Origin of the sequence: Herbaspirillum seropedicae, from assembly GCF_001040945.1 — a bacterium.
Taxonomy (GTDB): Bacteria; Pseudomonadota; Gammaproteobacteria; order Burkholderiales; family Burkholderiaceae_D; genus Herbaspirillum; species Herbaspirillum seropedicae.
In genome coordinates, this window is the sequence record NZ_CP011930.1 from 5,417,876 (window position 1) to 5,474,474 (window position 56,599).

The window sequence follows — 56,599 nt, forward strand, 5'->3', positions numbered from 1 at the left end:
GAACAGCAGCGCCCACACCAGCGAATTGACCGAGCGGCTGGCCACCAGCACGATGCGGGCAAACAGGTTCAGGCCACGATGGCGGGTCAGGTTGGGCGCCACCAGCAGACCGAAGGGAATGGCCAGCACGATGGAGAGCAGGGTGCCGAGGGTGGCGATGTGCAGGGTCTCGATCAGGCCGGCCTGCACGTCGCTGCCGAAGTAGGCCCAGTCGATGGGCCACATGCGGGCGAGCATGTCGCTCATCTGCTCGGGCGCATCGTAGAGGAACTCGGGGATGATCTCGATGTAGCGCAGCGATTGCACCACGGCCAGTGCGATGACCAGCCACACCGTGAAGCGCAGCACGCGCTGCAGCGGGGTGTGGCGCTGCCATTCTCGCTGGGCCGGGTTGAGCGCGGCAGCGGGGCGGGGGAGGACGGTATCAGACATTGAAGACCTTCTTGACCGAATTCGCCAGCAGTTCGCCGACGACGATGATGGTGATGATGGTGACCAGGATGGTGAAGACAAAGTCGTAGTCGAAACGCTGGAAGGCAGAGAACAGCACGCCGCCCACACCGCCGGCGCCGACGATGCCGACCATGGTGGAGTTGCGCAGGTTGGAGTCGAGCTGGTAGGTGGAGAAGCCGACGAAGCGCGACATCACCTGCGGTAGCACGCCAAACAGGATCACGTTCATGAAGGAAGCCCCGGTGGCGCGGATGGCTTCGACCTGCTTGATGGAAATCTCTTCGATGGCTTCGGCGAAGAGCTTGCCGATGAAGCCGATGGAGGCCACGATCAGCGCCAGTACGCCGGCCAGCGCGCCAAAGCCCACCGCCTTGACGAACAGGATGGCCACGATCACCGGATGCAGCGAGCGGCACACCGACACCAGTGCGCGGGCAGGCCACGAAATCCACGAGGGCATCAGGTTGCGTGCGCCCATCAGGCCGATGGGCAACGAGAACAGGATGCCGAACAGCGAGGCCAGCACGGCGATCTGCAGGGTTTCCTTGATGCCGCCCCAGAGGATGTCGCCCTTGGACAGATCGGGCGGGAACATGCGGCCCAGGAACTTGGCGCCATTGCCGAGGCCCGAAGAGAAACGCTCCCACGAGAAGCCGAGTTGCGTGGCCGCGTAGATGGCGTAGAGGGCGATGAGCCAGATGACGACGCGGGTGGCCAGTTGCGGTCTGAAGGCCAGGCTCACGCGGGCGGTGGGGGAGGTGTTGGAGGTCGTCATGCCAGCCAGTCCTCGCCACCGTAGATCTGCTTGAGGAAGTCGTCCGACAGGTTCTCGGCATTGCCGTCGTAGACCACGTGACCACCGGACATGCCGATGATGCGGTCGGCATAGCGCTTGGCCAGTTCCACATCGTGGATGTTGACGATGACCGGGATCTTCTGGGCGCGCCCCTGTTCCTTGAGCAGCGAGATGATCTCGAAGGAGGTCTTGGGGTCCAGCGAGGAGGTCGGCTCATCGGCCAGCAGCAGGCGTGGGCGCTGCATCAGGGCGCGGGCAATGCCCACGCGCTGGCGCTGGCCGCCGGAGAGCGCATCGGCGCGCTGGTTGGCGAAGTTGCCCAGGCCGACCGTGTCCAGCAGTTCGAAGGCGTGCGCGATATCTTCCTTGGCGAAGTTGCGGCGCCAGGCGGTGAAGGCGTTGACGTAGCCCAGTCTTCCACACAACAGGTTCTCCATCACGGAAAGACGTTCCACCAGGTTGTATTCCTGGAACACCATGCCGATGTGGCGGCGCTGCTCGCGCAGGGCGCGGCCGCGCAGTTCGGCCAGGTTCACGCGCTTGCCTTCGCCTTCGAACCAGATCGCGCCGCGGCTGGGATCGACCAGGCGGTTGATGCAGCGGATCAGGGTGGACTTGCCGGTGCCGGAAGGGCCGATGATGGCGATCAGGCCGGCGTCACCGATCTTCAGGTCGATGCCTTTGAGGATGGGGTGACCGGGCTTGTATTCCTTGACCAGGCCCTGGATTTCGATGGCGTGTGACATGGGAGGCGCTTTCTCTGGTGATGTCTCGGGTGATGCACGGCTTTACGCGGGATGCGAGAGGCCGCAACCCCTGCGGTCGCGCAGGGGCCGTGTTGCTTGCTGGTGCTTGCTGATGCCTGTGGCTGCTGGGAGCTTGATGCGGCATCCGGACCTGGACGGTCATGGGTGCCGCACGGCGGTGCTTACTTCTTGCCGGCGTTCTGCTTGTCGTAGGCGGCGCGGTTGAAGGATTCGCCGGCGGACTGGGCGACGAAGCGCACCATCTCGAAGTCCTTCTTGTAGTTGATCGGGTAGAAGCGATCGGAACCGGCGAAGGCCTTCTTGAGCTCATCGGTGAAGCGATAGTCGTAGAAGCACTTGAGCATCTTGTCGCGGAAGTTCGGCTCCAGGTCGTGCGCATAGGCGAAGTCCTGGGTCGGGAATTTCTCGCTGTGCCAGATGACGCGGAAGTTCTCGGCCTTGATCACGCCACGCTCCACCATGCGGTCAAACACGTCGGAGGCGACGGCAGCGGCATCGTAGTCGCCCGAGTTCACGCCCAGGATGGACTGGTCATGCTTGCCGGAGAAGATGACCTTGTAGTCCTTGTCCGGGGTCACGCCCAGCTTGGGGAACAGCGCCATCGGCGCCATGTGGCCGGAGTTGGAAGAGGGGGCGGTGTGGGCGACCTTCTTGCCCTTGAGGTCGGTCATCTTCTGGATAGTGCTGTCCTTGCGCACGATCACGTTGAGCGTGTAACCCTGGTAGCCCTTGGCGTCGCCGATGACGGCAAAGGGCACGGCGCCGGCGATGTTGACGGCGAAGTTGGTCGGGCCAGGCGAGAAGCCGCCGACGTGCAGGCGGCCCGAGCGCATGGCTTCGATTTCAGCGGCATTGGACTGCACCTGGAAGAACACGACCTTCTTGGCCGTGCATTGCGACAGGTAGTCGGTGAAGGGCTTGAAGATCTTGTCGTAGACGGCCGGGTCTTCCACCGGAGTGAAGGTGAAGACCAGGGTGTTGGGCGTCTTCAGCTTCTTGGGATCGGTGGGCGTATCGGCGGTCAGGTCGTGGTTGGCGTCGCAGTATTGCTGGTCGAGGTCGCCGCGATTGCTGCAGGTGTCCTGGGCGAAGGCGATGGCCGGAGCGGCCAGGGCGAGTGCCAACAGGGTCTTGATCAGACGTGGGGTCATGCTGTCTCCTGGAGATGGTTTTGGTCTTGGTGCCGGTCGCGACGGCAGTGTCATTGGGTGCGCAGCCGGCGATGTGCGGCAGTGTAGGCGAGGGGGGCGGCTTTTGCTACCCGCCGCTGGCCCGAATGACGGGCTTTCCTTGCAGCTGCCTTTCCAGTGGCTTTCAATCTGCTTTCAAAGCGCATCCATGCGGGGCTCGCGCCTGGCGCGGTTTGGCGGTATAAAGGCGGCTGCACAACGATAACGACATGGGAGATCATGCATATCCTGCTGGTAGAGGACGACATCGACATGTCGCGCGCCTTGCTGAGGGCATTGGAGCGGCGCGGTTTCCAGGTCACGCATTGCGCTGATGGGATCAGCGCGCTATCGCATATCAAGGATGGCATCGGTGATCTGGTGGTGCTGGACCTCAATATTCCCGGACTGGATGGACTGCACCTGCTGCAGCGCATCCGCTCGCAAGACATCGGCACCCCGGTGATCGTGCTGACAGCGCGTGGCGCCGTGGGCGACCGTGTGGTGGGCTTGAATGCCGGCGCCGATGACTATCTGGCCAAGCCCTTCGATCTGGATGAACTGGACGCGCGCATCCGCGCCTTGCTGCGCCGTCGCACCAATGCCGATGATGGCGTGCAGCGTTGCGGGCGCTTGCGCTTTGATCGCGGCTCCGGGGCCTTCTATTGTGGCGACGACCCGCTGGAGCTGACACCGCGCGAGCATACGCTGTTGAAGGCGCTGATCGCCAAGCCAGGACATGCGGTGACCAAGGAGAAGCTGTTCCGGCTGGTGTTCCCGATGGAAGAGAGTACCCAGCTCGAAGCCATCGAGGTGGTGGTGCATCGCGTGCGCAAGAAACTCATGGAGACGGGCGCGGAAATCATGACCTTGCGCGGACTGGGTTATCTGCTGCGCGACCGGCAGCAGCAGGGCGGCGAGGGCTGAAGGTGGCGCATCTGTTTTCACGGCGGCGCTCGGTGCGGGCCTATCTGCTGGCGTGGATCATCTCGCCGATTGCGCTGTTCATCATCATCGATTCCTTCTCGCTTTATCGCAATACGCTGGAGTCGGTGAACACGGCCTATGACCGGATGCTGATTGCGTCGGTGCACTCCATTGGCGACCTGTTGCGCATCGAGAATGGCGAGCTCAAGGCATCGCTGCCTTATGCGGCGCTGGAAATCTATGAGGCTGATTACTCGAGCCGGATGATCTATCGCATCAACGGACTGGACGGCAAGTTCTTCGACGGTGACGCCGATCTTCCCTCGTACAAGGGCAAGGCCGACAAGGAGGCCATCTATCCGGCGCTGGCGCACATCTATGAGGATACCTACAACGGCGTGCCGGTGAGGGTGGCGGCGCTGTTCCAGCCGGTGGTGACCAATGATCCGCGTGGCGCGGCGCTGGTGCAGGTGGCCGAGACGATGGAGAACCGCAGTGCGCTGGCGCGCAAGATCTTCTGGGAGACCTTGATTCGCCAGGCGGCGTTGCTGGTGGTGATCGTCTCGGTGACCTTGTATGTGGTGCGGCGGGCCTTGCAACCGGTGGATGCGTTGCGACGGCAACTCGATGAGCGACCGGCGGATGACTTGTCGCCCGTTGCGCCGCCGATGGCGCCGCGCGAATTGCAGCCCTTCATCGATGCGCTGAATCAGTTGATGGCAAGGTTACGGCGTTTGCTGGATCATCAGCAGCGCTTCGTCGCCAACGCGTCACATCAGTTGCGCACGCCGCTGGCGGTGTTGAAAACCCAGCTGCAATCTGGCTTGCGAGGCGATGCGCCGGCGCCGGTGATCTGGCAGGAGATGTCCGGGACGGTGGAGCGTGCGACCACGCTGGCCAATCAATTGCTGTCGCTGGCCAAGGTCGAGCAAATCCGTGGGCGAGGGGCGCAGGAGGTGTGTGACCTCGGCATGCTGGCGCGGGAGACGGCGGTGGACCTGTCGCCACTGATTGCCGAGAAGGACCTAGACTTCGAGCTGGAGGCGGAGAAGATCCTCGTCATGGGACATCCCTGGATGATAGGCGAGCTGATTTCCAATCTCTTGCATAACGCGATCCGGCATACACCGGCGCAAGGGCGGCTAGGCATCCGGATCACTGCGCGGGAAGACGTCGCCGAGCTGTTGATCTGGGATAGCGGAGAGGGGATTGATGACCAGGCGATGGAGAATGTATTCAAGGCATTTTCCTCGAATGTCTCATCCGCCGGAGGATTGGGGCTCACCATCTGCGGAGAGATCGTGGACTCGATGCAGGCAACGATCAGCTTGCGCAATCGGGTGGGAGAGGATGGCACGATCGAAGGCTTGAACGCTTCGGTGCATGTAAGGGTGGTGGCGGGCTGAAGAGGCGAAATGTTAGTTGTGGAGTTGGGGTATGGGGTGTGGAAAACTTAGTTTTTTCTACAGACCTTCATGGGGCGGAGCTGCTACGGGGTTTTCATTGTGACAGCTGTGTATAAGTTTTTCTCCTCACGGACCTGGATGGAACAGCTTGTGTATAAGGCAGGAAATGCGCGCTGCGAGCGGGCTTGTGGATAATTGGAGCTTGTTTTTCGTAACTTGATCCAACAATCAATGAATTAGGAAAGCCGGCTTTGCCGGCTTTTTTATTTGCCTTCGCTGCAGCTGCCTGGCTTTGCAAAGTGTTAGGGAATTTCGTTGGCAGCCTGTTCGCGACCGCGAAGACTGCGCCTGTGCACAAGATAGCTTTTTCTACGTACCTGGGAAGGTCGCTGTGGACAACAAAGAGGAGGACCGCATTCAGACGGGAAGGCTGTGGAGAACACGGCCAGGCGACTGGTCCGAGTTGAAGGACGAGCCTGGCCCGGAGATGTTGTCGATGCTGGAGGGAATGACAGAGGGGATGGTGAGGCTGGTGAGGATAGGGCAGCCGAGGATGCGGCATCAAGGCAGCAGCATCCAGAACTTGATCGGATTCCCCAAAGCAAAAACCCTCGCTACTTGCGTAACGAGGGTTCTTGGGAGTAACAAGCCTGACGATGACCTACTTTCACACTGGTTGCAGCACTATCATCGGCGCGAAGTCGTTTCACGGTCCTGTTCGGGATGGGAAGGGGTGGTACCAACTTGCTATAGTCATCAGGCATAACTTGTAAAGTCAGTTGCTCTCGCTGGAGCAGCAACCAACCCAAACTGGAAGAAGTATTTTAGATTCTGGGGTGTGATGCACTAGGGCAAACACAATATATGCTCAACTTGKCTATAACAGAGCTAATGTTATAGGAACAAGCCGCACGGGCAATTAGTATCAGTTAGCTTAACGCATTACTGCGCTTCCACACCTGACCTATCAACGTCCTGGTCTCGAACGACCCTTTAGGGGAATCTAGTTCCCGGGAAGTCTCATCTCAAGGCGAGTTTCCCGCTTAGATGCTTTCAGCGGTTATCTCTTCCGAACTTAGCTACTCGGCAATGCCACTGGCGTGACAACCGATACACCAGAGGTTCGTCCACTCCGGTCCTCTCGTACTAGGAGCAGCCCCCTTCAAACTTCCAACGCCCACGGCAGATAGGGACCAAACTGTCTCACGACGTTTTAAACCCAGCTCACGTACCACTTTMAATGRCGAACAGCCATACCCTTGGGACCGGCTACAGCCCCAGGATGTGATGAGCCGACATCGAGGTGCCAAACTCCCCCGTCGATATGAACTCTTGGGAGGAATCAGCCTGTTATCCCCAGAGTACCTTTTATCCGTTGAGCGATGGCCCTTCCATACAGAACCACCGGATCACTATGTCCTACTTTCGTACCTGCTCGACTTGTCAGTCTCGCAGTTAAGCACGCTTATGCCATTGCACTATTAGCACGATGTCCGACCGTACCTAGCGTACCTTCGAACTCCTCCGTTACACTTTGGGAGGAGACCGCCCCAGTCAAACTGCCTACCATGCACTGTCCCCGATCCGGATAACGGACCAAGGTTAGAACCTCAAACAAACCAGGGTGGTATTTCAAGGTCGGCTCCACAGAAACTAGCGTTCCTGCTTCAAAGCCTCCCACCTATCCTACACAGATTGGTTCAAAGTCCAATGCAAAGCTACAGTAAAGGTTCATGGGGTCTTTCCGTCTAGCCGCGGGTAGATTGCATCATCACAAACATTTCAACTTCGCTGAGTCTCGGGAGGAGACAGTGTGGCCATCGTTACGCCATTCGTGCAGGTCGGAACTTACCCGACAAGGAATTTCGCTACCTTAGGACCGTTATAGTTACGGCCGCCGTTTACTGGGACTTCAATCAAGAGCTTGCACCCCATCATTTAATCTTCCAGCACCGGGCAGGCGTCACACCCTATACGTCCACTTTCGTGTTTGCAGAGTGCTGTGTTTTTATTAAACAGTCGCAGCCACCATTTTATTGCAACCCTTTTGTCCTTCTGGCGCAGGCCAGTCAAACTACTTGGGCGTACCTTATCCCGAAGTTACGGTACCAATTYTGCCGAGTTCCTTCTCCCGAGTTCTCTCAAGCGCCTTAGAATACTCATCTCGCCCACCTGTGTCGGTTTGCGGTACGGTCTCGTTAGACTGAAGCTTAGAGGCTTTTCTTGGAACCACTTCCGATTGCTTCGCGAACAAGTTCGCTCGTCTCACACCCTTGAATTACGCTGCCGGATTTGCCTAACAGCCTTCTTCGATGCAAAACCGGGACTTCCAACACCCGGACAACCTTCCGCGATCCGTCCCCCCATCGCATCTAACGACGGTGCAGGAATATTAACCTGCTTCCCATCAGCTACGCATCTCTGCCTCGCCTTAGGGGCCGACTCACCCTGCTCCGATGAACGTTGAACAGGAAACCTTGGGCTTACGGCGTGCGGGCTTTTCACCCGCATTATCGCTACTCATGTCAGCATTCGCACTTCTGATACCTCCAGCATCCTTTACAAGACACCTTCACAGGCTTACAGAACGCTCTCCTACCATATCCTTACGGATATCCGCAGCTTCGGTGACTGGCTTAGCCCCGTTACATCTTCCGCGCAGGACGACTCGATCAGTGAGCTATTACGCTTTCTTTAAAGGATGGCTGCTTCTAAGCCAACCTCCTGACTGTTTTAGCCTTCCCACTTCGTTTTCCACTTAGCCAATCTTTGGGACCTTAGCTGGCGGTCTGGGTTGTTTCCCTCTTGACGTCGGACGTTAGCACCCGGCGTCTGTCTCCCAAGCTCGCACTCATCGGTATTCGGAGTTTGCAATGGTTTGGTAAGTCGCGATGACCCCCTAGCCATAACAGTGCTCTACCCCCGATGGTGATACTTGAGGCACTACCCTAAATAGTTTTCGGAGAGAACCAGCTATTTCCAGATTTGTTTAGCCTTTCACCCCTATCCACAGCTCATCCCCTAATTTTTCAACATTAGTGGGTTCGGTCCTCCAGTGCGTGTTACCGSACCTTCAACCTGGCCATGGATAGATCATCTGGTTTCGGGTCTACACCCAGCGACTGAACGCCCTATTCGGACTCGATTTCTCTGCGCCTTCCCTATTCGGTTAAGCTTGCCACTGAATGTAAGTCGCTGACCCATTATACAAAAAGGTACGCAGTCACCCCTTTMGAGGCTCCTACTGTTTGTATGCACACGGTTTCAGGATCTATTTCACTCCCCTTCCGGGGTTCTTTTCGCCTTTCCCTCACGGTACTGGTTCACTATCGGTCGATTACGAGTATTTAGCCTTGGAGGATGGTCCCCCCATGTTCAGACAGGATTTCACGTGTCCCGCCCTACTTGTCGCAAGCCTAGTTCCACACCATCGATTTCGCATACGGGGCTATCACCCACTATGGCCGGACTTTCCATTCCGTTTTGCTATCGTTGATGCTAAATCTTGCAGGCTGATCCCATTTCGCTCGCCACTACTTTGGGAATCTCGGTTGATTTCTTTTCCTGTAGCTACTTAGATGTTTCAGTTCGCCACGTTCGCTTCGTTACCCTATGTATTCAGATAACGATGACCTTACGGCCGGGTTTCCCCATTCGGAAATCTGCGGATCAAAGCTTGTTTGCCAGCTCCCCGCAGCTTATCGCAAGCTACTACGTCCTTCATCGCCTGTAATCGCCAAGGCATCCACCATGYGCACTTATTCGCTTGTTCCTATAACGTTAGCCTCTTTTGCAAGAGCGTTATAAAGAAGCGTTGAGTTTTAGCGTTTGCCGTATTCCAAAGTAAGTCTTCTAATTGCTAAGATCACTTCGTAATACTTTGATTGATACAATCACACCCATTTTTACTTTCGCAAGAACCGAAGTCCTGGCGATCGTTTAAATGAATCTTTACTTCTTCCAGATTGTTAAAGAACAAAAACAGCCATTGATCGTAAAAGATCAAACCTAAATCACTACGCCAACTTGAACGCTGACTTAGGTTTGACATTTCTTGGTGGAGGTTGACGGGATCGAACCGACGACCCCCTRCTTGCAAAGCAGGTGCTCTCCCAGCTGAGCTAAACCCCCGAAACCTTGGTGGGTCTGGTTGGGCTCGAACCAACGACCCCCGCGTTATCAACACGGTGCTCTAACCAGCTGAGCTACAGACCCGCTTGGATCAGTATCAGTAGCCAGTCAGTGACGTTTGCCACAGACCGCGCTTCACCAAATAACTGTTCTTTGAATTACAGCCGATAAGTGTGGACGCTTAACTTCGTGCGCACTCTAGAAAGGAGGTGATCCAGCCGCACCTTCCGATACGGCTACCTTGTTACGACTTCACCCCAGTCACGAATCCTACCGTGGTGAGCGCCCTCCTTGCGGTTAGGCTACCCACTTCTGGTAAAACCCGCTCCCATGGTGTGACGGGCGGTGTGTACAAGACCCGGGAACGTATTCACCGCGACATGCTGATCCGCGATTACTAGCGATTCCAACTTCATGGAGTCGAGTTGCAGACTCCAATCCGGACTACGATACACTTTCTGGGATTAGCTCCCCCTCGCGGGTTGGCGGCCCTCTGTATGTACCATTGTATGACGTGTGAAGCCCTACCCATAAGGGCCATGAGGACTTGACGTCATCCCCACCTTCCTCCGGTTTGTCACCGGCAGTCTCATTAGAGTGCCCTTTCGTAGCAACTAATGACAAGGGTTGCGCTCGTTGCGGGACTTAACCCAACATCTCACGACACGAGCTGACGACAGCCATGCAGCACCTGTGCGCCGGTTCTCTTTCGAGCACTCCCAAATCTCTTCAGGATTCCGACCATGTCAAGGGTAGGTAAGGTTTTTCGCGTTGCATCGAATTAATCCACATCATCCACCGCTTGTGCGGGTCCCCGTCAATTCCTTTGAGTTTTTAATCTTGCGACCGTACTCCCCAGGCGGTCTACTTCACGCGTTAGCTGCGTTACCAAGTCAATTAAGACCCGACAACTAGTAGACATCGTTTAGGGCGTGGACTACCAGGGTATCTAATCCTGTTTGCTCCCCACGCTTTCGTGCATGAGCGTCAGTGTTATCCCAGGGGGCTGCCTTCGCCATCGGTATTCCTCCACATATCTACGCATTTCACTGCTACACGTGGAATTCTACCCCCCTCTGACACACTCTAGCCGTGCAGTCACAAATGCAATTCCCAGGTTGAGCCCGGGGATTTCACATCTGTCTTACACAACCGCCTGCGCACGCTTTACGCCCAGTAATTCCGATTAACGCTTGCACCCTACGTATTACCGCGGCTGCTGGCACGTAGTTAGCCGGTGCTTATTCTTCAGGTACCGTCATTAGTTCTGGATATTAGCCAAAACCGTTTCTTCCCTGACAAAAGAGCTTTACAACCCGAAGGCCTTCTTCACTCACGCGGCATTGCTGGATCAGGGTTGCCCCCATTGTCCAAAATTCCCCACTGCTGCCTCCCGTAGGAGTCTGGGCCGTGTCTCAGTCCCAGTGTGGCTGGTCGTCCTCTCAGACCAGCTACTGATCGTCGCCTTGGTAGGCTTTTACCCCACCAACTAGCTAATCAGATATCGGCCGCTCCAGGAGCATGAGGTCTTGCGATCCCCCACTTTCATCCGTAGATCGTATGCGGTATTAGCTAATCTTTCGACTAGTTATCCCCCACTCTAGGGCACGTTCCGATATATTACTCACCCGTTCGCCACTCGCCATCAGGAGCAAGCTCCTATGCTGCCGTTCGACTTGCATGTGTAAGGCATGCCGCCAGCGTTCAATCTGAGCCAGGATCAAACTCTTTAGTTTAATCTCTGTTTTGTGCCATTTCTGGCTACCCCGAAGGGCATCGCTCTCTCAAAATACTGACAGGTAATTTCTTGCGAACTTACCTATATTTCTTGTGAGCATTTAATATTTAAAGTTTCCAGAACCGAAGTTCTGTCGCACTTCATTAAACGCCCACGCTTATCGGCTGTTAATTTTTAAAGATCTTGTCTGCCGCAAACGCGCTTGGCGCTGTTTGCATCGCTGCGAATCGTTTTGTTCGTCAGCAGCAGAGAAACGAGATTATGTAGCAGTTTGTTTATCGCGTCAACTACTTTTTTGCGATTCGTTTTAAATTTTTTCGTCTTCGCTTAACTGCCGCTTTGACTACTTCCATTTAAAACGCCCTACAAACTGCTTCACTACTCTTTGCTTCGCCGACCTCCGTCGCTTCGTTTTTCAACTTCGCTTCGTGTGTCGCGTCAGCAGGGGGCGAACTATAGCAACCCACCATCGGCTGTGCAAGCCCTTTTTGAAAAATAATTGAAATAATTTAGAAGATAGTCCTGGCGACTTCCTCTTGATCAGCAGCAAACCCAAGCCACACAAGGCTTTCAGCACGAAACCCCATGACCACCAACAGCAAAGTAAAACCGGGCCGTCCCTGACGGGACGGCCCGGTTTCATTTCTTCCGGGTGTGGGGGTGCTTAACCAGCCTTGACCGTCAGGTCGCTCTTCACGTCCCGTACACCTTCAATACCTGCGACCAGCTGCAAGGCGTGCTGCCCCAGTTCGGCACTAGGCACCGATCCCTTCAGGGTGACCACGCCATCCTTGGTGGTGACGTTGATCTTCATGGCCGAAACCTGCTTGTCTTCCACCAGGGCGGCCTTGACCTTGGCGGTGATGACGGAGTCATCAATATAGGCTCCCGCCTTCTGGGCGGTCACGGGTGCCGCACGATCCGCGGCCTGAACTGCCGGAGCTGCTGCAGTTACCAAGAGGCTGGCGGCCAGCAGGCGGGCGGTGAAGGTAGTCTTTTTCATGGTCTATCTCCTTATTGATCAGTCATCGTGGCAGCGCTCTATATAGGGACAGAACATTGCTCTATATAGGCGCCTCTGTCCCTGCTATCGCAAAGCCCATGCCAGCAGGAATTTTCCTCAATGAATTCAATGACTTGGCGATCTCGCCAAGGAAATGGGGCTCTGCAATGCCCCACCCCAACCCGCTTTTCTGTCGCCGAGGGAGGACAAATTTCCTCCGTTGAAGAGATTAAGTCCCTGATTTCAAAGCCTTTCCTCCTGTCGCCCCGCGACGACAGCCTCTTCCCCACCGCGGAAACGCCGGGGATCCAGTCCATTCTTCTGCAACAGGCGATAGAACTCGGTACGGTTGCGATCAGCCAGCCGGGCGGCGTCAGACACGTTGCCATCAGTCAACTTGAGCAAGCGGATCAGGTAATCACGCTCGAACTTCTGCTTGGCCTCGGCATAACGCAGCAGATCGAGGGTCGGCGTGCGCAGGGCGCGCTGCACCAGGGACGCCGGGATCAAGGGTGCGGTGGACAAGGCGCAGACCTGCTCCACCACGTTATAGAGCTGGCGCACATTGCCCGGCCAGTGCGCCAGGCTCAATATCTCCAGCGCGTCGGGGGCAAACCCGGTGAGGCGCTTGGGATACTTGGCCGCAATGGTCTTGAGGAAGTGATTGGCCAGCAGCGCGATATCCTCCCGCCGCTCTTCCAGCGCCGGCAGGTGCAGCGTCACCACATTGAGGCGGTAATACAGATCCTCGCGGAACTGTCCTTCGCGCATGGCCGCTTCGAGGTCGCGATGGGTGGCTGAGATGATGCGCACATCGACCTCGCCAGCCTGGTTGGCGCCGACCTGGCGCACCGTTTTTTCCTGCAACACCCGCAAGAGCTTGACCTGCAGGGGCAGGGGCATGTCGCCGATCTCATCGAGGAACAAGGTACCGCCATGGGCGGCCTGGAACAGCCCTTCGCGATGCTCGACCGCGCCCGTGAATGCGCCCTTGACGTGGCCGAACAGCTCGGACTCCAGCAACTGCTCGGGGATGGCGCCGCAATTGACGGCGATGAAAGGCTGCTCGGCGCGTGCACTGGCGCGATGGATGGCGCGCGCCAGCAGCTCCTTGCCGGTGCCGCTATCGCCCCGGATCAGGATGCTCGCGTCGGAGGCCGCCACCAGCCGGGCCTCGGCCAGCAGCTCGGCCACCCGCTGGCTGCGGCTGAGGATGTCGGCCCGCCACGACTGGTCCGGCGACAGCGGCGCCGGCGCCGCCAGGCTCAGGGCCTGGGCGACCTTGTCGAGCAGCACATGGCCGTCGAAGGGCTTGGTCAGATAGGCGAAGGCGCCCTGGGTGGTGGCGTCCACTGCATCAGGGATGGTGCCATGCGCGGTAAGAAGGATCACCGGCAAGGCCGGATAGCGGCTGCGGATCTCGGCGAACAGGGCCAGCCCATCCATGCCGGGCAAGCGCACATCGGTGATCACCAGCGCCGGCAGCGAGATGGCCAGCTGCGCCAGCGCGGCCTCGGCGCTCTCCACGGCCAGGATGCGGTAGCCGCTGGCATTGAGGCGCAGCGTCAACAGGCGAAGCAGGTCGGGATCATCATCGACCAGCATCAGGGGGGCAGTCTTTCCCATCGGGGACTCCAGTTCCATGAAAGAAACGGCCCCGACGGCGACGGCGATGGTCTTACTTGCCGCCGGCCGGCAGGGTCCGTTCTATGTTCTTGAGCGCCTCCAGCTTGTCATTGAGCTGGTCGACCTTGCGCTGCGCTTCCTTGGCCTGCACCGAGGACTTCTCGGCACTGTCGGCCAGGCGGCGCAGATCGGCGTATTGTCCGACCAGCAATTGCACCAGAGGCTTGAGCTTCTCTGCTTCGACGCTGTTATCGGCCATGACGTTCCATAGCTGGGCTTCAGCCTTGGCCAGATCGATGCCGTCACGGGTCAGCGCCAGGGCCATGGCGCGCCTGACCAGATTGGCCGGACCGGCGGGATAGGTGTTGATGCGCTGCAGCTCGCGACCCAGCTCGGCCGGCGTCATCTTGCGCAGCTGGGCGTGATAGGCCAGCAACTCGTCGATGTTGCTCGAGGCATGGATGAGCTTGACGGTGGAAGTCGGTGCATCAGGCTGCACAGCGCAGGCCGACAGGATGAGGCACGAGGCCAGGATCAGGATCTTATTTTTCATCAGGCAATTCGATTCGGAAATGCGCCCCGCCCTCGCGGGGCACCAGATACACCTTGCCGCTATGCGCCTGCACGTACTCGCGCACGACCGACAGACCAATGCCATTGCCGCGCCGCGCAGCGGTGGGCTGGTTCAAGCCCTGGTAGAAGGGTTCGAAGATACGCGCCGCGTCAGTGGGCGCCACGCCCGGCCCCTGGTCCACGCACTCCACCCGCACCAGGCCCGGCGCCTCCGAGAGCAGGAAGCGGATGAAGCCGCCCTGGGGGCTGAAGCGCACGGCATTGGACAACAGATTGGCCAGGACGATCGCCATCTTCTCCGGGTCGACCACCACGGTCCGGGCCGCGCCCTCGATCTCTACCTTCAGCTCGCGCGCCAGCCATTGCAGGCGCTGGTCGTCGATCACCTTGTGCAGCAAGGCGCGCAGGTCCACCGGCACCGGATGGATGCGCTGGGCGTCGAAGGAGACTTCGTTATAGCGCAGCAGGTCTTCGATCTGGGTCTGCAGGGACTGGGTATTCTGGCGCAGGATGCGGGCGATCTCGCGCTGGCTGTCGGTCAACTGGCCGGCCACGCCATCGTCGAGCAGGGCCGCGCCTTCGCACAGCGCCGCCAGCGGGGTCTTCAGTTCATGGGAAACATGGCGCAGGAAGCGGGACTTTTCCGCCTCCAGGTCGGCCAGGCGCTGGCGCAACCAGTCCAGCTGCTGGCCCAGGCGGCGGATGTCGGCCGGGCCGCGCACATCGATGGGCTGATCGAAACGATTGTCGCCCAGGCGCCCGATGGCTTGCTCCAGCCGCGCCATCGGGCGCGACAGCCAGAGTCCGAAGCAGAACGCCAGCAAGACCGCCAGCACAATGGCGCCGACCACCTGGGCGGTCAGCATCTGGCGTTGCTGTTCCAGCGCGGCCGACAAGGCATTATTGCGGCGGTCGACCTCGCGCCGGCTTTCCAGGGCGATGCGTTCGTTCAGGGCCGGCAGGCGGGCAAAATCCTGGAACAGCCTGGCCTGCTCCCCCTTGTCCTTGCGGCTGTCGGCGTCGAGCACCCCGGCGGCTTCATCCACGTACACGCTCCATTGCCCGAACATCTCGCGCGGGGCCTTGGGCAGCGAATCGGCCAGTTCCCCCAGGGCCTGCCGGGCCTGGTCGCGGGCTTCATTGAAACGGTCATGGAAGGCCGGGTCGTCCAGCACCAGGTACTGGCGCGCGCTGCGCTCCATGGCCACGGTGCGTTCGGCCAGCCGCTGCGCGGCTTCGGTCAGCTGCACCGCCTGGCGCGCGGTCTCGCGGCTATTGGCCGACATCCGGTCCAGCGTGAACAGGGCGTGGATGGACGTGCCGCTGAGCAAGGCGGCAATCAACAGAAAGGCCGCCAGCAGCAGCTGCCGGAAAGACAGGCCAAGATAGCCCGACGGGCGTGCCGGCGCGGCGTGCGGCGTAGGATGATGCTCGATGGCGTTCAACATGCGATTGATCTCGGTCCCTCAAGACTTGCTTCTCTATCCAGACTGCCAGGGTCGGCAGTCCGGCCCACAAGATGCCGACGGGAAACATCGGACACTATCTTGCGGGCACACATTGTAATCAAGTTGCCGCCTCGCAGGACATCGGCCCTGCCGCAGCAGCTCAGCCTTGCGGGCCGAGGAAGTCCAGCAGCATCAGTGCCACCACCTTGGTCGCCTTGCGCAGGTCGTCCAGCGCCAGGTTCTCGTCGGCCTGCTTGGCGTTGGATTCCATCAAGGTGCGCGGACCGGCGCCGAAGAGCACCACCGGAATGCCCTGCTCGCCATACAACCGGGCGTCGGTATAGAGCGCCGAGCCATTGGTGGTGAGGGTCTCGCCCATGACCTCGCGGGCATTGCGCAAGAGGCTCTCGACCAGCTTCTCGTGGCCCGGCAGCGGGCGCAGCGCGCGCGCCAGCAACAGGCGGCGGATCTCCACGCGGATGCCCGGCAGGCCCGCCACCGCATCCTCGATCAGCTTGCGCACGCCAGCCTCGACCTGGCTCGGGTCTTCCTCGGGAATCATGCGGCGGTCCATCTTCAGCACCACCTTGCCCGGCACCACATTGGTATTGGTGCCGCCATCGATGCGGCCCACGATCATGGTCGGATGGGTGATGCCGGGGATGGCCGAGCGGATCTCCTTGAGACCCGGCAGCGCGCCATAGATGGCGTTGAGGATGGCCGTGGCGGCCTGCAGCGCATCGTGGCCGGTCTCGGGCATGGAGCCATGGGTGGCGCGGCCATGCACGGTGATCTCGAACTGCAGGCAGGCATTGTGGGCAGTCACGACGTTGTAGCTGAAGCCGGCCGCCAGCACGTAGTCGGGGCGGGTCAGCTTCTGCTCCAGCAGCCAGCCGGGGCCGAGCAGGCCACCGAATTCCTCGTCATAGGTGAAATGCAGCTCGACGCCGCCGCGCAGCGATGCGCCCACCGCTTCCAGTGCGCGGGTGGCGAACAGGTAGCTGGCGAAGTCGCTCTTGGAGACGGCCGCTGCGCGGCCATAGATGCGACCGTCGGCGATCTCGCCGCCATAGGGATCATGGGTCCAGCCTTCGCCCGGCGGCACCACGTCGCCATGCGCATTGAGCGCCAGGGTCGGACCGCCATCGCCATAGGGACGTCGCACGATCAGGTTGGTAATGCTCTGCATGCCATAGTCGGCCACCTGCTGGGCCGGCACCACATGCTTTTCCGCCGCCCAGCCCCAGCCGGCGACCAGTTCGGCCACCGCATCGGCGTGCGGGGCGTTGTTGCCCGGCGGGGTATCGGTGGGGATGCGGATCAGCTGCTGCAACACCCCGACCTCTTCGTCGAAATGCTGATCGATCCAGGCGCACAGGCGCTGCGACAACTGCTCTTTGGACATGCTCACGACTCCATCATCAACAGGCCGGCCACGCCGGCGCAAAGCAGCATCATAGCGCAGCCGGCACGCCAGGTGACCGCAGCCAGCATGCGCCGGCGTTCCCCGCTATCATTGTGCGGCAGTCGCGCCTGGTGCGTGACGGCAGACCTTGCCGGCCCGCACGCCGGTGCGCCTTGCTGCGCCTCCCATCAAAAATCCAGAAGAACCGCCATGTCCTCGCAGCCTACCGCCCCCGGCACCGCCGCTCCCAGCCCTCACATAGTCATCGCCGGCGAAGGCCTGCCGCCGGAACAACGCGGCCGCGCCATCCTGGCGCTGGGCATCGCCGTGGGCCTGGCCACGCTCGACACCGCCATCGCCAACACCGCCCTGCCCGCCATGGCGCTGGACCTGCAGACCACCCCGGCGGCCTCGGTATGGATCGTCACCGCCTACCAGCTGGCCATGATGGTGGCCCTGCTGCCCCTGGCGGCGCTGGGCGAGATCATCGGCTATCGCCGCATCTATATCTGGGGACTGGTGCTCTTTACCGCCGCCTCGCTGCTGTGCGCGGTGGCGTGGTCGCTGCCCACGCTGGTGATGGCGCGCTTCCTGCAGGGACTGGGGGGCGCGGGCATCATGAGCGTGAACACGGCGCTGATCCGCTTCATCTACCCGACCCGCTCGCTGGGACGCGGGGTCGGGCTCAATACCCTCATCGTGGCCATCGCCTTCACCGTCGGTCCCTCGGTGGCCTCGGGCATCCTGGCCATTGCGCCGTGGCCGTGGCTGTTCGCGGTCAATGTCCCGCTGGGTGTGCTGGCGGTCGTGCTGGCCGTGCCGTCCTTGCCTCATACCAGCCTGGCCCGGCACGCCTTCGACCTGCGCAGCGCGCTGCTCAATGCGGCGGCCTTCGGGCTGCTGATCCTGGCCATCGGCGAAGGCGCCCACCAGGCCCAGGCCAGCGTGGTCGGACTGGAACTGGCGGCGGCCATCCTGTGCGGACTGTTCCTGCTCAAGCGCGAACTGTCGCATCCTGCCCCCATGCTGCCGGTGGACCTGTTCCGCCATCCCATGTTCTCGCTCTCGGCGGTCACAGCGGTGTGCTCCTTCGCCGCGCAGGGCCTGGCCTTTGTCTCCCTGCCCTTCTTCTTCCATCATGACCTGGGCCGCAGCCAGGTCGAGATCGGCCTGCTGATGACGCCCTGGCCAGTGGCCGTGGCCATCATGGCGCCGATTGCCGGTCGCATGTCGGACCGCTATCCGGTGGGCATGCTCGGTGGCGTCGGGCTGGCCTTGCTGTGCGCGGGCCTGTTGTCGATGACCTTCATGCCAGCCAGCCCCAGCGTATGGGAGATCAGCTGGCGCATGCTGCTCTGTGGCATGGGCTTCGGCTTCTTCCAGTCGCCCAACCTCAAGGCGCTGATGACCAGCGCGCCACCCCATCGCAGCGGCGGCGCGTCCGGCATCGTGGCCACCGCGCGCCTGCTGGGCCAGAGTGTGGGAGCCGCGCTGGTGGCGCTGTGCTTCAACCTGTCGCAGACCCAGGGTTCGCGCCTGGCCCTGGGATTCGGTGCGGCATTCGCCGGCGCCGCCTGCATCGCCAGCTTCCTGCGCCTGCTGACGCGCAACCCCTACGCACCGCCGCCAAAAAAATAATATTTTGCGTTCCTCCACAATCGCAGCCACCCGACGGATTCTCAGGCGGTGGCTGCGTTAGCGCACGCTTGTGCAATATGTCAGTGGCGGCCGCCATTAACTTTCTGCGCGTCAATAGTTAAGAGAAAAACACGAAATATAGTCCCGAAAGTGGCCCCTCAATCAAGCTAAAGGAAAACGCATTCTGATACGATAAAAACAGATAGCTCATCCATGCAGCCCGGATTGGCTGATGCAGCATCTAACATTAACGGCGTGCATTTCATCAAAAGAAATCCAAACGCTTTCAGTACGGCAACCAGCCACGGGTCAAGCCTGAAGTCGATATGTTGAAATCCATCGCCCTGGACCAGCTCAGACTGGGCATGTACATCCATTCCATCCCCGGTGGATGGATCAGCCATCCATTCCGACGCAAGTCCTTCAAGGTCGAGACGCTGGAAGACCTGCAGACCCTGCGCGACTGTCCTATCGACGCCATCACCATCAACACCGCCAAGGGGCGCGACGTCACTCGCGAAGAGCTAGAGGAAGACGACGCGGACCAGGACGCTCCCGCCGCGCCGCCGGCCGATGCGGCCAACCGCAACCCCGCCAGCCGCACCGATACCGCCATCGAACGCGAACGCGCGCAGCGCATCATCTCGTCCTCCAAGTCCACCGTCCTGCACATGTTCTCGGAAGCGCGCATGGGCAAGGCCATCGACGTCAAGGATGCGGCCGAACTGGTCACCGAAATCACGGCCTCGGTCTCGCGCAATGCCGACGCCCTCATCAGCCTGGCGCGCCTGAAGACCACCGACGATTACACCTACCTGCATTCGGTGGCGGTCTGCGCCATGATGATCTCGCTGGCCAACCAGCTGGGCATGACGCCGCAACAGACCAAGCAGGCCGGCATGGCCGGGCTGCTGCACGATGTGGGCAAGATGGCCGTGCCGTTGGACATCCTCAACAAGCCCGCCAAGCTGACCGAGGAAGAATTCGCATCGGTGCGCATGCACACCGTGCAAGGCCACGGCATCCTGCAGCAGATCGAGGGCATTGGCGAGGTCGCCCTGGATGTGTCGTTGCATCATCACGAAAAGATCGACGGCAGCGGCTATCCCTTCAACCTCAAGGCCGACAGCATTTCGATCATGGCCAAGATGGGCGCGGTCTGCGATGTCTATGACGCCATCACCTCCAACCGCCCCTACAAGGCCGGCTGGGACCCGGCCCGTTCGATCCGCCACATGGCCGCCAGCGCCGGGCATTTCGACCCGATCACGATGCAAGCCTTCGTCAAGGCCATCGGCATCTATCCCACCGGCTCCTGCGTGATGCTGCAATCGGGACGGCTGGGCGTGGTGGTGGACCAGCGTCCGGACCAGTTGCTCACGCCGCGCGTGAAGGTGTTCTATTCCACTGCCAACCGCATGCCGCTCGAGAGCGAGATCATCGACCTCGCCCACAGCTCCGACAAGATCACCGCCTATGCCGATCCGGCCAAGTGGGGCATTGGCAACCTGCCCGGCATCGAGTTGCTGTGACAGCGATACAAGAACATCGATAAAAAAACGGCGCCCTCTGGCGCCGTTCTACATGCTTGACTGCAGCCACACCGCAGCATCACTAAAAGTCACGTTCAGTCACGCTGCGCAAACGCTGCCGTCGACGCCAGTTCATTGAGCAAGGCCACGGTGGAACAGGACGACACGTCGTAGGGATTGAGTTCACCCGAGACCGAATACTTCAGCAGCAGCGAGCGGTTGATCTTGTCCAGCCGGATCTTGCCCATGGTCCAGGACGAATACTGGCGCTCGTCGATGGACTCATAGGCCAGCAGGATCACGTCCTGGTGGCGCTCATCGCGCAACAGGCGGCCATAGAGGCGATTGACCTGGTCACGCCCGCCTTCGAGCACCTGCACGAAGATCGTATCGCTGTAGCAAAGCACCCCGGTGATGCCCTGCTGCGGATTGCGCTGGCGCGAGCTGGCCAGGATGCCATCAATGGTCTCATGGGTGATGGCGGCGCAAGCGCGGCTTGCATAGATCAGGCGGACCAGCATGATTAACCTCGTTGACGTTGGGTGATCAAAGCCAGGAATTCACGGCGCAGGTTGGCGTCGCGCAGGAAGGAGCCGCGCATGACGCTGTTGATCATCTTCGAATCCATGTCCTTGACGCCGCGCCAGTGCATGCAGAAGTGATCGGCTTCCATGACGATGGCCAGGCCGTCCGGCTGCAGCTTCTGCATCAGCAGGTCGGCGGCCTGCGAGACCGCTTCTTCCTGGATCTGCGGGCGGCTCATCACCCACTCCAGCAGACGCGCATACTTGGACAGGCCGATCAGGTTGGAATGCTCGTTGGGCATCACCCCCACCCAGACCTTGCCCATGATCGGGCACAGGTGGTGCGAACAGGCGCTGCGCACGGTAATGGGACCGACGATCATCAGCTCGTTGAGGCGCTCGATGTTGGGGAACTCGGTGACCGGGGGAGCCGCCTGGTAGCGGCCCTTGAAGACTTCATTGAGATACATCTTGGCCACGCGCTTGGCGGTGTCCTGGGTGTTGTGGTCACTCTCCACATCGATGACCAGGCTCTCCAGCACCGCAGCCAGCTTGCCCTGCACTTCGGCCTGCAGCTCGGCCAGCTCGCCTTCCTTGATGAAGGCGGAGATGTTGTCATTGGCGTGGAAGCGCACGCCGGCGGCCTTGATGCGCTGGCGGATGCGGGCCGACACCAGCTGCTCATGCACGCTGGGTGCAGCCACATCCTGGATGGCCTGGGCCGGTTTTTTTTCTGTTGCCATGATGGAATGCGGCCGCGCCAAAGACGACCGCCGAGTTAGGGAATGAGCGTCATTATGCCCGGAAACGACGCGCTGTATTGGCAGCAGCAGGAGTCAACCCGAGTCAACCCGGGGTCACTACGCCCGCTTACGGATGCGCCCACTTAACTGTCGTTGATCTTTGTTTTCCGCTCTTTACACGCGGCTAACCGCTGCTTACATGCTTCCCGCCCATCATCCCTGCACACGCAGCCGCGCGGGAGGCCCGCCAGCGGCGTCGCGTCGCGCCAGGCATCCAGCCGGGCCGCCACAGGGGGAAATCGCCATGCTCATCCAAACTCGTCTTGCCGGCGCCTGCACGCTGGCCGCCTTGCTTTCGGCCTGCAACAGTCCAGCGCCGATGGTCATCGGACCGACCAGCGTCAGGCCCGCCTACCAGGTCGCCAACGTTGAAAACAATGGCGCCATCTTCCGCGTCTCCAGCGCCCAGTTGTTCGAAGAACCGACCGCCTACAACGTGGGCGACATCATCAAGATCGATATCTCCGAATCCATCAGCAGCAGCAACAAGGCTGCCACCAACAACAGCCGCGACAGCTCGCTCACGCAAAAGGGCCCGGGCTCGGGTGCGCCGCTGGGCGGGCTGTTTACGCAACTCTACGACGCCAACTACTCGGCCTCGGGCAACAACACCTTCAAGGGATCGGGCGACAGCAGCAATACCAACACCATGAGCGGCACGCTGATGGTCTCCATCGTCGAGGTCCTGCCCAATCGCAACCTGGTGGTGGCCGGCGAAAAGCGCATCGGCGTCAATGGCAACATCAATACGCTGCGCTTCTCGGGGGTGGTGCGTACACGGGATATCCGGGGCGGCATCGTGGCCTCCTCCAACGTTGCCGACGCGCGCCTGGAACAGGTTGGCGGCGGCTCCATCGCCGACGCCAGCACCGATGGCAACTTCTTCCGCCGCCTGCTGACGATCTGGTAAGCCGGATCGGGACGCAGACAGCAAAACGGCAAGCGCGCGCTTGCCGTTTTACATTCTTCTTTCTTTCCTCACGCGTAGTTACGAAATGGGCGCTAGTAACCGCTGAAGGCGCTGCGCTGGTTGTCGGGAAGATTGTCCGCCACGATGGGATTGCCCGGGAAGAGCGCATCGATGAGCGGCGCCAGCTTGTCCCCGGGGGAAGCCCACTTGTCCTGGCCGAATGAACCCAGGCGATACTGCGCCATGCCGAGCACGCGGCCATCGCGGCGCAAGGTCAAGGCGGCGTAGGTGAGATAGGGCGTATAGGCTTCGGTGAAAGCCTTGGTATCCCACTTGACGTAGCCCACATAGGACAGGGTCACCGGGCAGGCCAGCGCCTGCGTACCCGCGTCATAGACACGGCTCTGCACGCCATGTCTGAGCAGCTCGCCCTGCAGCCCCGGCACGAAATCGCTCAGGGCCACTGAGCCATTCCATTCGATGCAGACATCGCGGATCGGGTCCTTGTTCAGGACGATGGGATTCTGTGTGGTGTTGGGCGTCATCGCCTTTACACCGGAAGCCGCCGAGCCGACCAGGCCGACCACGTCCATCAGGGCGTTTCCCGAAGTGACGATGCAGCCGGACAGCGAAGTCGCCAGCAAGGCTGCAGTGATGATGGTGCGCATGATGCTCTCCCCCGAGCAGGACCCGTCTTGTCGAGTCACGGATCACAGGCTGCTCATCATAGCGGCGCGCAATCACGCGTCCGTGCCGTTTTACCTTCATTTACGCTCACGCGCCGAACTCTTTACAGCGTAACTGAACACGTCAGCAATACTGGGCGGCCGATAGCGCTGCTGGCACAATAGGCGCATTCCCCGTTCCCTCAAGGAGACCACCATGCCACGCCGCCATTCCCATTTCTGCTCCCGCTTCCTCGCCCCCTTGCTCGCGGCCCTCGCCCTGGGCGGCGCGCTGCACAGCGCGCAGGCCGACACCCTCAAAACCGAGGCCGAAGTACGCGCCCTGGCCGACAAGGTCATGGCCGAAGCTGGCGCCGGTCGCACCGACGATGCCTATGGCCTGCTGTCGCCCTATTCGCTGGTGGACATCCGCGCCCTGGAAAACGCCCGCACCCAGGCCCGCAGCTCGCGCATGGCCATCGAGGCGCTGGTGGGCAATTCGGTAGGCTATGAATTCATCCGTTCCGAGAAAGTCGGCCAGTCCCTCCTCAAGCTGACCTATATCGAGAAAACCGAACGTCAGGCCATCCCCTGGATGTTCATCTTCTACAAGGCCCCCACCGGCTGGGCGGTAAGCACCTTCAGCAATGGCGCCGATGTGGATGCGCTGTTCGATCACTGAGCGCGGGCACCGGCCAACGCCATTTTTTACAGCCACGGTATTGACGTAAAACCGGGTAAGCACGCTCCCCGGCCCCCCTACCAACAGTTACGCTTGGCTTGCCGCTGTCATGCCACACGGCAACAGTGCCATCCGCGCAGCGGCGTCACGGGTAGAGGGAGGGGGATCTCATGCATACATCGGAAAGCATCGCGCACCTGCGCGTAGGCGCGCTTACGGCCTGCCTGGCCACGGCCGCACTGGCAGGTTGCGCCAGCACCAGCGACATCAAGGTCGGCGAGCAGGACATGTTCATGGTCGCCGCCACCGGGGTCAGCTACACCATGTCCATTCCGGCGCTGACCGCCGCCGCCAAGGAAAAGGCCTACGACTTCTGCGGCAAGCAGAAGATGAAGGCCGACCTGCGCCAACTCATCCGCGGCTGGCAGCCGATGCAGGTGGAACTGTATTTCCGCTGCCAACCCGAAGGCGCCAGCCTGCAGGCGCGGCTGGACTAGGGGTGGGAAGCGCGCTCAGTGCGCAGGAAAATCACGCTCGCGCAAGGCTTGGCCGGAGGCATCGAAGCCATCGGCCAGCCGCACGCCGGCCACGCCCAACGAGGCCAGCGCATCGGCGGCTTCCCACAGCGCATCCTGGCCATCATCCTCCAGCCTCAGCTCACTGCGGGCCAGCATGCCGGCCGTGCCGCGCAACACCACCAGCAGGCGCATCTCGTCGCCCTCTTCCTCGAGCGCGACCACTGCCGTGGCCTGGGCCGGTTCGGCGCCCGCGGCGGCCAGGCCCTGCTCCAGCTCGGAGAGCATCTGCAGGGTGCGGTACTCGGCATTGCCGGTGCGCTTGGCGCCGTGCAGGAGATCCTGGTAGAGGAAGTGCAGCTGGCATTGCGCCTGCGCACCCGTCTTGCCTGTCAGGCATTGCTGCATCAAGGGCGTGATCTGCTGGCTCCACTGGCGGAAGCGCTCGGCGCGCTGCTCGAAGTAGGCGTCGGCAGCGGCTTCATCGGCGGGTACCGCATAGAAGGGATCATCCAGGTCCTTGAGGGCGAAGCCCAGCAGGAAGCGCAGCTCCAGCGCTTCGTCGTCGGCGCTGAAGGTGGTGGCGGGCCAGCCGCGCATGCTGCGTTCGATGGCCGGCACGCTCATGACCTTCTTGTCGGTCAGCGAGGCGAAGGCGTCGCGGTTCATGGCCTCGACCTCGCCAAAGCTGAGGGCATTGATCTCCTCGGGATGATAGAGGTGATGCACCAGCACCACGCGCGCCTTGGGACTTTCCAGCCCGGCCTGCTGCAGGCTCTCGCGCAGGGCGTCGAAGGCCTCGCCATCGGCCAGGGCCTGCTCTTCGCGCAGGCCGCCGCGGGTGCGCACCAGCATGGGAATGAGGAAGGCGTTGATCTCCATTTCCTTCTCGCCGCGGCGCAGGACGACGATGTCGGCGCTCTCCTCCACCACCTCGCGCAGGAAGCCGTGCCCGCGCACGTCGTCATAGCGCAACTGTTCCAGCGCTTCATAGAGGGTGTCATCGTCGCGCTGGCGCAGCGCATGGCGCACCATGCGTTCCAGTTCATCCTGGCCGACGCGGCGACCCTGGCGATCCACGGCGCTGGCGGCCACGGCGGTGGCCAGCGCGACCATCTGCTGCACCCGCAGCTCATCCTCATCCATCGAGGCCGAGGCGGCATGCGCATTGTGCTGACGCCGGCGCGACGCATCGGTGGCGACATGGGTCTTGGGCTTGTCGCGCACCGGGCCCTGCGCTTGCGCACGGGGTGCGGCGGTGGACTTGGGGGCGTTGGGCTTGCCGGTCTTGTTGGGCTTGTTCGCTTTGTTCGGATTGCCGGAGGGGCGCTTGGGTGCGTTCATGATGATGATGTCCTCGCTCAGTTCAGCGGTACTCAGTTCAGTGGTAATTTGTCAGCGGCGGCGCGGCCGGGCAAGGTGGCTAGCAGCATGCCGGCCAATGCGATGGCGAAGGCGCCGGCCTGCAGTGCCGAGAGGCTTTCGCCCAGCGCCAGCACGCCCACCAGCGCCGCCGAGACCGGCAGCATGACGGTGAAGACGCCCGCGCGGGCCGCCGGCACCACCTTCAGCCCGGTCATCCACAGCCAGACCGTCCAGACGCTGGCGGCCAGTCCGTAGAACAGCAGCAGCCACCACATATTGGCCGGCACCGCGCCAAAATCGAAATGCAGGGCGGTGTACACGCCCATGGGCGTCATCAGCAGCAAGCCCCACAGGTTGATGACCGCGCTGATGCGCTTGGGTGTGAGCACAGCGGTGAGCTTCTTGCCGATGACGGCATAGGCGGCCTCGCAGAGGACGGCGCAGAAGACCAGCCCATTGCCCAGCCAGGCATACTGGCCACCGCTGGCCGCTGAAGCGCCATGGCCATCCTTGGCCAGCGACAGCAAGCCGATGCCAACCGCCCCGCAGGCCACCGCGCCCCAGACGCGCAGGCTGATCTTTTCCTTCAGGAAGATCCAGCTCATCACCGCCACCACAGCGGGGATGGCCGACATGATCACGCCCGCCGAGACCGCATTGGTCATCGACACACCGGTGATCATGCACAGGGTAAAGAGGAAATTGCCGAGGAAGGATTCGAGGAAGACCAACCAGCGCGATTGCGTGGACAGTGGCTGTTCCGAAGCGGGCTTCTTCAGCCAGCGCAGCATCGCCACGGCGCCAATGCCAAAGCGCAGCCAGGCCAGCAGGAACACCGGCAGCATCGCCGCCAGCGGCTTGGTCAGCGCCACGTAAGCGCCGACCAGGGACATGCTCAGGATCAGGCAGCCGTAGCCCATGGGGCGGCTGGGGGTGTAGCTCATGTTCGGTTCGGATGTCGTGTCGAGGCCGGCGACATCAGCGACGCTGGCCAGTGAATGGAGCCAGCATTTTACCTGCTCGAACGATTCAAGCCGGAGGCGGCCCGCCATCCTGTGGAAAAGACAAGTCGGCCTGCCTCACCACGCCGCCAAAATCCCTCCCTTGAACTCCGTCTCGATATACCGCTTCACCTCCGGCGACTGGTAAGCCTGCACCAGCTTGCCCAGCCAGGGCTGCGCACGGTCCTTCTCGCGCACGGCGATCAGGCAGGCATAGGGGCTGTCGCCGCTTTCGACGACGAGGCTGTCGCGCGCCGGGTTGAGGCCGGCCTTGGCGGCATAGTCGGCGTTGACGGCGGAGGCGTCGAGATCATCGAGCGTGCGCGGTAATTGCGCAGCATCGATTTCGACGAACTTCCATTTCTTCGGATTCTCGGTGATGTCGATGGGCGTGGCATTGGTGCCGGTCAGCGGATCGATGCCGGCACGCAGCTTGATGAAGCCATGCTTTTGCAACAGCAACAGCACGCGGCTCTCGTTAGCAGGATCATTCGGAATGCCAATCCTGGCCCCCACGGGAACATCCTCCAGCTTGCGGTATTTGCGGGAGTAGATCGCCATCGGGCCGATCATGGTCTTGCCCTCGGCGTAGAGCTTGTAGCCGCGTGTCTTGATCTGCGCATTGAGGAAGGGACGATGCTGGTAGCTGTTGGCGTCGAGCTCGCCTGCGTCCAGCGCCGCATTGGGCTGGATGTAGTCGTTGAACTCGATGATCTTGACCTTGTAGCCCGGATTGTCACGCTCGAACACGCGGCGTGCCTGCTCGAATATCTGGGCATGCGGACCGCTGGTCACGCCCACGCGGATCACCTGATCGGCGGCGGCCTGTGCGTTCAGGACCAGGCTGGCCAGCATCGACACCATCAGCGTGCTGAGGCGACGCAACCATGTTGCTGCGATTGATTTCATCTTTCTTCCCCGGTTGAAAAAAACCCAATGTAGCGAGCGCTCAACCGGTACGGAAGGAATCCTTTCCGCTTTGCTTATGTGCTGCGCGCATGTGTGCGCGCAGCCGCTGGGGATGGTTCCTCAGGCGTGCTCTACTGCCGCCCCGACCCGGAAGCCCGCCCCCACATGCTCCTGCGGCAAGGTCGCACCGCGCTGGAAGAGCTTTTCTCGCAAGGTCCCCTGCGCATACTCACGCTTGTAGGAACCGCGCTCCTGCAACACCGGAATGACCAGCTCGACGAAGTCCTCGAAACTCTCCGGCGTCACCGTGCGGGTCAGGTTGTAGCCATCGATGCCGGTGTCGGCCACCCAGCTCTCCAGCTCGTCGGCCACCCGATCCGGTGCGCCGACGATGCTGGCGTAGCGGCCACCCAGTTCGAGTTGCTGCAAGAGCTTGCGCTTGGTCCAGTTCAGCTCCGGTTGCGTGACCACCTTGGTCAGCGATTCGATGGCGTTGGTCTTGGCGGGACGAATGGGTTCGTCCAGTTCGTACTGCGAGAAGTCGATGCCGGTGCCTGCCGAATAATGCGCCAGGCCGGCTTCGGGACTGGCGTAGCGGGCGTATTCGCGATAACGCTCCTGGGCTTGCTGTTCGGTGCGTCCCGTCACCACGGTGAGGCCCATGAAGATCTTGATCGCATCCGGATCACGTCCCTCGCGCACGGCGCCGTCGCGAATGCTCTGCACCAGCTTGCGGGTGGCGTCCTTGCTCTGGCTGGAGATGAACACGCACTCTGCATGGCGCGCACCAAAGGCTTGCCCGCGTCCGGAAGAGCCAGCCTGGTACAGCACCGGCGTGCGCTGGCGCGACGGTTCACTGAGGTGGATGCCTTCGACGTGGTAGTAGTCACCGTGATGCGCGATCTTGTGCACCTTGGCCGGATCGGCATAGACACGGCGCGCGCGGTCGCGCAGAACGGCGCCGTCTTCCCAGCTGCCCTCCCAAAGCTTGTAGACCACCTCCATGAATTCATCGGCGCGGTCATAGCGCTGGTCGTGTTCCAGCTGTTCATGCAGCCCCATGGCGCGAGCGGCGCTGTCGAGATAGCCGGTGACGATGTTCCAGCCGACACGGCCACGGCTGAGATGGTCCAGCGTGGACATGCGACGCGCAAACAGGAACGGCGCTTCGTAGGTCAGGTTGGCGGTCACCCCGAAGCCCAGGTGCTCGGTCACGGCGGCCATGGCCGGGACCAGCATCAGCGGGTCATTGACGGGCAGCTGGATGGTCTCGCGCAGGGTCAGGTCGGTATTGCCCTGGTAGACATCGTAGACGCCCACGATGTCGGCCAGGAACAATCCATCGAACTTGCCGCGCTCCAGCAGGCGCGCCAGGTCAGTCCAGTAGGCGATATCGGTGTAGTCCTGCGAGCGGTCGCGCGGATGCGTCCACAGGCCGTGGTTGATGTGGCTGACGCAATTCATGTTGAATGCGTTGAGACGGATTTCCTTCTTGGCCATGCGCGCTCCTCAGACTCAGATGGCGCCGTGGCGCGGCGGCTTCTTGCCATTCAGCACGTAGTTGCCGATGGCATGGTATTTCCAGCGCACCGGATCATGCAGCGTATGCGTGCGGGCATTGCGCCAGTGGCGGTCCAGATTGTGTTCGGCCAGGGTCGATTGCGAACCGGCCAGTTCGAACAATTTGCTGCCGGCGGCCAACGACACTTCGGTCGTGAGCACACGCGCCTCGGCTACCGCGATGGAAGCGGCGGCGACACTGTCTTCGTCCGGTGCAGCGGCGGCAGCGTCGACCTTGCGGCCCGCCCGGCGCAGCAGTGCTTCGGCGGCGTGCAGCTGGATGGTCAGGTCGCCCACTTCGCGAATCGTCAGCGGGTCGTCGACGGCGCGCTCCACGCCGCTGTCCACCCAGGCACGCGAGCGGGTGCGCACGAACGTCAGCAGGTCGGCATAGGCGGCACGCGCGATACCGAGGTCGATGGCGGCGTGCTGGATCTGCGCCATCGGTCCGATCTGCGTGGGCCGCGAGAACGCCGTGGCAAACCCGATCACTGCGTCGGCGGGCACATGCACGTTCTCGAACACGGCGCTGCCGCTGCCGGTGGTGCGCTGGCCGAAACCGGACCAGTCGTCGATGATGGTCAGGCCCGGTGCATGGCGCGGCACGATGGCCAGCTGTTGCACGCCGTCGTCATCGATCACCGAGGTCGGCACCCAGTCGGCGTAGAGCGCGCCGGTCGCGTAGAACTTGCGGCCATCGATGCGATAACCGGGACCATGTGCATTGCGGCTGAGCCGGGTCTTGCGGTCGTGCGAGGTCTTGGTGCCGAGTTCGGCCAGGGCGTTGCCGAAGCGGTCGCCTTGCAGCACGCGTTCGAAGAAGAAGCGCTTCTGGGATTCGCTGCCATTGACGCGGATCAGTTCCACCGCATAGAAGTGATTCTGCGGGATCTGGCCGATGGAACCGTCTGCGGCCGAGATGGTGGCGATGACTTCGGCCAGGGTGCCGTAGCTCACCCCGGCTCCGCCATATTCCTTGGGTACGGTGATGCCCCACAGGCCTGAGCGCACGTAGCGTTCCAGCTCGTCCCAGGGGAGCTTGCGTTCGCGGTCGCGCAATGCGGCCTCGCGGCTGAAATCCTCGGCCAGCTTGCGGGCGGCAGCGATGGCTTCGGCGTCATCGCGGATACGCGCTACCAGGCGCGGCGGCGTGCTCGAGGGCGGCGGCGGGAAGGAATCCAGCGTGGTGAGGGAAGCGTGGGCGGCGGCAGTCTGGGTCATGATGTTGGGCGTTCGACGATGAGGGAAGGCGCTGGCCTGGCGTCAGCTCCAGGAGTGGCGCGGCGGCGGTGTGCCATTGAGGGCGTAATTGCCGACGGCGAAATACTTCCAGCGCACCGGGTCGTGCAGGGTGTGGACACGCGCATTGCGCCAGTGGCGATCGAGGTTGTGGCTGGCCAGCGTAGCGGCAGAACCGGAGAGCTCGAACAGCTTTTCCGACGCCAGCAGGGCCAGCTCGGTAGAGAGCACCTTGGCTTCGGCGACTGCCGCCGAGGCTTGCGCCATCTGCTCGAAGCTCAGCTGCGCCGGCAGGCTGTCGAGCAGCGCGGCGGCATCCTCCAGCAAGGCGTCGGCGGCGTGCAGGCGCAGGCTCAGGTTGCCGATGTCACGCAGGATGTAGGGATCATCGCTGGCGCGTTCCAGGCCGCTGTCCACATACGGACGCGAACGGGTAGTGACGAAGGCGATGGTGTCCTGCACGGCGGCATGCGCGATGCCGGCATCGATGGCGGCCTGGATCAGCTGCGATACCGGACCGATGTTGTTGGGCTGTTGCAGCGCGTCCTTCAACGCCAACACCTGGGTAGCGGGCACGCGCACGTTGTCGAACACTACCGTACCGCTGGCCGTGGTGCGCTGGCCGAAGCTGGACCAGTCGTCGATCACGCGCACACCCGGCGCATCGCGGCGGGTGTAGACCACCAGCGGCTGGCCGTCGTCGTCGATGGCGCGGCTGGGGATCCAGTGCGCATAGAGCGCGCCGGTGGAATAGAAGCGCGTGCCATTGAGCAGGTAGCTGCCATCGCCTGCCGCGCGGTCGAGCGTGGCGCGGGTGCGCACGTCGAGCACGTTCTTGCCGTTGCGCTCGGGCCCGGCATTGCCCAGGCGCGCGCCGTCCAGTACTTCGGCGAAGAACAGGCGCTGTTGCTCCTGGCTGGCCAGCCTGGCGATCAGGTTGAGGTTGCCGAAGTGGTTCTGCGGGATCTGACCGATGGAAGGATCCGCGGCGGAGATCAGGCGAATCACCTCGGCCACCGTCTGCCACGACGCGCCGATCCCGCCATGGGAGCGCGGCACGGTGATGGCCCACAGCCCGCTTTGCGAAAAGCGCTCGATCTGTTCGAAGGGAAGAATGCGTTCGCGGTCGCGCTGGGCAGCGCTCGTGGCGAACTCGGCCGCCAGTTCTGCGGCCACCTGCAAGGCGTGCGACTCACTGCTGATGCGCTGGGCCGGACGCTGGCCGGCACGGCGGATGGGTTCGGGGATGTGCGCGGACATGGACCACTCCTGATGGATAGTGCGGGCGGCGCTCATCGGCGCACGCGAGGGGTCTCATTAGAGCAAAGCGGGGAGCGAATCCGAACGAAGCATTGCGCATGTGCTTGCTTGGTTTTTGCATGCCGCGCAGGGCGCAGATGCTTATGCAGAAACTGCATGAAGGCCCGGCAAGCCCAGCCACACTGTGTTTTCAACCAGTATCGGGACCCGAAATGGGTTAGAATGCGCCGACGTTTTACCTTACGTCTTTATCAAGAATCACCGCCATGCTCACCCTCACCGAACTCGAAGATGCAATCAACTACTGGCGCCAGCAGCGCCCGGCCAGCGGAGAGGAGTGCGCACTGTCCCCCGAAGTCAATGCCCTGGCGGGTCTGTACGCAATGATGATCTTCCATCGCCGCCATGAAGTGGACCTCGAACAGATCGACGCCCAGGCGCGCCAGCTCATCGAGGCCTGGCTGGCCAGTTGATTGCCGGCAGCGCCATCTCTTCATCGTCACGTTGCCGTAAGCGCGTTATCCTAGACTCCTTCGGAACGTTCCCGCCGTAGACGGATCAGCCAGGGAACTCCCTGAAAGGATGAACGATGCGCAAAGCCCCCGAACAAACGCCCCCGTCCGGTCGCCGCAAGGCCGCTGCCGCTCCTGTGGCCGAGAAGCCGCGCGTGGCGCTGGTCTTGCAGGGCGGCGGCGCGCTGGGCGCCTACCAGGCGGGCGTCTACCAGGCGCTGCATGAGCACGATTTCACGCCGGACTGGGTCGTGGGCACCTCGATTGGCGCGATCAACGCCGCGTTGATTGCCGGCAATCCGCGCGAAACCCGCATCGAGCGCCTGCGCGAATTCTGGGAAACCGTCGCCCACCCCGACCTGCTGGACCTGCGCACGGTGCCGGACACGCTGCGCCCCTGGGCCACCCGGCTGACCACCATGGACACCTTCCTGCGCGGCACGCCTGGCTTCTTCCGGCCGCGTCCGCTCAACGCCTTTGCGCTGGGACTGCCGGTGCCGCCCGAAGAGGCCAGCTTCTACAGCACCGCCGAGCTGGAGCAGACCCTGTCGCGGCTGGTCGATTTCGATTATCTCAATGGCCAGTCGGGCATCCGCATGACGGTCTCGGCGGTCAAGGTGTCCTGTGGCACCCTGGTCAACTTCGACAGCCGCGAGCAGGCGCTGGGACCGCAGCACGTGCTGGCCAGCGGCGCCCTGCCGCCGGGCTTTGCGCCGGTGCGCGTGGAGGGCGAGCTGTACTGGGATGGCGGGCTGTATTCCAATACCCCGCTGGAGGCCGTGCTCAATGACACGCCGCGCACCAACCTGGTCTGCCTGATGGTGGACCTGTGGCATGCCGACGGTCCCGAACCGCGCACGCTGGAAGAAGTGGTCACCCGCGAAAAGGACGTCACCTTCGCCTCGCGCTCGCAGCGCCATATCGATGCCTATCTGCAGCAATACCGCCTGCGCCGCGCCGCCCATGATCTCTACCAGCGCCTGCCGCGCGAATTGCTGACCCAGCAGGACCGCCAGATGATGGCCGAGCTGGACGCCGACACCACCATCCACATCGTGCGCCTGGCCTATGCCGGGCGCGACTGGAACATGGCCTCCAAGGACGTGAACTTCGCCCGGGGTTCGGTGCGCTGGCGCTGGGAACAGGGTTACCAGGACGCCCTGCGCGGCATCGCCCTGAGCCAGGAAGACTCTTTCGGCCAGAGCGAGGCCGGCATCGTGGTCCATGACCTGCCCAGCGGACAGACCCATGTTGCCGCCGGGTAAAAGAACCGAACGTTCGGATGAATTGCCCGCAAAGCCAGGCTGGGTGGGCCGTCGCATAATTCAGACGGGTGGTGAATTATTTTGTGCGGCGCACAAAATACCTCTTGATTTCACCAAAGAAGTGCATAAAATAGGAATTGTTGCGGCGCACAAATCACTTGCAGGCTGATTGATTCTGGTCCGAGCCGCTCCCCAACGCCGATCCCGGCTGCTTTATTGCCCATTACCAAGGAGATGACCATGTTCTCGTACCAAGACCAGTTTTCCGCCGCGACCAAAGCCAATCTGCAAGCCCACCTCGACCTGATCAACAGCCTCACCGCCAAGGCCTTCGAAGGCGTGGAAAAGATCGTCGAACTGAACCTGTCGGCCACCAAGGCGACCCTGGAAGAAGCCGCTGCCGCCGCCAAGCAACTGGCCGGCGCCAAGGATCCCCAGGAACTGCTGTCGCTGGCCACCGCCCAGGCCCAGCCGGGCGCTGAAAAGGCGACTGCCTATGGCCGTCACCTGGCTGGCATCGTGTCCTCGACCCAGGCTGAATTCACCAAGGCTGCCGAAGCCCAGATCGCTGAAACCAGCCGCAAGCTGTCGGCCCTGATCGATGAGATCACCAAGAACGCGCCCCCGGGTTCGGAACAGGCGGTCTCCATCCTGAAGGCCACCCTGACCAACGCCAACGCTGCCTACGAGCAACTGTCGAAGAACTCCAAGCAAGCCGTGGAAACCCTGGAAGCCAACCTGGCCAACGCCACCAAGCAATTCACCGCTGCCGCTGAAAAGACGGTCGCTTCGACCCGCGCCAAGAAGTAATCCGCGCCAGCCAGCTGCAAAACAAAACGCCGCCCCGGGCAACCGGAGCGGCGTTTTGCATTGGGCGGCCCGCGCTGCGGACCTGGCCATCAGGACTGCGCCACGATATCCAGCGCCAGCGCTTCGGCCACGCGGATGCCATCGATGGCGGCCGACATGATGCCCCCGGCATAACCCGCGCCCTCGCCGGCCGGATACAGGCCCTTGGTGTTCAAGCTCTGCAGGGTATGGTCGTCGCGCTTGATGCGGATGGGCGAGGAAGTGCGCGTCTCGATGCCGGTCAGCACGGCGTCGTGCATGGAATAGCCGCGGATCTGCTTGTCGAAGGCCGGCAGCGCTTCGCGGATGGCGTCGATGGCGTACTTGGGCAGCGAAGGATTCAAGTCGCCCAGGCTCACCCCGGGCTTGTAGGACGGTTCCACGCTGCCCAGCTGGGTCGAGGGACGGTTGGCGATGAAGTCGCCCACCAGTTGGCCCGGCGCGTTGTAGTTGCCGCCGCCCAGTTCATAGGCGCGGCTTTCCCACTCGCGCTGGAAGGCGATGCCGGCCAGCGGATGGCCCGGATAGTCGGCCGGTGAGATGCCCACCACGATGCCGCTGTTGGCATTGCGTTCATTGCGCGAATACTGGCTCATGCCATTGGTGACCACCCGGCCCGGCTCGGAGGTGGCCGCCACCACGGTGCCGCCCGGGCACATGCAGAAGCTGTAGACCGAACGGCCATTGGAGGCGTGGTGCACCAGCTTGTAGTCGGCCGCGCCCAGGATGGGATGGCCGGCGCTGGGGCCGAAGCGGCACTTGTCGATCAGCGACTGCGGATGCTCGGCGCGGAAACCGATGGAGAACGGCTTGGCCTCGATGTAGACGCCGCGCTCGTAGAGCATCTCGAAGGTATCGCGGGCGCTGTGGCCGATGGCCAGCACCACGTGGTCGGCTTCGATCTGCTCGCCCGAGGCCAGGGTCAGGCCGCGGATCTTGCCGTCTTCGATGAGCACATCCTCGACGCGCTGCTCGAAGCGGAATTCACCACCCAGCTTCTCGATCTTGTCGCGCATCAACTGGATCATCTTGACCAGGCGGAAGGTGCCGATGTGCGGCTTGCTGACATACATGATTTCCGGCGGCGCATCGGCGGCCACGAATTCAGAGAGGACCTTGCGGCCGTAATGCTTGGGGTCCTTGACCTGGCTGTAGAGCTTGCCGTCGGAGAAGGTGCCGGCGCCGCCCTCGCCGAACTGCACGTTCGATTCGGGCTTGAGTTCGCGCTGACGCCACAGGCCCCAGGTGTCCTTGGTGCGCTCGCGCACGGTCTTGCCGCGTTCCAGGATGATCGGGTTGAAGCCCATCTCGGCCAGGATCAGCGCGGCAAACAGGCCGCAGGGACCGAAGCCGATCACCACCGGGCGCTTCTTCAGCGTCGCCGGGGCGCGGGTGACGTAGTGATAGGAGGTATCCGGCGTGGGGCCGACATTGCGCGCCTTGGCGTAGCGCGCCAGGACCGCTGCCTCGTCCTTGAGCGCGACATCGATGGTGTAGTTCAGGGTGATGGCCGACTTCTTGCGGGCATCGTAGCTGCGCCGAAACAGCGTGAAGGACAGCAGCTCATCGGCCTGGATGCCCAGGCGGTCGAGGATGGCGGCGTGCAGTTGGTCTTCCGTATGGGATAACGGAAGCGTGAGCTCAGAGATGCGCAACATGTGCGGAGACTTTCAACAAGACTGGGGATGCAGGAGGCGGCGCCGCCACGGCGGCCGGTGCGGTCACGGTGCGGGCAGCGCGAAAGGCGACATTCTACTCCAGCCGGGCATGCCCTCCCAACCGCTTCTGGCCTGACGCTAGTTGTGCGCGCGAGACAGCGGCGCCGGCCAACCTCCGTGGGGCCTGCCGGAAAGTTGCGGAGCGCAATCATTCTGCGTTAAATTGATTGCACTTCGCAACTATCATGAGAGCCGCCATGGACTTCGACGGACTGCAAACCCCACCGCGTGAACAGACCATCCGCCAGTTGCGGGAGCTCTCGCGCAAGCTGGTGCGCGAGCTGGGTTTCATGCGCAGCACCCTGGCCGGCAGCGACCTGGCGCCCTCGGCGGTGCACGCCATCATCGAGATCGGGCTCAGGCCTGGCCTGCAGGCGCGGGAGCTGGGCGAGGTCCTGTATCTGGACAAGTCCAACACCAGCCGCCAGCTCGCCAAGCTGGAAGCGCTGGGGCTGGTAAGGCGCAGCCCGGCGCCTGGCGATGGCCGCGCCTTCAGCCTGACGCTCACCGAGGCCGGCCAGGTGCTGCGCAAGAAGATCGACAAGTTCGCCACCGACCAGGTCTCCGCCGCCTTGCGGCGGATCATGCCGGAAGACCAGCAGGGCCTGGTGCGCGCACTGGCGCTGTATTCGGAGGCGCTGTCGCGCGACAATCCCAATGCCGTGGCAGGCAGCGCCAGGGGCTCGGCCGAGGCGCCCTTGGCGCAGGGCTACCAGCCCGGCTGCATCGGCGACATTGCCAGTTTGCACGCCCGCTACTATGCCGAAGCGGCCGGGTTCGGCGTCTACTTCGAACACAAGGTGGCCAGCGAACTGGGCGCCTTCGTCCAATCCCTGCCTGCGCCGGGCAAGGCCATCTGGACCCATCAGGAGCACGGCCGCACACTGGCCTCGATCGTCATCGATGGCGATGTGGCCAGCGGCCTGGCCCACCTGCGCTGGTTCATCGTCGATGACAGCCTGCGCGGCCGGGGCGTGGGACGACGGCTGCTGGAGCAGGCCATGGCCTTGGTCGATGCCCATCATTTCGACTGCTATCTGTGGACCTTCCAGGGGCTGGATGCGGCGCGCCACCTGTACCTGGAGGCCGGCTTTGCCTTGGCCGAGGAATCGCCCGGCGAGCAATGGGGCAGCCGGGTGGTGGAGCAACGTTATGTGCGGCCGGCGCGCAAGCGCTGAGCGGGACGGCCTGCGCTGCCCGCCTTCATTCCAGCTCGGCGGGTAGCTCGAGGTCTGACGCCGCCGTGGTCCCGAAGCGCGCAGGATCGAGCGCGGCGACCAGGTCGCGCGGCAAGGGCAGCGGTTCGCGCTCCAGCATGGCGGCCAGCAATTCGGCCATCAGCGGCGCCCAGATCAGGCCGCGCGAGGCATAGCCCAGCAGGCCATACAGGCCCGCTTGGCCAGGCAGCGCGCCCACCAGCGGCAAGCGGTCCGGGGCGATGCAGCGCTGGCCGACACGGCCTTGCAGGCTGGGCGCGCTGGCTGGCGGCAAGTGCGTGTGGGTGGCGATCTGCGGCAGCATGTGCTGCAGGCGTCCCAGGTTCTCGGCATGGCTGTCCACGCGCAAGGCGGGGTCCTGGAAACGGTCATAGGTCGCGCCCATGCAGACCAGGCCGCCATGGGCGCGGGTCAGATAGCCATCGCCGCACAAGGCGAAGGGCAGGCGCGGAAAGCCTTCTGCCGGCAGATGCGTGACCTGGCCGCGCACGGCGTTCAGGGGCAGCGCTGCTGCTATCGGCAAGGCGCTGGCCTGCGCGCCTGCCGCCAGGATCACCACGGGAGCCTGGGCGATGGACTCGCCGGCCTGGTCCAGCGCCTGCCATTGCCCCCCTTCCCGTTGCAGCCGATGGACGGTGCAGCCGAAATGGCTGTGGACAAGATTGCTTTGCCTGGCGACGGCCAGCATGCGCCGGCACACCGAGGGCGGATTGAGCCAGCCCGCCTCGGGGAAGAAATAGCCGCCGCCCATGGTGGGCATGCCCAGCGCATCCGCCGTCTCCTGCGCCGACATCCAGCGCGCATAGCGGGCCGGATAATCCCACTCGCGCGCGCCCTGTTCAAAGGACTGGGCCTGCTTGGCGTCGCGGCCGAACTGCAGGATGCCGCAGCATTCCCCAAGAATGGCCGCGCCCTCTTCCATCCCCACCCCGCCCAGCGCCTGCCAGCGCTGCGCCGCAAACAGGAAGGCCGCTCGCGTCAGGCGCGCCAGCGGGCTGTCGTCCCGCGCCAGCGCGGGCATGAACAGCCCGGCGTGGTTGCCTGAGGCGCGCGTGGCCGGTTCTGGGCCGGCGTCGATCAGGTCGATACGCCAGCCCCGCGCACTCAGGCGCTCGGCAGCAGCGGTGCCGGCCAGGCCGGCGCCGATCACGATGGCGTGGCGATTGGCCTGTGGATAACGCAACAAGGGCGTCTCCCGTGTGGCCACGTGCGAAGGCGGACGCGCCCAGCCGGGGGCATAGCGCAGGTGCAACGCGCCCTCGCGGGACTGACCGGCAAACCCGACCTGGCGCAACGCTGCCTGCAGGTCATCACGCCCGGCGCCACCCAGCACTACGGCCTGCGCCCCGGTCCAGGCCAGGCGCGCCAGGCGCTTGCAGGCCGGGGCCTGCCAGGCGGGCGCATCGGGGTCGAAGGCCTGGGCGTGGGCATGCAGATAGAACAGGTCCACCGGCGCTTCCAGCCGCGCCAGTTCTTCTTCCAGCGCGCCCCACACCAGGGTCAGCGTGATGCGGCCCTCATCGAGCAGCAGGCGGTGCGTGCCCGGCAAGGGCAAGGGCCAGGCGGCGCGCAAGGCCTGTGCATAACTTAAATCGTCGATCAGCTCGTGCGGGGCTGGCGGATGCGGCAGGATCGCCACGTAATGCAGGCGCTGTGCGCCGCCCTGCCCGCGCAGTTCGTCAAAGGCGCGCCAGGTAGCGAAGAAGTTCTGTCCCAGGGCGAAGTGCAGGTCCAGCACCGTGGCCGCCTGCTGCTCGCGCAGGCAGTCCGGAGGCAGCGCCAGCACGCGCTGATGTTGCGCAGCGTCGGCGCGCCAGGCGGCCAGCAGTTCGGAAGAGGCAAGTTGGAGCGGACGGGCAGGCATGGTTCCCTTGGACGGCATCGATCAAGGCCGCCATTCTACGCTGCCGGCCAGCACCGGCCTTGCGCCTTGACAAAGCCGGAGCGCCTCCATAATCTGCATACAGAACACAGAAACCATGATACCCGCCCATGTACAAGATCGACGCCCCGGCCCAGCTCATCGAGCAGGTCTACCACGCCATCCTGGATGCGATCTGCACCGGCGCCCTGGCCCCCAATGAAAAGATCACCCAGGAGGGTCTGGCCGAACAGCTGGGGGTGTCGCGCCAGCCTATCCTGCAGGCCTTCCAGATCCTCAAGCGCGAGGGCTTCATCGAAGATGCCGGGCGCAAGGGCGTGATGGTGACGGCGCTCGATCCGCAGCGCCTGATGCAGCTCTACCAGGTGCGTGCGGTGCTCGATGGCCTGGCCGCGCGCAGCACTGCCGAGCAATGGAAGAGCGATGCCGCCTTGCGCGCAGCGGGCGAACGCGCAGGCCGGGCGCTGATCGAGGCGGGCCGCGCACTGGCCGATATGCGCGACCTGTCGGCACGCATCCTGGCCGACATGGATTTCCACCAGTTCATCTACCGCAGCTGCGGCAACCCCATGATCGGCCAGACCACGGCGCTGCACTGGCAGCACATCCGGCGCGCCATGGGGGCGATTCTCTCCTCGGAGGTGCGCTCGCACCTGGCGGTCTGGGAGGAACACGAGGCCATCCTGCAGGCCATGCTGGAAGGCAGGCCGGCGCTGGCCGACAAGCTGGCGCGCCAGCATGCCGAAAGCGCCGCCGCACATCTGGCGCGCGTGCTCACCAGCGCGCACTACGCCGACAAGAGAAGGCAGGCCTGAGCCTCGCCCCGCGGTCCTTCCGCCCCACCGCCCACCAGGACGCAGCACGGCTGCGCACCGCCATGCTCGCCATCTTCAACATCGTCTTTCCGGTCTTTTCGCTGATCTTCCTGGGATGGGCCTGCCGCAAGCGCAACATCCTCTCTGGCGGCGCGGCCACGGAGCTGAACCGTTTCGTCATCTGGCTGGCGCTGCCGGCGCTGCTGTTCGATTCGATGTCACGCCTGAGCGCGGCCGATTTCGCCAACCTGCGCTTCATCGCCGTGTTCGCCCTGAGCACGGCGCTGGTGTTCCTGCTGACGGCCTGGCTGCGTTGGCGCGAACGGGCCGCGGCCGCCGACATCATCATCGACAGCCTGGGCAGCGCCTACGCCAATGTGGGCTTCATCGGCATCCCGCTGTGCTATCTGGCCTTCGGTCATGATGGCCTGCCGCCCTCGGTGATCGCCATGGTGATGACGGCCTGCCTGCTCTTCGCGGTGGCCATCGTGCTGCTGGAGACCTGCCTGCACGCCCAGGCCGGACTGGCGCACACGGTGGCCAAGGTGGGCCGTTCGCTGCTGCGCAATCCCATCATGATCGCGCCGGTGGCCGGCATCATCGTGGCCGTGTTCGGCCTGCCGGTTCCCAGCGGCGTGCAGCAATTGTTCAAGATACTGGGTGGGGCCGCCGGTCCCTGCGCGCTGGTCTCGCTGGGACTGTTCCTGGCGCAGCCGGTGCAGGATCGCCAGGGCGCCTCGGTGAGCCTGTTAGTGGCGTTCAAGCTGCTGCTGCAGCCGGCCATCACAGCGGTGCTGGCCTATTGGCTGCTGCCGCTGCCGCGCCTGTGGGCGGACGCTGCGGTGCTGCTCTCGGCCATGCCCATCGGCACCGGCCCGTTCATGCTGGCCGAGCTGTATCAACGCGAAGTCACTGCCATGTCGCGCGCTATCCTGGTCTCGACCACGCTGTCACTGCCCACCATTGCGCTGATCCTGGCCTGGATCGCGCATCGCTGAGCCGACCCGCAGGCCCATGAAAAAAGGCCGCCACGGCAATGCCGTGCGGCCTCATTGCTTCCTGCGCAACCCGGTTCAGGTCATCACCCGGTCCTGCCGCAGGATCTGCTCGAACTTGTCGGCAGGCACGGGTGGGCTGAACAGGTAGCCCTGGATTTCATCGCAACCGTAGTGGCGCAGGTAGTCCAGCTGCTCGTCGGTTTCCACGCCTTCGGCGATGACGCGCAGCTTGAGGTGGCGCGCCAGCGAAATGATGGAGGCGGTGATGGCCGCATCATCGGCATCGATGGTGATATCGCGCACGAAGGAGCGGTCGATCTTGAGCACATCGATGGGGAAGCGCTTGAGGTAGGCCAGCGAGGAATAGCCGGTGCCGAAGTCGTCGATGGACAGGCGTACGCCCAGCTTCTTGAGGCCGGCCAGGATGCCGATGGCGTGTTCGACGTCGGTCATCATCAGGCTCTCGGTGAGCTCCAGTTCCAGCGACTCGGGCGGCAGGCCGGTGTCTTCCAGCACATCGGCGATGGACGAGACCAGGTCCTTCTGCAGGAACTGGCCCACCGAGAGGTTGACCGATACGCTGATGTCAGCGTAACCGCCCAACTGCCACTGGCGGCACTGGGTGCAGGCTGCGCGCAGCACCCAGGCGCCGATGGGCAGGATCAGCCCGGTCTCTTCGGCCAGACCGATGAAGCGCGCCGGCGAGACCATGCCCAGTTGCGGATGCTGCCAGCGGATCAGCGCTTCGCTGCCGATGACGCGGCCGCTGGCCAGGTCCACCTTGGGCTGGTAATGCAGCAGGAATTCGCCATGGTCCAGCGCATTGCGCAGGTCGCCTTCGATGCGCAGGCGTTCCAGCGCCTGCTCATTCATGGCCGGGGTATAGAACTGGAAGTTGTTGCGGCCGGTCTGCTTGCCGCGATACATGGCGATGTCGGCGTGCTTGATGAGCGTCTCGCCATCGGTGCCGTCGTTGGGATAGCAGGCCACGCCGACGCTGCAGGTCATGAACAGCGTATGGCCGCCCAGCGTCACCGGCGCGGCCACCGCATCCATGATGCGCTGCAGGCTGCGGGTGTCCAGGGTCAGCTCATCCTGTTCGGGCAGGATCATGATGAATTCGTCACCGCCCAGGCGCGCCACCGTATCCGCTTCGCGCACCGCTGCACGCAGGCGGCCTGCCACGGTGCGCAGCAAAGTATCGCCGGCCTTGTGGCCCAGGGTGTCATTGACGAACTTGAAGCGGTCCAGGTCCACGAACACCACCCAGAGCGCCTGCTTCTGGCGCTCGGCCACGCCGATGGCCTGCTCCAAATGGTGGCGCAGCATATGACGGTTGATCAGCCCGGTGAGGGTATCGCGGCTGGCCTGGAATTCCAGCTCGGCTTCGTAGCGCTTCATCGAGGTGATGTCGTAGAGCGCCGCCACGAAATGCGTGACCTCGCCGCTCTCGTCGCGCACCGGTGCGATGTAGAAGTCGTTCCACAGTTCCGACCCATCCTTGTGGTAGTTGCGCAGCACCACGTTGTGCTCGCGCTGCTCGCGCATGGCGATCCAGACGGTCTCAAAGCCCTCCGGATCACTGTCGCGCCCTTCCAGGAAACGGATGCTCTTGCCCACCGCCTCGGTGCTGCTGTAGCCGGTGATGCGGGCGAAGGCCGGGTTGACGTATTCGATGGTGTAGTCGGGCTCCTGGGCCGACAGGATCAGGATGGCGTTGGCGCTGGCCTCGATGGCCTGGTGGCGCAGGCGCAGCGCGCGTTCGGCCAGGCGACGCGCCTTGATGTCGTCCGACAGCAGGGCATTGGTGGTGCGCAGCTCGGCGGTGCGCTCTTCCACCAGTTGCTGGATGCGGTGCGAGCGCATCGACAGCGCCCGCATGTAGGCCGCTCCCAGCAGCGAGGCGATCACGCCCACCAGCAGGATCAGCAGCGAGCCGTAATGGTCGGCGAAGAGCGAGCGCGGCGGCACGCTGATCTCCAGGTGCCAGGTCTGGCCGGCGATGTCGAAGCTGCTCACGGTGGTGGAGGGATGGCGGAACAGGGTGCCGGGCTTGAGCAGATGGTCCAGCCAGTGCGCCTCCTGCGGGGCGCTGTCATGGCGGTAGACCAGGTTGCGGCCCTCGGCCTGGGCGCCGACGTAGATGCGCAGGCCGATGTCGTGGTCGGCCATGAGACCAGCGCTGTCGAGGATCTTGCGCACCAGCCCGTTCAATTCCAGCACCGCCGAGGTGTCGCCCACCAGCAGGGCGCGCCGCGCCAGCTGGTCGGTCGGTTGCACGCCGCCGCGATAGACCGGCTGGATCACCAGGAGGCCGCGCTCATCCGGACCGAACTGGGCCAGCCGCAGTGGCGGCGTGGAGGCCGGACGACCGCTGGCCAGCGCGGCGCCAAGCGCGCCCATGATCTCGGCGTTGCGGGAGACATCCAGCCCCAGCGCGGCCTCGTTGCCCGGCACCGGTTCGATGAAATCGACCACCAGGTAGGACGGCTGCTGGGGCGCCGGGACCGGTTCGACCTTGCCCTCGGCCAGCGCGGTGATCTGGAAGCCCGGCCGGGCGCCCTGGCGCAAGGCCTCGAAGACGGGACGATCCTCATCCGAGACGAAGCGTTGCACGCTGAAGGCGCGTACGTAGGGATAACGCTCCAGCAAGGGCCGCGTGAAGTTCTCGAACTGGTCGCGGGTGGGATCGCCCACAGTGGCGTAGAAGTGGTTCACCACCGATTGCACCTGGACCGCCTCTTCCAGTCCGCGCTGGATGGTAAAGGCGCGCAGGCCGGCGCGGCGCTCGAAGTCCAGGCTGACGGCGTCCTCTTCCAGATGGCTGGTGGCCACGAACACGGTCGCGGTCGCGCAAAGGCCCAGCATCAGCGTGAGTGATGCCGACAACGTTGCCCCCAGCTTGTTGATCACACGCTGCATAAACGAATCGTTCTATCCCAATGAGAGGCCGATCATATCCGGTCTATCCCTCGTTATCGGTCACGCCGGATTTATTTTTACGCAACAGGCCAGGAATATTTTCCAGGCCCGTCCTGATGTTGCCGCACGGGAATGCTTGCACGATCCCCGTTCAATACGACGGCGCGGCCTTCTTCTCGCGTGCCTCCCGCTCGATGGCCTGGGCCTGCATGAAGGCGTCGAAGGAGCGCTCGATGGTGGCGCGCTCGACGTCGCGGGTGATGAAGACGATGCGGCTGCGACGGTCCTCCGAGGGCCATTGCGGCAGCGTCGCGGTGGGATGGAAGATGTGCTGCACGCCGTGGATGACGGTGGGCAGCGCCTCGCCCTTGAGATTGAGGATGCCCTTGATGCGCAGGATGTTCGGTCCCTTGAAGCCCACCAGCAGGCTCAGCCATTCATCGAAGAGCACCGGATCGATGGGCTCGTCGAAGGTGAAGCAGAAGGCGCGGATGTGGTCATCGTGGCGATTGACGTCGTGTTCATGGTCATGTCCATGGTGGTCATGACCGTGGTCATGACCGTGGTGGTGATCGTGACCGTGATGGTGACCGTGATGCCCATGCCCGTGACGGGCCTGCTCGGCAAAGGCTTCCTCATTGAGCCAGCGGGCCACGTCCGGCATCTTCTCGCCCGGCTTGAACAGGCCCGCATCCAGCAGTTCGGCCGCGGCGATCTGGCCCACCTGCGGCTGCAGCTGGCGCGCGCCCGGATTGAGCGTGCGCAGACGCGCCTGCAGCGCCGCCAGGGTGGCGGCGTCGACCAGGTCGGTCTTGGTCAGCAGCAGACGGTCGGCCACGGCGGCCTGCTGGACGGCTTCCTCGTGGTGATCCAGGGTGGACATGCCATTGACCGCATCGACCGTGACGATGACGCCATCGAGCCGATAGCGCTCGGCGATGAAGGCATCGGTCATCAGCGTGTGCAGGATGGGCGCAGGCGAGGCCAGGCCGGTGGTCTCGATGACCACGCGATTGAACTTGCGCCGCCCGCCCTCGGCGAAACGCCAGGTGATGTCCTTGAGGGTCTTCTTGAGATCGCCACGGATGGTGCAGCACAGGCAACCGCTGCTCATCTCGACGATGGTCTCTTCCTGGCTGTGCGCCACCAGCAGGTGATCCAGTCCGATCTCGCCGAACTCGTTGATGATGACCAGGGTGTCCTTCATCTCGGGCTGAGTGATCAGGTGATTGAGCAGCGTGGTCTTGCCACTGCCCAGGAAACCGGTCAGCAGGGAAACGGGGATGGGTGCATCACCGGCGGGTACGGATGGGTTCATGTTGTAAAGACGGGATGAGAATAAACGATCCAGCCGCCATGCTAACCGATGCGTCAAGGAGGCAGACCGCGACGGGCAAAAAAAAAGACGGACCGAAGTCCGTCCGCCTGTACCAAGGTGTAGGAAGGGCGCGCCCTCACTCGTTGTCGTGGGCGTCCAGCGGCGTCTTCTCGGGCGCTTCCTCGACCTTGCCCATGCCGGGCAGCAGGTGGCCCAGCTTGCGCGCCTTGGTGCCGAGGTAGCCGATGTTGAAGGGATTGTGGTTGGCAATGAGGGCAATGCGCTCGGCCACGGTGATGCCGCTGTCTTCCAGCGCCTTGACCTTGCGCGGGTTGTTGGTCATCAGGCGCAGGCTGGTGATCTTCAGGTGCGCCAGCATGGGCAGCACGATGGTGTAGCGCCGCATGTCGGCGGGGAAGCCCAGGCGTTCATTGGCCTCCACCGTATCGGCGCCCTGGTCTTGCAGGTGATAGGCGCGGATCTTGTTCAACAGGCCAATGCCGCGGCCTTCCTGGCGCAGGTAGAAGAGCACGCCGCGGCCTTCCTTGGCGATCTTCTTCAAGGCCGCTTCCAGCTGGGCGCCGCAGTCGCAGCGCTGGGAGAACAGGGCGTCGCCGGTCAGGCATTCGGAATGGACGCGACCCAGCACGGGCTGGCCGTCACCGACCTCGCCCAGGCTCAGGGCCAGATGTTCCTTGCCGGAAACTTCATCATAGAAGGCGTGCAGCTCGAAGGTCGCCCAGGGCATGGGCAACTTGCACGAACTGACGAAGACCAGTTTTTCTTCCGGCGCGATAATGGCCGGTGCGATCGGTGAGGACATGACAACCTGCTTTCGAATCGAATGCTCAGAACCGCGTATCTTACCTTGCGGCCGCGTTTATTTCAGCGCGCCCCCCCCGGCGGTGAAGGCAATTGTGCAATTCATGCAGGGAATTTGAACAGGCCGCGCCTGCCGGGTCATAATGCCCCTCAATCCGGGATACACCGGCGCGGCGCCGACCTCTGCAGGCAGCGCCACCCTTGATCGCCGGACAACGATAAAAAAGGGAGACAACCGTGCTGTTCGATTACGTCATCGTCGGTGGCGGCTCGGCGGGCGCCACGCTGGCCGCGCGCCTGTCGGAAGATCCGCGCATCTCGGTCTGCCTCCTGGAAGCGGGCGGCCAGGGCGACAGCCTGCTGGTGCGCACGCCGGCTGCCGTGGTGGCCATGCTGCCCGGCTATGGCAAGCTCAACAACTGGGCCTTGCAGACCACGCCCCAGCCCGGCCTGAACGGCCGCCGTGGCTACCAGCCGCGCGGACGCGCCCTGGGCGGCTCCTCGGCCATCAACGCCATGCTCTATGTGCGTGGCCAGCGCCAGGACTACGACGGCTGGGCGCAGGCCGGCTGCCCCGGCTGGGACTGGGAATCCGTACTGCCCTACTTCAAACGCGCCGAAAACAATGTGCGCGGGGCCGATGCCTGGCATGGCGCCAGCGGCCCCTTGCAGGTGTCGGAGCAGAACCGGCCCCGCCCGATCACCCGCGCCTTCATCGAGGCCGGCCAGGCGCGCGGGCATCGGCTGTGCCAGGACTTCAACACGGGCGACAACGAAGGCGTGGGCCTGTACCAGGTCACGCAATTCCACACGCCCGCCCATCGCGGCGAGCGCTGCTCGGCGGCGGCGGCCTACCTGCATCCGGTGATGGGACAGCGTCCCAACCTGAGCGTGCTGCGCCAGGTGCGCGCGCAGCGCCTGCTGTTCGAGGGCAAGCGGGCAATCGGCGTGGCCTACCGGCAACAGCAGGGGGATGCCCAGGTACGCGCGGCCCGCGAAGTGATCATCGCCGCCGGCGCCTTCGGTTCGCCGCAATTGCTGCAACTGTCGGGCGTGGGCCGGTCCGACGACATCCTCCCGCACGGCATCGCCCTGCATCACCCGCTGCCCGGCGTGGGCCAGAACCTGCAGGACCACCTCGACTTCACCCAGGGCTGGACCACCCGCGACACCGACAATTTCGGCCTGGGCGTGGTCGGCGGCCTGCGCCTGCTGGGCCAGCTGCTGCCCTGGAAGCGGCACGGCGAAGGCCTGATCGCCACGCCCTTCGCCGAGGGTGCGGCCTTCCTCAAGACCCGGCCGGAACTGGACCGGCCCGACATCCAGCTGCATTTCTGCATCGCCATCGTGGATGACCATGCAAGAAAGCTGCATGCCGGTTATGGCTTCTCCCTGCACATGTGCATGCTGCGTCCGCATTCGCGCGGGCGCGTGGGGTTGCAGTCGGCCGACCCGATGGCCGATCCGCTGATCGATCCGGGCTATCTCTCCGACCCGCGCGACCTGGCGACGATGATCGATGGCGCGCGCATGGCCCGCCAGATCGTCATGACCGAACCGCTGCGCCACTACTGCCGGCGCGAGCTCTTCGGCGGGCGCGACGACATGGATGACGCACAATGGGAAAGCATGATCCGCCACCGCGCCGACACCATCTACCACCCCGCCGGGACCTGCCGCATGGGCGAGGACGCGATGGCCGTGGTCGATGCGCAATTGCGCGTGCATGGCCTGCAAGGCCTGCGCGTGGTGGACGCCTCGGTCATGCCCACGCTGGTCAGCGGCAACACCAACGCCCCGACCATCATGATTGCCGAGAAGGCGGCCGACATGATCCGCGCCAGCCACGAACAAGCCCGGGCGGCCTGACGCCGCGCCAGCAAACACTGCAAGGATGCATCAATGACCGACACCACCGCTGCACGATTGCAGCAGCTCTTCACAGCGCAACGGCAGGCCTTTGCTGCCGACAGCGATCCCTCCCATGCGCTGCGCATGGACCGGCTGGCGCGCCTGCAAGCCTTGATGGAAGAGCATGAAACCGCCCTCATCGCCGCCATCGATGCCGACTTTGGCGGCCGCTCGCCGCATGAAACCCGCATGGCCGAGCTGTTCGTGCTGCGCGCCGGCCTGCGTCACGCGCAATCGCACCTCAAGCGCTGGATGCGTCCACAGCGGGTGGCTACCGCCCTGCACTTCCTGCCCGGCAGCAACCGCCTGCTGGCGCAGCCGCTGGGCGTGGTGGGCGTCATCTCACCGTGGAACTATCCGCTGCAACTGGCCCTGGGACCGGCGCTGGCCGCGCTGGCAGCGGGCAACAGGGTGCTGCTCAAACCCTCGGAACTGACACCCCGGCTCTCGGCCTTGCTGGCCGAGCTGGTAGCGCGCTACTACGCCCCCGAGGAGATGGCCGTGGTCACGGGAGACGCCGCCATCGGCCAGGCCTTTGCGGCCCTGCCCTTCGATCACCTGTTCTTCACCGGCTCGACCCAGGTCGGTCGCCAGATCGCGCAACTGGCGGCGGCCAACCTGACGCCGGTGACCCTGGAACTGGGCGGCAAGTCGCCGGCCATCCTCGATCGCTCCTGCCGTCTGCACAGCAGCCTGCAACGCATTGCCTTCGGCAAGCTGCTCAACGCCGGCCAGACCTGCGTGGCCCCTGACTACCTGCTGGTCCCACGCGGCCAGGCCGCCGGCGTGGCGCAGGAACTGGCGCAGGCCATGGGCCGGCTCTATCCGCGCCTGCACGACAACCCGGACTACACCGCCATCATCAGCCCGCGCCATCGTGCGCGCCTGCAGGCGCTGGTGGAGGAAGCGCGTGGCGGCGGTGCGCAGGTGATCGAAGTCAACCCGGCCGGGGAAGAGCTGGGCCACAGCCGCAAGCTCGCGCCCACGCTGATCCTGGGCGCGACGCCATCGATGCGGGTGATGCAGGAAGAGATCTTCGGGCCGGTGCTGCCCATCCTCGAATACGATCAAGCGGAGGACGCCATCGCCCAGGTGCGCCAGGGACCGCGCCCGCTGGCCTTGTACTGGTTCGGCGAGGATGCGGCGCGGCGCGAGCAGATGCTGCGCCAGACCCATGCGGGCGGCGTGACCATCAATGACTGCCTGTGGCATCTGGTGCAGGAAGAGCAGCCCTTTGGCGGCGTCGGCGAAAGCGGCATGGGCGCCTATCATGGCCGCTGGGGCTTCGATACCTTCAGCAAGCGCAAGCCGGTGTTCCGGCAGGCGCGCTTCAACGGCGGGACGCTCTTGCATCCGCCGTATGGAAAGACGTTTGAGCGGGTGTTGGGGTTGATCAGGCGATTGAGCTGATGCCGCTCATCCGGGCGCGGGTAGCAGATCCAGATACAAGCGCAGCGAACGCTGCACACTCTCGGCCACCAGCGCGATGATGGCCGCATGGTCACCGCTGACGCAGGCCTCGTCGAGGGCGTCGTAATACGCCAGACGATCTTCCTTGCGGATGACGGCCGGCGGATAGCCGGATTTCATCAGTTCGAGATTCAACAGCAGACGACCGGTGCGGCCGTTGCCATCGACAAAGGGATGGATCTTCACGAAGCGCGTATGCAATTGCGCTGCACGTTCGACCGCATGCAGACCGCCGGCCTGCTGATACCACGCCAGCAATGCGCGCATTTCATCGTTGAGATGCAGGAAATCCGGCGGGGTGGTACTGGCGCCAGCGATCACCACGTTTTCGCGGCGATAGCGGCCCGCCTCGTCCGCGTCGATACCCTTGAGGACCAAACTGTGGATATCCTTGATGTGCGCTTCGCTCAAGGGCTCGTTGCCCGCGACGATCTGTTCCACCAACAGGATGGCGTCGCGATGATTGATGGCCTCGAAGTGCTCTCGCAGCGACTTGCCGCCGACGGTGATGCCTTCCAGCACCACCTTGGTTTCGCGCAGGGTCAGCGTGTTGTCCGCGAGAGCATTGGAATGGAAAGTCCAATCCAATACCAATTTCTCGCGCAGAGATGCTTGCGTATAGGGAGGTAGAGGTCGCGCCGCATCGAGCGCTGACTTTGCAGCATCGACTGCGACGTGCTTGTCGGCCGGTGACATGGCCCTCTACGAAAATGGTCAGACCAACCCGTGCGCCTGCTGATCCGCATGGTAGCTCGAGCGCACCATCGCGCCCACGGCGGCATGCACGAAGCCCATCTTGTAGGCTTCTTCCTCGTACATCTTGAAGGTGTCGGGGTGCACATAGCGACGCACCGGCAGGTGATCGCCGCTGGGCATGAGGTACTGGCCAATGGTCAGCATATCGACGTTGTGGGCGCGCATGTCGCGCATGACCTGCAGCACTTCCTCGTCGGTCTCGCCCAGGCCCACCATGATGCCGGACTTGGTCGGCACGTCGGGATGCAGGTCCTTGAAGCGCTTCAACAGGCTCAGCGAATATTCGTAGTCCGAACCCGGACGCGCTTCCTTGTAAAGGCGCGGTGCGGTTTCGAGGTTGTGGTTCATCACGTCCGGCGGGGCCATCTTGAGGATCTCCAGGGCGCGGTCCATGCGGCCGCGGAAGTCCGGGGTCAGGATCTCGATGCGGGTCTCGGGCGACAATTCACGTACACGCTGGATGCAGGCTGCGAAGTGCGCCGCACCGCCGTCGCGCAGGTCGTCGCGGTCCACGCTGGTGATGACCACGTAGGACAGGCGCAGCTGGGCGATGGTCTTGGCCAGGTTTTCCGGTTCGTTGGGGTCCAGCGGATCGGGGCGGCCGTGGCCGACGTCGCAGAAGGGGCAACGGCGGGTGCACTTGTCACCCATGATCATGAAGGTCGCGGTGCCCTTGCCGAAGCATTCGCCGATGTTGGGGCAGGAAGCTTCCTCACAGACCGTCACCAGGTTGTTGGCGCGCAGGATGTCCTTGATCTCGTAGAAGCGGGTGGTGGGCGAGCCGGCCTTGACGCGAATCCAGTCCGGCTTCTTCAGCTTTTCGGCGGCCACCACCTTGATCGGGATCCAGGCGGTCTTGCCGGCGCCCTTCTGCTTGTCCAGCGGATTGGCGCGCGCCGAGCCGGTGGCATTGGAGGAAGAATCTGCTGCGGGAGTGAGTTCGGTCGTCATGTCGGTCGTTCCGGCCCCGGGCGCACGCGGCGCGTGAGGCTCAAGCCATGCCCGCGAAGCGGGCGATCAGTTGGTCGGCAAGCAAGTCCTGGACATCGGCCAGCCGGGCATTGGCAGCCCCGAGGGTCTGCATGTCCACGGTGGCCAGGCCTTCGTAGCCGCAGGGGTTGATCCAGGAAAACGGCGCCAGGTCCATCGCCACATTGAGCGAGACACCATGGTAGGTGCAGCCATTGCCCCGTATCTTCAAGCCCAGCGCGGCCACCTTGGCGCCCTGCCAGGGGCCATCGGCGGCATAGATGCCGGGCGCCCCTTCCTTGCGTACACCGGCCAGATTATACGCCGCCAGCGTGGCGATGACCGCCTCTTCGATGTTGTGCACGAATTCGCGGGCGAACAGGCGCGCCCCGCTGCGGTTGCGGCGCAGGTCCATCAACAGGTAGATCACCACCTGGCCGGGGCCGTGGTAGGTGACCTCGCCGCCACGGTCGGTCTGGACAATGGGGATGTCGTGCGGATTCAACACATGGGCGCGGTCAGCGCCCAGGCCCAGCGTATAGACGGGCGGATGCTCGACGATCCAGAGCTGGTCGGGGGTGTCGGCGGTGCGCGCATCGGTATAGGCGCGCATGGCGGCGAAGCTGGCCTCGTAGGGCTCGACGCCGCGCCGGACGATCTCGGGCCGGCGGGCGCCAGCAGGCGTGGCGCTGGCGGGTGGTAGTGCGGTTTGCATGCCCGCCAGTGTAGCGAAATTCCCTGCCGCCTGTTTCAGAACCAGCGGATCAGGCCATGCGGCAGGAGCCTGGAGACACGCACCGTCTCGCCACAGCTCGGCGGCGTGGCCGACGAGGTCGATGAGGCCACGGGCGGACGGCCCGGCCCGCGCAGCCAGCGCAGCAGGCGGCGGCCCCAGCCGGGCTGCATCTGCAGGTCGAACTCGGCCGCCCCGTGCGCCGCTTCCAGCACGGCCAGGCCGCGTCCCTGGATATCGAAGCTGCGCCCGGCGCTGAGCCACACATCGGCCCCGCCCTGCTCCACCGTCAGCCAGACCAGCCCTTGGTGGACGCGGATGCACGCGGCGCCATGCAGAACCAGTGCATGGGTCTGGCCGGCGGCGAGCCGGATCGTCGTGGTTTCGGTTGCGAACGGAATTGACATGACTGCAAATCCTCCTGTTGCGCCGGACAAGCCGCTCCCCTGCCGTCCTGCCTGTCAGGAAGTCGGCCTGGAGGGGCGATGCCGGGGATGTGGTTGAATGTGCTTCCATTGTAGGAAGCTGCCCAGCCGCAACAAAACGATATATATTGCGCGTCATTGCGAATGAAATTCACAAGGACAAACCATGGCCGACCTCCGCAAACTGCCCAACCTGGCCGCGCTGCGCGCCTTCGATGCTGCTGCGCGCTACGAGTGCTTCTCGCGCGCGGCCGAGGAAGTCCACGTCACGCCGGGGGCGATCAGCCACCAGGTGCGGGCGTTGGAAGAAGACCTGGGCCTGCAGCTGTTCCTGCGCCATGGCAAGCGCATCAGCATCACCGAGACCGGGCAGCGCTTTGCCGCCACGATCCGCAAGTCGCTCTCGGAAATCGCGCTGGCCGCCGAGCATCTGCGCAGCCAGAACCGTCAGCAGCGGCTGGTGATCTCGACCACGCCCTCGTTCGCCTCGCGCTGGCTGGCCCCGCGCCTGTGGCGCTTCATCGATGCGCATCCGGAGCTGGAGGTGGTGCTGCAATCGGCCGCGCATCTCAACGACCTGCGCCTGGATGGCATCGACGTCGGGCTGCGCTTTGGTCGCGGCAACTACAGCGGACTGGTCAGCGAGAAGCTCAGCGATGACTACTACTATCCGGTGGCCGCGCCGGGCTATCGCGGCAAGCGCAGCAAGAAGCTGGCGCGTCCGGCAGACCTGGCGCACTGTAGCTTGCTGCGGGTGGACTCGCGCGAATCATGGCAGCCGTGGCTGGCCGAGGCCGGGCTGGAACTGCCCGAACCCACCGGCGGCCTGCTGGTGGAAGACTCTTCGCTGACGCTGCGCCAGGCCGCCGAGGGCAAGGGCGTGGCGCTGGCGCGCCATGTGATTGCCTCGCAGGAGATCAGCACGGGCGAACTGGTGCGGCTGTTCGACGTGGTCGTTCCCAGCGAGGACGCCCACTACTTCGTGCACCTGCCCGAAGCGCTGGAAAAACCGGGCGTGGCGGCGTTCAAGGAATGGATCTTCGAAGAGATGCGGCTGTTCCACGCCAGTGCGGCCTGGCCTGGCTGAAGGGCGCAAGAGCGGCCTGGCCGCCCATGAAAAAACCGGCGCGCCTGGCAGGGCGACGCCGGTTTTTTTCATCTGCCGAAGCGGCGGATCAGAGCACGAACTTGACCATCTCGTGGTTGGACAGGGCGCGATAGATGTTGTCGAGCTGGGTGCGGCTGGTGGCTCGCACGGTCAGCGTGAGCGACAGGTACTTGCCCTGCGTGGACGGACGCATCTCGACCTTGCCGGCATGGAACTCAGGGTCGTGCTCGACGACCATGGCGACGATGGTTTCGGCAAAGGCGTCGTGCGTGATCCCGACCACCTTGATGGGAAAGTCGCTGGGATACTCGATCAGGGATTCTTCAGGGGAGATAGTGGGCATAGTCATGGCAAACCGCCTTGGCGTTGTCCGCCCGGGCGCTCCTGGTTTCAATGCTCCCAGATGGGGATGAACCGGCAGGCTTCAAGCGGGTGGTAGGGGTGGGGAATGCCTGCATTCTACGCCATGCGGGCGGGCTGACGTGCAGAAAACGTCAGGGTCGCGCCAGCCGCTGTAGCACGGCGGACGAAAAAGGGGAGCAAAAACCAACGCTCAGCGATTGATGACACTCGCGTCACGACCCAAGAATGCTTGCTTGCACAACAACAAGCGGTGGGCTATGCGGGTCAATGTCAAAGCGCTAAAGGGCCGATTCGACCGTGGCTACGCCCTCGACAAGCATTCCCTGTTGAGCACGCCGCGTGGGCATGATGCGTTTGGCCACCTGCAATGGAATACCAGACGTAGCGAGGTGGGCGAAGCGCTCTACCAGTTCAAGTACCGGTCACAGCAGCACCATGTCGTGCCGCTGGCGCAGGCCGTGCAATCGCACATCCTGCCCTTGCTGCCGGACTTCCGGCTGATCGTTCCGATGCCGGCGTCCACCCTGCGGACCAGACAGCCTGTGGTGGCGCTGGCGCACGCGTTGGCGACGCTCGCATGCAAACCCGTGTGCCGGCTGCTCAGCAAGTCAGTGGGCAAGTACCCATTGAAGGATCTGTCGCGGCGCGCGGACAAGGACGCTGCGCTGGCAGGGCTACTGAAACTGCACCGTCTCGTCGCAGGCCCCGGTGGCTGGAATATCTTGCTGCTCGACGATTTGTACGACAGCGGAGCCTCTCTCGACGCCGCCACCGATGTACTGCGCACGTATGAGAAAATCCACGAAATCTACGTGGCCACGCTGACCTGGAGGTAAGCCGATGACAACCGTTTTTATTGCTGGCTCCATCAGCATCCGGCAACTTGCGCCCAAGGTGCAAGAGCGGATCATGAATATCGTGCGCCAGGATTTCGAGATCGTCGTCGGTGATGCCGACGGAGTCGACACCTTGATCCAGCAATTCCTCCAGGACCTGAAGTATCCGCGTGTGACCCTCTTCTGTACCGGAAACGCGCCGCGCAACAAGCTCGGTAACTGGCCGGTGCAGCCCGTGGCCAGCCGTCATGCGCCGGGCTCCCGCGCTTACTTCACCGCCAAGGATCTGGCCATGGCCGAGGCCGCCGATTCCGGCCTGATGATCTGGGACGCAAGAAGCAGCGGTACGCTCAGCAATGTGATCGAACTGCTCGACCGCAAGAAGTATTGCTGGACCTTCGTCGATACACAGCAGGTCTTCCACGCCGTCAAGGGAGCAGCGGCGTTGGAAGCCTTGATTGGATACATGACGCCCTCAGCTCGACGACAAGCGGAGGCCAGGATCGGCCTGGGCAAGAAAATGGCAGCCCTGTCCTCACGGGAACAGCAGATGAGCCTGCTGCGGGAAGACGTGCACACTGCGCAGTCTTCCTACGCCTCCGCCTAGCCAACGGCCACGACAGTTACAGGCGCGCCTTGGCCGCCTGATAGGCCGCATACACCCGCGCAAACACCGGCCCAGGCCGGCCGCTGCCGACTGGCTGGCCATCGAGCGTGACCACGGGCAACACTTCCTTGCTGGCCGAGGAAATCATCAGTTCGTCGGCGGCCAGGACTTCCTCGCGGGTGATGCGGCGCGATTCCAGGGCGATGCCCTGCTCGGCGCACAGCTCTTCCATCAGGCCGTAACGGATGCCTTCGAGGATCAGGTTGTCCTTGGGCGGAGCGGAGATCTTGCCATCCTTGACGACCCACACATTGGAGGCCGACGCCTCCGACAGGAAACCGTCGCGGAACTGGATCGCCTCGGTCACCTCGTTCTCGGCCGCGAACTGCGCCGCCAGCACATTGCCCAGCAGTGAGGTGGACTTGATCTGGCAGTTCAGCCAGCGGCGGTCTTCCATCGTCACGCAGGCCACGCCCTTTTCCAGCATCGCTGCCGATGGCAGGGCCATGGGGTTGGTCATGATCAGCACCGTCGGCACCACTTCCTTGGGGAAGGCGTGGGCGCGCTTGGCCACACCGCGGGTGACCTGCAGGTAGATCATCTGGTCCTGCAATCCATTGGCCTGGACCACCTGGTCGATCAAGTCCATCCAGCCGGCTTCGTCATGCGGATTCGGAATACCGATGCCAGCGAGGCTGCGGAACAGGCGCGCCAGGTGCTGCTTGCCGCGGAACGCCTTGCGGCCATACATGGGAATGACTTCGTAGATGCCGTCGCCGAAGATGAAACCGCGATCCAGCACCGGCACACGGGCTTCGGAGAGGGGCGTGAGTTCGCCGTTGAGGTAGACGATGGCTTCGTTCATGGTGGGCTTTCCAGTGTTGATGGTGAGAGTCGGGGCGCGGTGGCATGTCCGCGATGAATCCATTCTGGCATGCAGCCCCACGCCCACCCATGCAAAAACGGTATAACCGTTCCCGCCCGGCCGAGCTCACACCGGCGCCATCTCGACCCGGTGACCACCGCCCTCGCCTTCGCCCGGCGCCACGAAATGCCAG

At 63.3% G+C, this 56,599-nt stretch carries 49 protein-coding genes, 2 tRNA genes and 3 rRNA genes (2 of these 54 cut by a window edge); 19 read left to right on the plus strand and 35 right to left on the minus strand.

The features are described from left to right. The 4 genes from phnE (ACP92_RS23600) to phnD all read right to left on the minus strand — a co-directional run. Nucleotides 1-432: the 5' portion of a phosphonate ABC transporter, permease protein PhnE gene (gene phnE, locus ACP92_RS23600; RefSeq protein WP_013236643.1), read on the minus strand. It extends 402 nt beyond the left edge of the window; the window shows 432 of its 834 coding nt (coding positions 1-432); it begins with the start codon at nt 430-432; its stop codon lies beyond the left edge, outside the window. After that, nucleotides 425-1,228: a phosphonate ABC transporter, permease protein PhnE gene (gene phnE / locus ACP92_RS23605; protein WP_013236644.1), complete on the minus strand. Its 804-nt coding sequence runs from the start codon at nt 1,226-1,228 to the stop codon at nt 425-427. The genes phnE (ACP92_RS23600) and phnE (ACP92_RS23605) overlap by 8 nt, the downstream gene beginning before the upstream one ends. Next, a complete protein-coding gene (gene phnC / locus ACP92_RS23610) occupies nt 1,225-1,995 on the minus strand; it encodes a phosphonate ABC transporter ATP-binding protein (protein WP_013236645.1) in 771 nt (256 codons plus the stop codon). Before phnC ends, phnE (ACP92_RS23605) begins: the two co-directional genes overlap by 4 nt. Nucleotides 1,996-2,177: 182 nt before the next feature. Beyond that, nucleotides 2,178-3,167, minus strand: coding sequence for a phosphate/phosphite/phosphonate ABC transporter substrate-binding protein (gene phnD / locus ACP92_RS23615; protein WP_013236646.1), 990 nt, complete (start codon nt 3,165-3,167; stop codon nt 2,178-2,180). A gap of 258 nt (nt 3,168-3,425) precedes the next feature. Here phnD and ACP92_RS23620 point away from each other — a divergent pair, with 258 nt between their 5' ends. Then, the gene (locus tag ACP92_RS23620) at nt 3,426-4,112 is read left to right on the plus strand and encodes a response regulator transcription factor (protein WP_013236647.1); all 687 of its coding nucleotides are present in this window, start codon (nt 3,426-3,428) and stop codon (nt 4,110-4,112) included. A 2-nt stretch (nt 4,113-4,114) separates the two neighbouring features. Beyond that, complete coding sequence (locus ACP92_RS23625; RefSeq protein WP_013236648.1) at nt 4,115-5,518, plus strand: sensor histidine kinase; 1,404 nt, start codon at nt 4,115-4,117, stop codon at nt 5,516-5,518. Nucleotides 5,519-6,166: 648 nt separating this feature from the next. Here ACP92_RS23625 and rrf read toward each other — a convergent pair. The 10 genes from rrf to ACP92_RS23675 all read right to left on the minus strand — a co-directional run bounded on the left by rrf (nt 6,167) and on the right by ACP92_RS23675 (nt 17,442). Beyond that, a 5S ribosomal RNA gene (gene rrf / locus ACP92_RS23630) occupies nt 6,167-6,279 on the minus strand. A gap of 137 nt (nt 6,280-6,416) precedes the next feature. After that, nucleotides 6,417-9,290 (minus strand): 23S ribosomal RNA (locus ACP92_RS23635). A 283-nt stretch (nt 9,291-9,573) separates the two neighbouring features. After that, a tRNA-Ala gene (locus ACP92_RS23640) sits at nt 9,574-9,649 on the minus strand. A gap of 7 nt (nt 9,650-9,656) precedes the next feature. Further along, nucleotides 9,657-9,733 (minus strand) — tRNA-Ile (locus ACP92_RS23645). A 118-nt stretch (nt 9,734-9,851) separates the two neighbouring features. Continuing rightward, nucleotides 9,852-11,385 (minus strand): 16S ribosomal RNA (locus tag ACP92_RS23650). Together the 16S, 23S and 5S rRNA genes with 2 tRNA genes alongside form the textbook arrangement of a ribosomal RNA operon. Before the next feature lie 666 nt (nt 11,386-12,051). Next, nucleotides 12,052-12,390, minus strand: coding sequence for a BON domain-containing protein (locus tag ACP92_RS23655; RefSeq protein WP_013236649.1), 339 nt, complete (start codon nt 12,388-12,390; stop codon nt 12,052-12,054). Nucleotides 12,391-12,633: 243 nt separating this feature from the next. Beyond that, nucleotides 12,634-14,016: a sigma 54-interacting transcriptional regulator gene (locus ACP92_RS23660; RefSeq protein WP_041311374.1), complete on the minus strand. Its 1,383-nt coding sequence runs from the start codon at nt 14,014-14,016 to the stop codon at nt 12,634-12,636. A 52-nt stretch (nt 14,017-14,068) separates the two neighbouring features. Then, on the minus strand, nt 14,069-14,569 hold the full coding sequence (locus ACP92_RS23665) for a hypothetical protein (RefSeq protein WP_013236651.1): 501 nt from the start codon (nt 14,567-14,569) through the stop codon (nt 14,069-14,071). Next, nucleotides 14,559-16,037 (minus strand): HAMP domain-containing sensor histidine kinase, encoded by a 1,479-nt coding sequence (locus ACP92_RS23670; RefSeq protein ID WP_013236652.1) that lies wholly within the window; start codon nt 16,035-16,037, stop codon nt 14,559-14,561. The genes ACP92_RS23665 and ACP92_RS23670 overlap by 11 nt, the downstream gene beginning before the upstream one ends. A gap of 160 nt (nt 16,038-16,197) precedes the next feature. Further along, nucleotides 16,198-17,442 carry a M20/M25/M40 family metallo-hydrolase gene (locus tag ACP92_RS23675; protein WP_013236653.1) on the minus strand — a complete coding sequence of 415 codons (1,245 nt, stop codon included), beginning with the start codon at nt 17,440-17,442 and terminating at the stop codon, nt 16,198-16,200. Between the two features lie 210 nt (nt 17,443-17,652). Here ACP92_RS23675 and ACP92_RS23680 point away from each other — a divergent pair, with 210 nt between their 5' ends. Continuing rightward, nucleotides 17,653-19,080, plus strand: coding sequence for an MFS transporter (locus ACP92_RS23680; protein WP_013236654.1), 1,428 nt, complete (start codon nt 17,653-17,655; stop codon nt 19,078-19,080). A gap of 326 nt (nt 19,081-19,406) precedes the next feature. Continuing rightward, nucleotides 19,407-20,612, plus strand: coding sequence for an HD-GYP domain-containing protein (locus tag ACP92_RS23685; RefSeq protein WP_013236655.1), 1,206 nt, complete (start codon nt 19,407-19,409; stop codon nt 20,610-20,612). 95 nt (nt 20,613-20,707) lie between these two features. On the opposite strand, the gene ACP92_RS23690 is transcribed toward ACP92_RS23685, so the two are convergent. Beyond that, nucleotides 20,708-21,133 (minus strand): BLUF domain-containing protein, encoded by a 426-nt coding sequence (locus ACP92_RS23690; RefSeq protein WP_013236656.1) that lies wholly within the window; start codon nt 21,131-21,133, stop codon nt 20,708-20,710. 2 nt (nt 21,134-21,135) lie between these two features. Then, on the minus strand, nt 21,136-21,879 hold the full coding sequence (gene folE, locus ACP92_RS23695; protein WP_041312466.1) for a GTP cyclohydrolase I: 744 nt from the start codon (nt 21,877-21,879) through the stop codon (nt 21,136-21,138). A gap of 304 nt (nt 21,880-22,183) precedes the next feature. On the opposite strand from folE, the gene ACP92_RS23700 reads away from it, so the two are divergent. Further along, the gene (locus ACP92_RS23700) at nt 22,184-22,849 is read left to right on the plus strand and encodes a flagellar basal body L-ring protein FlgH (RefSeq protein ID WP_013236658.1); all 666 of its coding nucleotides are present in this window, start codon (nt 22,184-22,186) and stop codon (nt 22,847-22,849) included. 92 nt (nt 22,850-22,941) lie between these two features. Here ACP92_RS23700 and ACP92_RS23705 read toward each other — a convergent pair whose 3' ends face one another. After that, on the minus strand, nt 22,942-23,517 hold the full coding sequence (locus tag ACP92_RS23705; protein ID WP_013236659.1) for a hypothetical protein: 576 nt from the start codon (nt 23,515-23,517) through the stop codon (nt 22,942-22,944). Between the two features lie 214 nt (nt 23,518-23,731). On the opposite strand from ACP92_RS23705, the gene ACP92_RS23710 reads away from it, so the two are divergent. After that, on the plus strand, nt 23,732-24,196 hold the full coding sequence (locus tag ACP92_RS23710; protein WP_013236660.1) for a hypothetical protein: 465 nt from the start codon (nt 23,732-23,734) through the stop codon (nt 24,194-24,196). Between the two features lie 170 nt (nt 24,197-24,366). Beyond that, a complete protein-coding gene (locus ACP92_RS23715) occupies nt 24,367-24,693 on the plus strand; it encodes a hypothetical protein (protein WP_013236661.1) in 327 nt (108 codons plus the stop codon). A 15-nt stretch (nt 24,694-24,708) separates the two neighbouring features. Here ACP92_RS23715 and ACP92_RS23720 read toward each other — a convergent pair whose 3' ends face one another. The 6 genes from ACP92_RS23720 to ACP92_RS23745 form a co-directional block, all read right to left on the minus strand. Next, a complete protein-coding gene (locus tag ACP92_RS23720; protein WP_013236662.1) occupies nt 24,709-26,055 on the minus strand; it encodes a DUF2863 family protein in 1,347 nt (448 codons plus the stop codon). Nucleotides 26,056-26,087: 32 nt separating this feature from the next. Beyond that, nucleotides 26,088-27,020: a DMT family transporter gene (locus tag ACP92_RS23725; RefSeq protein ID WP_013236663.1), complete on the minus strand. Its 933-nt coding sequence runs from the start codon at nt 27,018-27,020 to the stop codon at nt 26,088-26,090. Nucleotides 27,021-27,155: 135 nt separating this feature from the next. After that, nucleotides 27,156-27,986: a MetQ/NlpA family ABC transporter substrate-binding protein gene (locus ACP92_RS23730; protein ID WP_013236664.1), complete on the minus strand. Its 831-nt coding sequence runs from the start codon at nt 27,984-27,986 to the stop codon at nt 27,156-27,158. Nucleotides 27,987-28,106: 120 nt separating this feature from the next. Beyond that, nucleotides 28,107-29,486: an LLM class flavin-dependent oxidoreductase gene (locus tag ACP92_RS23735; protein WP_013236665.1), complete on the minus strand. Its 1,380-nt coding sequence runs from the start codon at nt 29,484-29,486 to the stop codon at nt 28,107-28,109. 15 nt (nt 29,487-29,501) lie between these two features. Then, entirely contained in the window at nt 29,502-30,767 is a 1,266-nt protein-coding gene (locus ACP92_RS23740; RefSeq protein ID WP_013236666.1) for an SfnB family sulfur acquisition oxidoreductase, read from the minus strand. Nucleotides 30,768-30,809: 42 nt separating this feature from the next. After that, nucleotides 30,810-32,045 (minus strand): SfnB family sulfur acquisition oxidoreductase, encoded by a 1,236-nt coding sequence (locus ACP92_RS23745; protein WP_013236667.1) that lies wholly within the window; start codon nt 32,043-32,045, stop codon nt 30,810-30,812. Nucleotides 32,046-32,311: 266 nt separating this feature from the next. Here ACP92_RS23745 and ACP92_RS23750 point away from each other — a divergent pair, with 266 nt between their 5' ends. The 4 genes from ACP92_RS23750 (at nt 32,312) to phaP (ending at nt 34,632) form a co-directional block, all read left to right on the plus strand. Continuing rightward, complete coding sequence (locus tag ACP92_RS23750) at nt 32,312-32,518, plus strand: DUF3717 domain-containing protein (protein ID WP_008333821.1); 207 nt, start codon at nt 32,312-32,314, stop codon at nt 32,516-32,518. A 116-nt stretch (nt 32,519-32,634) separates the two neighbouring features. Then, nucleotides 32,635-33,822, plus strand: a complete 1,188-nt coding sequence (locus tag ACP92_RS23755) for a patatin-like phospholipase family protein (protein WP_013236668.1) — start codon at nt 32,635-32,637, stop codon at nt 33,820-33,822. Next, nucleotides 33,806-33,991, plus strand: coding sequence for a hypothetical protein (locus ACP92_RS24795; RefSeq protein ID WP_156181827.1), 186 nt, complete (start codon nt 33,806-33,808; stop codon nt 33,989-33,991). The genes ACP92_RS23755 and ACP92_RS24795 overlap by 17 nt, the downstream gene beginning before the upstream one ends. Before the next feature lie 71 nt (nt 33,992-34,062). Then, on the plus strand, nt 34,063-34,632 hold the full coding sequence (gene phaP / locus ACP92_RS23760; protein ID WP_013236669.1) for a TIGR01841 family phasin: 570 nt from the start codon (nt 34,063-34,065) through the stop codon (nt 34,630-34,632). A gap of 89 nt (nt 34,633-34,721) precedes the next feature. Here phaP and ACP92_RS23765 read toward each other — a convergent pair whose 3' ends face one another. Then, nucleotides 34,722-36,329, minus strand: a complete 1,608-nt coding sequence (locus ACP92_RS23765) for an NAD(P)/FAD-dependent oxidoreductase (RefSeq protein WP_013236670.1) — start codon at nt 36,327-36,329, stop codon at nt 34,722-34,724. A gap of 257 nt (nt 36,330-36,586) precedes the next feature. On the opposite strand from ACP92_RS23765, the gene ACP92_RS23770 reads away from it, so the two are divergent. After that, entirely contained in the window at nt 36,587-37,567 is a 981-nt protein-coding gene (locus ACP92_RS23770; protein WP_013236671.1) for a bifunctional helix-turn-helix transcriptional regulator/GNAT family N-acetyltransferase, read from the plus strand. 25 nt (nt 37,568-37,592) lie between these two features. Here the strand turns inward: ACP92_RS23770 and mnmC1 are convergent, their stop codons facing one another. After that, complete coding sequence (mnmC1, locus tag ACP92_RS23775) at nt 37,593-39,470, minus strand: FAD-dependent 5-carboxymethylaminomethyl-2-thiouridine(34) oxidoreductase MnmC1 (protein ID WP_013236672.1); 1,878 nt, start codon at nt 39,468-39,470, stop codon at nt 37,593-37,595. A gap of 128 nt (nt 39,471-39,598) precedes the next feature. Between mnmC1 and ACP92_RS23780 the strand changes: the two genes are divergently transcribed. After that, nucleotides 39,599-40,303, plus strand: coding sequence for a GntR family transcriptional regulator (locus tag ACP92_RS23780; protein ID WP_013236673.1), 705 nt, complete (start codon nt 39,599-39,601; stop codon nt 40,301-40,303). 62 nt (nt 40,304-40,365) lie between these two features. Next, nucleotides 40,366-41,301 (plus strand): AEC family transporter, encoded by a 936-nt coding sequence (locus ACP92_RS23785; RefSeq protein WP_013236674.1) that lies wholly within the window; start codon nt 40,366-40,368, stop codon nt 41,299-41,301. A gap of 75 nt (nt 41,302-41,376) precedes the next feature. Here ACP92_RS23785 and ACP92_RS23790 read toward each other — a convergent pair whose 3' ends face one another. From ACP92_RS23790 to ribA, 3 genes are all read right to left on the minus strand, one after another. Next, the gene (locus tag ACP92_RS23790; RefSeq protein ID WP_013236675.1) at nt 41,377-44,223 is read right to left on the minus strand and encodes a bifunctional diguanylate cyclase/phosphodiesterase; all 2,847 of its coding nucleotides are present in this window, start codon (nt 44,221-44,223) and stop codon (nt 41,377-41,379) included. Nucleotides 44,224-44,374: 151 nt separating this feature from the next. Further along, nucleotides 44,375-45,541, minus strand: a complete 1,167-nt coding sequence (locus tag ACP92_RS23795; protein WP_013236676.1) for a CobW family GTP-binding protein — start codon at nt 45,539-45,541, stop codon at nt 44,375-44,377. Nucleotides 45,542-45,677: 136 nt separating this feature from the next. Then, the gene (gene ribA / locus ACP92_RS23800; protein WP_013236677.1) at nt 45,678-46,364 is read right to left on the minus strand and encodes a GTP cyclohydrolase II; all 687 of its coding nucleotides are present in this window, start codon (nt 46,362-46,364) and stop codon (nt 45,678-45,680) included. A gap of 236 nt (nt 46,365-46,600) precedes the next feature. On the opposite strand from ribA, the gene ACP92_RS23805 reads away from it, so the two are divergent. Then, nucleotides 46,601-48,232, plus strand: coding sequence for a GMC family oxidoreductase (locus ACP92_RS23805; protein ID WP_013236678.1), 1,632 nt, complete (start codon nt 46,601-46,603; stop codon nt 48,230-48,232). A gap of 33 nt (nt 48,233-48,265) precedes the next feature. Next, nucleotides 48,266-49,684 carry a coniferyl aldehyde dehydrogenase gene (locus ACP92_RS23810; RefSeq protein ID WP_013236679.1) on the plus strand — a complete coding sequence of 473 codons (1,419 nt, stop codon included), beginning with the start codon at nt 48,266-48,268 and terminating at the stop codon, nt 49,682-49,684. 6 nt (nt 49,685-49,690) lie between these two features. On the opposite strand, the gene ACP92_RS23815 is transcribed toward ACP92_RS23810, so the two are convergent. From ACP92_RS23815 to ACP92_RS23830, 4 genes are read right to left on the minus strand one after another with little or no spacing between them, the layout of a single operon-like run. Next, nucleotides 49,691-50,440, minus strand: a complete 750-nt coding sequence (locus tag ACP92_RS23815) for a Fic family protein (protein ID WP_013236680.1) — start codon at nt 50,438-50,440, stop codon at nt 49,691-49,693. A gap of 18 nt (nt 50,441-50,458) precedes the next feature. Further along, nucleotides 50,459-51,451 (minus strand): lipoyl synthase, encoded by a 993-nt coding sequence (gene lipA / locus ACP92_RS23820; RefSeq protein WP_013236681.1) that lies wholly within the window; start codon nt 51,449-51,451, stop codon nt 50,459-50,461. A gap of 40 nt (nt 51,452-51,491) precedes the next feature. Then, entirely contained in the window at nt 51,492-52,184 is a 693-nt protein-coding gene (gene lipB / locus ACP92_RS23825) for a lipoyl(octanoyl) transferase LipB (RefSeq protein ID WP_013236682.1), read from the minus strand. 35 nt (nt 52,185-52,219) lie between these two features. Further along, nucleotides 52,220-52,609 (minus strand): DUF2917 domain-containing protein, encoded by a 390-nt coding sequence (locus ACP92_RS23830; protein WP_013236683.1) that lies wholly within the window; start codon nt 52,607-52,609, stop codon nt 52,220-52,222. A 184-nt stretch (nt 52,610-52,793) separates the two neighbouring features. Here ACP92_RS23830 and gcvA point away from each other — a divergent pair, with 184 nt between their 5' ends. Next, nucleotides 52,794-53,714 (plus strand): transcriptional regulator GcvA, encoded by a 921-nt coding sequence (gcvA, locus tag ACP92_RS23835; protein ID WP_013236684.1) that lies wholly within the window; start codon nt 52,794-52,796, stop codon nt 53,712-53,714. 88 nt (nt 53,715-53,802) lie between these two features. Here gcvA and ACP92_RS23840 read toward each other — a convergent pair whose 3' ends face one another. Further along, entirely contained in the window at nt 53,803-54,084 is a 282-nt protein-coding gene (locus ACP92_RS23840; protein WP_013236685.1) for an HP0495 family protein, read from the minus strand. A 247-nt stretch (nt 54,085-54,331) separates the two neighbouring features. Between ACP92_RS23840 and ACP92_RS23845 the strand changes: the two genes are divergently transcribed. Then, complete coding sequence (locus ACP92_RS23845) at nt 54,332-54,934, plus strand: ComF family protein (protein ID WP_232284886.1); 603 nt, start codon at nt 54,332-54,334, stop codon at nt 54,932-54,934. A gap of 73 nt (nt 54,935-55,007) precedes the next feature. After that, nucleotides 55,008-55,541 (plus strand): hypothetical protein, encoded by a 534-nt coding sequence (locus ACP92_RS23850; RefSeq protein ID WP_232284887.1) that lies wholly within the window; start codon nt 55,008-55,010, stop codon nt 55,539-55,541. 16 nt (nt 55,542-55,557) lie between these two features. Here ACP92_RS23850 and ACP92_RS23855 read toward each other — a convergent pair whose 3' ends face one another. Together ACP92_RS23855 and ACP92_RS23860 are read right to left on the minus strand one after the other, a co-directional pair. Beyond that, nucleotides 55,558-56,406, minus strand: coding sequence for a D-amino acid aminotransferase (locus ACP92_RS23855; RefSeq protein ID WP_013236688.1), 849 nt, complete (start codon nt 56,404-56,406; stop codon nt 55,558-55,560). 126 nt (nt 56,407-56,532) lie between these two features. Next, nucleotides 56,533-56,599, minus strand: the final stretch of a protein-coding gene (locus ACP92_RS23860; RefSeq protein WP_013236689.1) for an ABC transporter ATP-binding protein/permease. 1,724 nt of this gene lie beyond the right edge of the window; the window shows 67 of its 1,791 coding nt (coding positions 1,725-1,791); the start codon falls outside the window, past its right edge; the stop codon is at nt 56,533-56,535.

What these genes read in the sequence shown, in the direction of transcription:
- phnE (WP_013236644.1), bottom strand. Translation starts at nt 1,228, where the DNA reads ATGACGACCTCCAACACCTCCCCCACCGCCCGCGTGAGCCTGGCCTTC.
- phnC (WP_013236645.1), bottom strand. Translation starts at nt 1,995, where the DNA reads ATGTCACACGCCATCGAAATCCAGGGCCTGGTCAAGGAATACAAGCCC.
- phnD (WP_013236646.1), bottom strand. Translation starts at nt 3,167, where the DNA reads ATGACCCCACGTCTGATCAAGACCCTGTTGGCACTCGCCCTGGCCGCT.
- ACP92_RS23620 (WP_013236647.1), top strand. Translation starts at nt 3,426, where the DNA reads ATGCATATCCTGCTGGTAGAGGACGACATCGACATGTCGCGCGCCTTG.
- ACP92_RS23655 (WP_013236649.1), bottom strand. Translation starts at nt 12,390, where the DNA reads ATGAAAAAGACTACCTTCACCGCCCGCCTGCTGGCCGCCAGCCTCTTG.
- ACP92_RS23660 (WP_041311374.1), bottom strand. Translation starts at nt 14,016, where the DNA reads ATGGGAAAGACTGCCCCCCTGATGCTGGTCGATGATGATCCCGACCTG.
- ACP92_RS23665 (WP_013236651.1), bottom strand. Translation starts at nt 14,569, where the DNA reads ATGAAAAATAAGATCCTGATCCTGGCCTCGTGCCTCATCCTGTCGGCC.
- ACP92_RS23670 (WP_013236652.1), bottom strand. Translation starts at nt 16,037, where the DNA reads ATGTTGAACGCCATCGAGCATCATCCTACGCCGCACGCCGCGCCGGCA.
- ACP92_RS23675 (WP_013236653.1), bottom strand. Translation starts at nt 17,442, where the DNA reads ATGTCCAAAGAGCAGTTGTCGCAGCGCCTGTGCGCCTGGATCGATCAG.
- ACP92_RS23680 (WP_013236654.1), top strand. Translation starts at nt 17,653, where the DNA reads ATGTCCTCGCAGCCTACCGCCCCCGGCACCGCCGCTCCCAGCCCTCAC.
- ACP92_RS23685 (WP_013236655.1), top strand. Translation starts at nt 19,407, where the DNA reads ATGTTGAAATCCATCGCCCTGGACCAGCTCAGACTGGGCATGTACATC.
- ACP92_RS23690 (WP_013236656.1), bottom strand. Translation starts at nt 21,133, where the DNA reads ATGCTGGTCCGCCTGATCTATGCAAGCCGCGCTTGCGCCGCCATCACC.
- folE (WP_041312466.1), bottom strand. Translation starts at nt 21,879, where the DNA reads ATGGCAACAGAAAAAAAACCGGCCCAGGCCATCCAGGATGTGGCTGCA.
- ACP92_RS23700 (WP_013236658.1), top strand. Translation starts at nt 22,184, where the DNA reads ATGCTCATCCAAACTCGTCTTGCCGGCGCCTGCACGCTGGCCGCCTTG.
- ACP92_RS23705 (WP_013236659.1), bottom strand. Translation starts at nt 23,517, where the DNA reads ATGCGCACCATCATCACTGCAGCCTTGCTGGCGACTTCGCTGTCCGGC.
- ACP92_RS23710 (WP_013236660.1), top strand. Translation starts at nt 23,732, where the DNA reads ATGCCACGCCGCCATTCCCATTTCTGCTCCCGCTTCCTCGCCCCCTTG.
- ACP92_RS23715 (WP_013236661.1), top strand. Translation starts at nt 24,367, where the DNA reads ATGCATACATCGGAAAGCATCGCGCACCTGCGCGTAGGCGCGCTTACG.
- ACP92_RS23720 (WP_013236662.1), bottom strand. Translation starts at nt 26,055, where the DNA reads ATGAACGCACCCAAGCGCCCCTCCGGCAATCCGAACAAAGCGAACAAG.
- ACP92_RS23725 (WP_013236663.1), bottom strand. Translation starts at nt 27,020, where the DNA reads ATGAGCTACACCCCCAGCCGCCCCATGGGCTACGGCTGCCTGATCCTG.
- ACP92_RS23730 (WP_013236664.1), bottom strand. Translation starts at nt 27,986, where the DNA reads ATGAAATCAATCGCAGCAACATGGTTGCGTCGCCTCAGCACGCTGATG.
- ACP92_RS23735 (WP_013236665.1), bottom strand. Translation starts at nt 29,486, where the DNA reads ATGGCCAAGAAGGAAATCCGTCTCAACGCATTCAACATGAATTGCGTC.
- ACP92_RS23740 (WP_013236666.1), bottom strand. Translation starts at nt 30,767, where the DNA reads ATGACCCAGACTGCCGCCGCCCACGCTTCCCTCACCACGCTGGATTCC.
- ACP92_RS23745 (WP_013236667.1), bottom strand. Translation starts at nt 32,045, where the DNA reads ATGTCCGCGCACATCCCCGAACCCATCCGCCGTGCCGGCCAGCGTCCG.
- ACP92_RS23750 (WP_008333821.1), top strand. Translation starts at nt 32,312, where the DNA reads ATGCTCACCCTCACCGAACTCGAAGATGCAATCAACTACTGGCGCCAG.
- ACP92_RS23755 (WP_013236668.1), top strand. Translation starts at nt 32,635, where the DNA reads ATGCGCAAAGCCCCCGAACAAACGCCCCCGTCCGGTCGCCGCAAGGCC.
- ACP92_RS24795 (WP_156181827.1), top strand. Translation starts at nt 33,806, where the DNA reads ATGTTGCCGCCGGGTAAAAGAACCGAACGTTCGGATGAATTGCCCGCA.
- phaP (WP_013236669.1), top strand. Translation starts at nt 34,063, where the DNA reads ATGTTCTCGTACCAAGACCAGTTTTCCGCCGCGACCAAAGCCAATCTG.
- ACP92_RS23765 (WP_013236670.1), bottom strand. Translation starts at nt 36,329, where the DNA reads ATGTTGCGCATCTCTGAGCTCACGCTTCCGTTATCCCATACGGAAGAC.
- ACP92_RS23770 (WP_013236671.1), top strand. Translation starts at nt 36,587, where the DNA reads ATGGACTTCGACGGACTGCAAACCCCACCGCGTGAACAGACCATCCGC.
- mnmC1 (WP_013236672.1), bottom strand. Translation starts at nt 39,470, where the DNA reads ATGCCTGCCCGTCCGCTCCAACTTGCCTCTTCCGAACTGCTGGCCGCC.
- ACP92_RS23780 (WP_013236673.1), top strand. Translation starts at nt 39,599, where the DNA reads ATGTACAAGATCGACGCCCCGGCCCAGCTCATCGAGCAGGTCTACCAC.
- ACP92_RS23785 (WP_013236674.1), top strand. Translation starts at nt 40,366, where the DNA reads ATGCTCGCCATCTTCAACATCGTCTTTCCGGTCTTTTCGCTGATCTTC.
- ACP92_RS23790 (WP_013236675.1), bottom strand. Translation starts at nt 44,223, where the DNA reads ATGCAGCGTGTGATCAACAAGCTGGGGGCAACGTTGTCGGCATCACTC.
- ACP92_RS23795 (WP_013236676.1), bottom strand. Translation starts at nt 45,541, where the DNA reads ATGAACCCATCCGTACCCGCCGGTGATGCACCCATCCCCGTTTCCCTG.
- ribA (WP_013236677.1), bottom strand. Translation starts at nt 46,364, where the DNA reads ATGTCCTCACCGATCGCACCGGCCATTATCGCGCCGGAAGAAAAACTG.
- ACP92_RS23810 (WP_013236679.1), top strand. Translation starts at nt 48,266, where the DNA reads ATGACCGACACCACCGCTGCACGATTGCAGCAGCTCTTCACAGCGCAA.
- ACP92_RS23815 (WP_013236680.1), bottom strand. Translation starts at nt 50,440, where the DNA reads ATGTCACCGGCCGACAAGCACGTCGCAGTCGATGCTGCAAAGTCAGCG.
- lipA (WP_013236681.1), bottom strand. Translation starts at nt 51,451, where the DNA reads ATGACGACCGAACTCACTCCCGCAGCAGATTCTTCCTCCAATGCCACC.
- lipB (WP_013236682.1), bottom strand. Translation starts at nt 52,184, where the DNA reads ATGCAAACCGCACTACCACCCGCCAGCGCCACGCCTGCTGGCGCCCGC.
- ACP92_RS23830 (WP_013236683.1), bottom strand. Translation starts at nt 52,609, where the DNA reads ATGTCAATTCCGTTCGCAACCGAAACCACGACGATCCGGCTCGCCGCC.
- gcvA (WP_013236684.1), top strand. Translation starts at nt 52,794, where the DNA reads ATGGCCGACCTCCGCAAACTGCCCAACCTGGCCGCGCTGCGCGCCTTC.
- ACP92_RS23840 (WP_013236685.1), bottom strand. Translation starts at nt 54,084, where the DNA reads ATGACTATGCCCACTATCTCCCCTGAAGAATCCCTGATCGAGTATCCC.
- ACP92_RS23850 (WP_232284887.1), top strand. Translation starts at nt 55,008, where the DNA reads ATGAATATCGTGCGCCAGGATTTCGAGATCGTCGTCGGTGATGCCGAC.
- ACP92_RS23855 (WP_013236688.1), bottom strand. Translation starts at nt 56,406, where the DNA reads ATGAACGAAGCCATCGTCTACCTCAACGGCGAACTCACGCCCCTCTCC.